The sequence below is a fragment of the Chryseobacterium sp. WLY505 genome (genome assembly GCF_030846215.1).
GTDB lineage: Bacteria > Bacteroidota > Bacteroidia > Flavobacteriales > Weeksellaceae > Chryseobacterium.
Genome location: NZ_JAVCWI010000007.1, coordinates 173,014 through 230,684, shown reverse-complemented (window position 1 = coordinate 230,684; position 57,671 = coordinate 173,014). Strand labels below are relative to the sequence as shown.

The 57,671-nt window shown below is 37.0% G+C and carries 59 protein-coding genes (2 of these 59 only partly in view); 35 read left to right on the top strand and 24 right to left on the bottom strand.

Translation table 11 applies throughout. From position 1 onward, the window contains the following. The 5 genes in view from RAH34_RS15820 to RAH34_RS15800 are tightly spaced (at most 42 nt apart) and all read left to right on the top strand, a layout consistent with a single transcriptional unit that may run on beyond the window. Positions 1–2,014, top strand: the 3' portion of a protein-coding gene (locus tag RAH34_RS15820) for an MMPL family transporter (protein WP_306596750.1). Its footprint begins 1,640 nt before the window's first position; only the last 2,014 of its 3,654 coding nucleotides appear in the window; its start codon lies beyond the left edge, outside the window; its stop codon occupies positions 2,012–2,014. 42 nt (positions 2,015–2,056) lie between these two features. Continuing rightward, positions 2,057–2,971 (top strand): hypothetical protein, encoded by a 915-nt coding sequence (locus tag RAH34_RS15815; RefSeq protein WP_114821714.1) that lies wholly within the window; start codon positions 2,057–2,059, stop codon positions 2,969–2,971. Position 2,972: 1 nt separating this feature from the next. Beyond that, positions 2,973–4,112, top strand: coding sequence for a beta-ketoacyl-ACP synthase III (locus RAH34_RS15810; RefSeq protein ID WP_306596749.1), 1,140 nt, complete (start codon positions 2,973–2,975; stop codon positions 4,110–4,112). Further along, on the top strand, positions 4,112–4,543 hold the full coding sequence (locus RAH34_RS15805) for a hypothetical protein (protein WP_114821713.1): 432 nt from the start codon (positions 4,112–4,114) through the stop codon (positions 4,541–4,543). The genes RAH34_RS15810 and RAH34_RS15805 overlap by 1 nt, the downstream gene beginning before the upstream one ends. 7 nt (positions 4,544–4,550) lie before the next feature. Then, on the top strand, positions 4,551–4,994 hold the full coding sequence (locus tag RAH34_RS15800) for an ABC transporter permease (RefSeq protein WP_306596748.1): 444 nt from the start codon (positions 4,551–4,553) through the stop codon (positions 4,992–4,994). A gap of 461 nt (positions 4,995–5,455) precedes the next feature. On the opposite strand, the gene RAH34_RS15795 is transcribed toward RAH34_RS15800, so the two are convergent. After that, positions 5,456–8,368 carry a pitrilysin family protein gene (locus RAH34_RS15795; RefSeq protein WP_306596747.1) on the bottom strand — a complete coding sequence of 971 codons (2,913 nt, stop codon included), beginning with the start codon at positions 8,366–8,368 and terminating at the stop codon, positions 5,456–5,458. A gap of 356 nt (positions 8,369–8,724) precedes the next feature. On the opposite strand from RAH34_RS15795, the gene RAH34_RS15790 reads away from it, so the two are divergent. From RAH34_RS15790 to RAH34_RS15710, 17 genes are all read left to right on the top strand, one after another. Then, on the top strand, positions 8,725–9,129 hold the full coding sequence (locus RAH34_RS15790) for a hypothetical protein (protein ID WP_114821710.1): 405 nt from the start codon (positions 8,725–8,727) through the stop codon (positions 9,127–9,129). Positions 9,130–9,190: 61 nt separating this feature from the next. Next, on the top strand, positions 9,191–10,186 hold the full coding sequence (locus tag RAH34_RS15785; protein ID WP_306596746.1) for a BtrH N-terminal domain-containing protein: 996 nt from the start codon (positions 9,191–9,193) through the stop codon (positions 10,184–10,186). 1 nt (position 10,187) lies between these two features. Then, positions 10,188–10,946: an ABC transporter ATP-binding protein gene (locus RAH34_RS15780; protein ID WP_306596745.1), complete on the top strand. Its 759-nt coding sequence runs from the start codon at positions 10,188–10,190 to the stop codon at positions 10,944–10,946. Further along, positions 10,933–12,201: an ABC transporter permease gene (locus tag RAH34_RS15775; protein WP_306596744.1), complete on the top strand. Its 1,269-nt coding sequence runs from the start codon at positions 10,933–10,935 to the stop codon at positions 12,199–12,201. Before RAH34_RS15780 ends, RAH34_RS15775 begins: the two co-directional genes overlap by 14 nt. After that, positions 12,191–12,619, top strand: coding sequence for a thioesterase family protein (locus RAH34_RS15770; protein ID WP_114821707.1), 429 nt, complete (start codon positions 12,191–12,193; stop codon positions 12,617–12,619). Before RAH34_RS15775 ends, RAH34_RS15770 begins: the two co-directional genes overlap by 11 nt. After that, on the top strand, positions 12,616–13,782 hold the full coding sequence (locus RAH34_RS15765; protein WP_306596743.1) for a beta-ketoacyl synthase N-terminal-like domain-containing protein: 1,167 nt from the start codon (positions 12,616–12,618) through the stop codon (positions 13,780–13,782). Before RAH34_RS15770 ends, RAH34_RS15765 begins: the two co-directional genes overlap by 4 nt. Positions 13,783–13,792: 10 nt before the next feature. Further along, on the top strand, positions 13,793–14,332 hold the full coding sequence (locus RAH34_RS15760) for a 3-oxoacyl-ACP synthase (RefSeq protein ID WP_306596742.1): 540 nt from the start codon (positions 13,793–13,795) through the stop codon (positions 14,330–14,332). A gap of 75 nt (positions 14,333–14,407) precedes the next feature. Then, positions 14,408–14,665 carry a phosphopantetheine-binding protein gene (locus tag RAH34_RS15755; protein WP_034692439.1) on the top strand — a complete coding sequence of 86 codons (258 nt, stop codon included), beginning with the start codon at positions 14,408–14,410 and terminating at the stop codon, positions 14,663–14,665. A gap of 83 nt (positions 14,666–14,748) precedes the next feature. Further along, complete coding sequence (locus tag RAH34_RS15750; protein ID WP_306596741.1) at positions 14,749–15,948, top strand: beta-ketoacyl-[acyl-carrier-protein] synthase family protein; 1,200 nt, start codon at positions 14,749–14,751, stop codon at positions 15,946–15,948. Beyond that, on the top strand, positions 15,945–17,006 hold the full coding sequence (locus RAH34_RS15745; RefSeq protein WP_306596740.1) for a beta-ketoacyl synthase N-terminal-like domain-containing protein: 1,062 nt from the start codon (positions 15,945–15,947) through the stop codon (positions 17,004–17,006). Before RAH34_RS15750 ends, RAH34_RS15745 begins: the two co-directional genes overlap by 4 nt. Positions 17,007–17,158: 152 nt before the next feature. After that, positions 17,159–17,914, top strand: coding sequence for a polysaccharide deacetylase family protein (locus RAH34_RS15740; RefSeq protein WP_306596739.1), 756 nt, complete (start codon positions 17,159–17,161; stop codon positions 17,912–17,914). Further along, positions 17,907–18,533: an outer membrane lipoprotein carrier protein LolA gene (locus RAH34_RS15735; RefSeq protein ID WP_034692447.1), complete on the top strand. Its 627-nt coding sequence runs from the start codon at positions 17,907–17,909 to the stop codon at positions 18,531–18,533. The genes RAH34_RS15740 and RAH34_RS15735 overlap by 8 nt, the downstream gene beginning before the upstream one ends. Beyond that, positions 18,499–19,134: a hypothetical protein gene (locus RAH34_RS15730; RefSeq protein WP_306596738.1), complete on the top strand. Its 636-nt coding sequence runs from the start codon at positions 18,499–18,501 to the stop codon at positions 19,132–19,134. The genes RAH34_RS15735 and RAH34_RS15730 overlap by 35 nt, the downstream gene beginning before the upstream one ends. Positions 19,135–19,141: 7 nt before the next feature. Next, positions 19,142–19,741 (top strand): outer membrane beta-barrel protein, encoded by a 600-nt coding sequence (locus RAH34_RS15725; RefSeq protein WP_114821701.1) that lies wholly within the window; start codon positions 19,142–19,144, stop codon positions 19,739–19,741. 4 nt (positions 19,742–19,745) lie between these two features. Beyond that, the gene (locus RAH34_RS15720; protein WP_129040668.1) at positions 19,746–20,126 is read left to right on the top strand and encodes a 3-hydroxyacyl-ACP dehydratase; all 381 of its coding nucleotides are present in this window, start codon (positions 19,746–19,748) and stop codon (positions 20,124–20,126) included. Further along, a complete protein-coding gene (locus RAH34_RS15715) occupies positions 20,123–20,599 on the top strand; it encodes a hypothetical protein (RefSeq protein ID WP_306596737.1) in 477 nt (158 codons plus the stop codon). Before RAH34_RS15720 ends, RAH34_RS15715 begins: the two co-directional genes overlap by 4 nt. Before the next feature lie 4 nt (positions 20,600–20,603). Next, on the top strand, positions 20,604–21,776 hold the full coding sequence (locus tag RAH34_RS15710) for a DUF2062 domain-containing protein (protein WP_306596736.1): 1,173 nt from the start codon (positions 20,604–20,606) through the stop codon (positions 21,774–21,776). 50 nt (positions 21,777–21,826) lie between these two features. On the opposite strand, the gene RAH34_RS15705 is transcribed toward RAH34_RS15710, so the two are convergent. From RAH34_RS15705 to hutH, 9 genes are all read right to left on the bottom strand, one after another. Further along, on the bottom strand, positions 21,827–23,080 hold the full coding sequence (locus RAH34_RS15705) for a DUF3887 domain-containing protein (RefSeq protein ID WP_306596735.1): 1,254 nt from the start codon (positions 23,078–23,080) through the stop codon (positions 21,827–21,829). 6 nt (positions 23,081–23,086) lie between these two features. Further along, the gene (locus RAH34_RS15700) at positions 23,087–23,452 is read right to left on the bottom strand and encodes a hypothetical protein (protein WP_306596734.1); all 366 of its coding nucleotides are present in this window, start codon (positions 23,450–23,452) and stop codon (positions 23,087–23,089) included. After that, positions 23,449–25,137 (bottom strand): C45 family peptidase, encoded by a 1,689-nt coding sequence (locus tag RAH34_RS15695; RefSeq protein ID WP_306596733.1) that lies wholly within the window; start codon positions 25,135–25,137, stop codon positions 23,449–23,451. Before RAH34_RS15695 ends, RAH34_RS15700 begins: the two co-directional genes overlap by 4 nt. A 1-nt stretch (position 25,138) precedes the next feature. Beyond that, on the bottom strand, positions 25,139–26,665 hold the full coding sequence (locus RAH34_RS15690; RefSeq protein WP_306596732.1) for an NAD(P)/FAD-dependent oxidoreductase: 1,527 nt from the start codon (positions 26,663–26,665) through the stop codon (positions 25,139–25,141). Positions 26,666–26,822: 157 nt separating this feature from the next. After that, complete coding sequence (locus RAH34_RS15685) at positions 26,823–27,707, bottom strand: lipid A biosynthesis acyltransferase (RefSeq protein ID WP_306596731.1); 885 nt, start codon at positions 27,705–27,707, stop codon at positions 26,823–26,825. Positions 27,708–27,826: 119 nt separating this feature from the next. Then, entirely contained in the window at positions 27,827–28,081 is a 255-nt protein-coding gene (locus RAH34_RS15680) for an acyl carrier protein (protein WP_034692469.1), read from the bottom strand. Between the two features lie 4 nt (positions 28,082–28,085). Beyond that, on the bottom strand, positions 28,086–29,306 hold the full coding sequence (locus tag RAH34_RS15675) for a beta-ketoacyl synthase (RefSeq protein ID WP_306596730.1): 1,221 nt from the start codon (positions 29,304–29,306) through the stop codon (positions 28,086–28,088). Between the two features lies 1 nt (position 29,307). Next, positions 29,308–30,039: a 3-oxoacyl-ACP reductase FabG gene (gene fabG / locus RAH34_RS15670; protein WP_306596729.1), complete on the bottom strand. Its 732-nt coding sequence runs from the start codon at positions 30,037–30,039 to the stop codon at positions 29,308–29,310. An 81-nt stretch (positions 30,040–30,120) separates the two neighbouring features. Further along, positions 30,121–31,641 carry a histidine ammonia-lyase gene (gene hutH / locus RAH34_RS15665; RefSeq protein ID WP_306596728.1) on the bottom strand — a complete coding sequence of 507 codons (1,521 nt, stop codon included), beginning with the start codon at positions 31,639–31,641 and terminating at the stop codon, positions 30,121–30,123. A 98-nt stretch (positions 31,642–31,739) separates the two neighbouring features. Between hutH and RAH34_RS15660 the strand changes: the two genes are divergently transcribed. Beyond that, a complete protein-coding gene (locus tag RAH34_RS15660) occupies positions 31,740–32,996 on the top strand; it encodes an NAD(P)/FAD-dependent oxidoreductase (protein ID WP_114821690.1) in 1,257 nt (418 codons plus the stop codon). 32 nt (positions 32,997–33,028) lie between these two features. Here the strand turns inward: RAH34_RS15660 and RAH34_RS15655 are convergent, their stop codons facing one another. The 3 genes from RAH34_RS15655 to RAH34_RS15645 all read right to left on the bottom strand — a co-directional run bounded on the left by RAH34_RS15655 (position 33,029) and on the right by RAH34_RS15645 (position 36,748). After that, positions 33,029–33,628 (bottom strand): hypothetical protein, encoded by a 600-nt coding sequence (locus RAH34_RS15655; RefSeq protein WP_114821689.1) that lies wholly within the window; start codon positions 33,626–33,628, stop codon positions 33,029–33,031. 74 nt (positions 33,629–33,702) lie between these two features. Continuing rightward, complete coding sequence (locus tag RAH34_RS15650; protein WP_306596727.1) at positions 33,703–34,995, bottom strand: phenylacetate--CoA ligase family protein; 1,293 nt, start codon at positions 34,993–34,995, stop codon at positions 33,703–33,705. A gap of 91 nt (positions 34,996–35,086) precedes the next feature. Next, positions 35,087–36,748, bottom strand: a complete 1,662-nt coding sequence (locus RAH34_RS15645) for a M23 family metallopeptidase (protein ID WP_306596726.1) — start codon at positions 36,746–36,748, stop codon at positions 35,087–35,089. 481 nt (positions 36,749–37,229) lie between these two features. On the opposite strand from RAH34_RS15645, the gene ileS reads away from it, so the two are divergent. From ileS to trpS, 7 genes are all read left to right on the top strand, one after another. Further along, positions 37,230–40,625, top strand: coding sequence for an isoleucine--tRNA ligase (gene ileS, locus RAH34_RS15640; protein ID WP_306596725.1), 3,396 nt, complete (start codon positions 37,230–37,232; stop codon positions 40,623–40,625). A gap of 58 nt (positions 40,626–40,683) precedes the next feature. Further along, positions 40,684–41,064 carry a TraR/DksA C4-type zinc finger protein gene (locus RAH34_RS15635; RefSeq protein WP_002983772.1) on the top strand — a complete coding sequence of 127 codons (381 nt, stop codon included), beginning with the start codon at positions 40,684–40,686 and terminating at the stop codon, positions 41,062–41,064. A gap of 78 nt (positions 41,065–41,142) precedes the next feature. Then, on the top strand, positions 41,143–41,388 hold the full coding sequence (locus RAH34_RS15630; RefSeq protein ID WP_306596723.1) for a DUF6576 domain-containing protein: 246 nt from the start codon (positions 41,143–41,145) through the stop codon (positions 41,386–41,388). Positions 41,389–41,404: 16 nt separating this feature from the next. Next, positions 41,405–41,599 (top strand): DUF2683 family protein, encoded by a 195-nt coding sequence (locus RAH34_RS15625; RefSeq protein WP_062675973.1) that lies wholly within the window; start codon positions 41,405–41,407, stop codon positions 41,597–41,599. After that, entirely contained in the window at positions 41,599–42,240 is a 642-nt protein-coding gene (locus tag RAH34_RS15620) for a lipoprotein signal peptidase (RefSeq protein ID WP_034692496.1), read from the top strand. The genes RAH34_RS15625 and RAH34_RS15620 overlap by 1 nt, the downstream gene beginning before the upstream one ends. Positions 42,241–42,255: 15 nt before the next feature. Further along, positions 42,256–42,900 carry a vancomycin high temperature exclusion protein gene (locus RAH34_RS15615; RefSeq protein ID WP_306596722.1) on the top strand — a complete coding sequence of 215 codons (645 nt, stop codon included), beginning with the start codon at positions 42,256–42,258 and terminating at the stop codon, positions 42,898–42,900. A 255-nt stretch (positions 42,901–43,155) separates the two neighbouring features. Further along, a complete protein-coding gene (gene trpS / locus RAH34_RS15610) occupies positions 43,156–44,124 on the top strand; it encodes a tryptophan--tRNA ligase (protein ID WP_306596721.1) in 969 nt (322 codons plus the stop codon). A gap of 178 nt (positions 44,125–44,302) precedes the next feature. Here trpS and RAH34_RS15605 read toward each other — a convergent pair whose 3' ends face one another. The 9 genes from RAH34_RS15605 to RAH34_RS15565 all read right to left on the bottom strand — a co-directional run bounded on the left by RAH34_RS15605 (position 44,303) and on the right by RAH34_RS15565 (position 52,050). Continuing rightward, positions 44,303–45,589, bottom strand: coding sequence for a HAMP domain-containing sensor histidine kinase (locus RAH34_RS15605; RefSeq protein ID WP_306596720.1), 1,287 nt, complete (start codon positions 45,587–45,589; stop codon positions 44,303–44,305). After that, the gene (locus RAH34_RS15600; RefSeq protein WP_062675977.1) at positions 45,589–46,260 is read right to left on the bottom strand and encodes a response regulator transcription factor; all 672 of its coding nucleotides are present in this window, start codon (positions 46,258–46,260) and stop codon (positions 45,589–45,591) included. The genes RAH34_RS15605 and RAH34_RS15600 overlap by 1 nt, the downstream gene beginning before the upstream one ends. Before the next feature lie 161 nt (positions 46,261–46,421). Next, complete coding sequence (locus tag RAH34_RS15595) at positions 46,422–46,628, bottom strand: hypothetical protein (RefSeq protein WP_306596719.1); 207 nt, start codon at positions 46,626–46,628, stop codon at positions 46,422–46,424. 35 nt (positions 46,629–46,663) lie between these two features. Next, the gene (locus RAH34_RS15590; RefSeq protein ID WP_114821680.1) at positions 46,664–47,113 is read right to left on the bottom strand and encodes a PepSY-like domain-containing protein; all 450 of its coding nucleotides are present in this window, start codon (positions 47,111–47,113) and stop codon (positions 46,664–46,666) included. Positions 47,114–47,320: 207 nt separating this feature from the next. Then, entirely contained in the window at positions 47,321–48,016 is a 696-nt protein-coding gene (locus tag RAH34_RS15585) for a YjjG family noncanonical pyrimidine nucleotidase (RefSeq protein ID WP_114821679.1), read from the bottom strand. Positions 48,017–48,219: 203 nt separating this feature from the next. Continuing rightward, on the bottom strand, positions 48,220–48,810 hold the full coding sequence (locus tag RAH34_RS15580; protein ID WP_114821678.1) for an RNA polymerase sigma factor: 591 nt from the start codon (positions 48,808–48,810) through the stop codon (positions 48,220–48,222). Positions 48,811–49,004: 194 nt separating this feature from the next. After that, positions 49,005–49,496 carry a hypothetical protein gene (locus RAH34_RS15575; protein WP_114821677.1) on the bottom strand — a complete coding sequence of 164 codons (492 nt, stop codon included), beginning with the start codon at positions 49,494–49,496 and terminating at the stop codon, positions 49,005–49,007. A gap of 85 nt (positions 49,497–49,581) precedes the next feature. Then, positions 49,582–50,862 (bottom strand): methionine adenosyltransferase, encoded by a 1,281-nt coding sequence (gene metK / locus RAH34_RS15570; protein ID WP_306596718.1) that lies wholly within the window; start codon positions 50,860–50,862, stop codon positions 49,582–49,584. 237 nt (positions 50,863–51,099) lie between these two features. Further along, positions 51,100–52,050 carry a LysR substrate-binding domain-containing protein gene (locus RAH34_RS15565; protein ID WP_047428937.1) on the bottom strand — a complete coding sequence of 317 codons (951 nt, stop codon included), beginning with the start codon at positions 52,048–52,050 and terminating at the stop codon, positions 51,100–51,102. A 134-nt stretch (positions 52,051–52,184) separates the two neighbouring features. On the opposite strand from RAH34_RS15565, the gene RAH34_RS15560 reads away from it, so the two are divergent. The 5 genes from RAH34_RS15560 (at position 52,185) to RAH34_RS15540 (ending at position 56,452) form a co-directional block, all read left to right on the top strand. After that, positions 52,185–53,672, top strand: coding sequence for a catalase (locus RAH34_RS15560; RefSeq protein WP_306596717.1), 1,488 nt, complete (start codon positions 52,185–52,187; stop codon positions 53,670–53,672). A gap of 105 nt (positions 53,673–53,777) precedes the next feature. Then, complete coding sequence (locus tag RAH34_RS15555; protein ID WP_062675984.1) at positions 53,778–54,545, top strand: enoyl-CoA hydratase/isomerase family protein; 768 nt, start codon at positions 53,778–53,780, stop codon at positions 54,543–54,545. Between the two features lie 54 nt (positions 54,546–54,599). Continuing rightward, the gene (locus RAH34_RS15550) at positions 54,600–55,022 is read left to right on the top strand and encodes a dCMP deaminase family protein (RefSeq protein WP_007844123.1); all 423 of its coding nucleotides are present in this window, start codon (positions 54,600–54,602) and stop codon (positions 55,020–55,022) included. A 6-nt stretch (positions 55,023–55,028) separates the two neighbouring features. Then, positions 55,029–55,943 carry a site-specific tyrosine recombinase XerD gene (xerD, locus tag RAH34_RS15545; RefSeq protein ID WP_114821675.1) on the top strand — a complete coding sequence of 305 codons (915 nt, stop codon included), beginning with the start codon at positions 55,029–55,031 and terminating at the stop codon, positions 55,941–55,943. Further along, positions 55,940–56,452, top strand: a complete 513-nt coding sequence (locus tag RAH34_RS15540) for an NUDIX domain-containing protein (RefSeq protein ID WP_306596716.1) — start codon at positions 55,940–55,942, stop codon at positions 56,450–56,452. Before xerD ends, RAH34_RS15540 begins: the two co-directional genes overlap by 4 nt. A gap of 104 nt (positions 56,453–56,556) precedes the next feature. Here the strand turns inward: RAH34_RS15540 and RAH34_RS15535 are convergent, their stop codons facing one another. Continuing rightward, positions 56,557–57,015, bottom strand: coding sequence for a heme-binding domain-containing protein (locus tag RAH34_RS15535; RefSeq protein WP_114821673.1), 459 nt, complete (start codon positions 57,013–57,015; stop codon positions 56,557–56,559). Between the two features lie 4 nt (positions 57,016–57,019). Beyond that, positions 57,020–57,671: the end of an Ig-like domain-containing protein gene (locus RAH34_RS15530; RefSeq protein WP_306596715.1), read on the bottom strand. 1,127 nt of this gene lie beyond the right edge of the window; the window shows 652 of its 1,779 coding nt (coding positions 1,128–1,779); the start codon falls outside the window, past its right edge; its stop codon occupies positions 57,020–57,022.

Here is a 57,671-nt window from a genome sequence, read left to right as displayed (position 1 = left end):
CTGGAATGACCAGAAGAAGAGTCAGACCATTTCCGAGCTGGTCAGCAACGGGAATAAATTCGGTTTCAACAGTTCCGCTTTTGATGGCTTCAATGAAGTTTTGCATAAAAATTATTCTACATTGAGCCTGAAAGATTATCAAAAGGTAAAAGCGCTTCAGATATCAGAATTCATGAGCAACGAAAATGGGTTCTACACGGTTTCCAATGTAGTAAAAGTAGACGAAAAAAAACGGGATACTTTCATCAAGGATATTGAGAAGAAGCATGATGCCATAGCCATTGACCGCCAACAGATGAATGAGAATTTTCTTGGTTTGCTGAAAAGAGATTTCAGTACATTGATCAATTATTCTCTTCTTGCGATCATTTTAACGATCATTGTTTTCTTCAGGAATTTTGAACTGACCGTTCTTACAATGTTTCCCATTGTTTTAACGGGAGTGGTGACCGCCGGAATTCTCTATTTCTTAGGATTGGAATTAAATATTTTCAGTACTGTAGTGTGTACGCTGGTATTTGGAGTCGGAGATGACTTCAGTATTTTCCTGACTCAAGCTATGCAGAAAGAACATACCACGGGAAAGAATGAATTACCCACGTATAGAATTTCTATTATCCTTGCTGTTTTCACTACTATTCTTTCGATTGGCTCTCTGATTTTCGCCAAACATCCGGCACTGCATTCTTTGGCATTAGTGGCCCTGATAGGAATGTTCTCCGTGATTATCATTACCTCTACTCTATATCCGTTCTGGTTCAGATTATTCATTACCAACCGGACAAAAAAAGGGCTTTCTCCCATCACATTCAGACTATTCCTGATTTCAGTCTTATCATTTTTATATTACGGACTTGGAGGACTTATATTTTCAGCATTTGGTAGTTTCTTTGTTAAAAATTCTCAAGGGAAAACGCTGAATATTATCAAACTTATTTTAGCTCAATTTTTAACTTCTGTACTTTATTCTAATCCTTTTGTAAAGAAGAAGGTCATTAAAAATACGTCAGAAGATTTCAGCAAACCTGCAGTCATCATTGCCAATCATACCTCTTTTCTGGATACGCTGGCTATCGCAATGGCTACGCACAAAATTATTTATCTTGTGAATGACTGGGTATACGAGTCTCCTGTTTTTGGAAAACTGGTAAGAGCGCTGGGCTTTTATCCTGTTTCGCAGGGAATTGAGAATGGAATGCACAAACTGAAAGAAAAAGTAGAACAAGGATATTCTCTGGTTGTTTTCCCGGAAGCAGAACGTTCCTATACCAATGATGTGAAAAGGTTTCATAAAGGAGCGTTTTATCTTGCGGAACAATTCGGATTGGATATACTTCCTATTTACATCCACGGAAACTCTGAAGTATTACCGAAAGGAGACTTCATCATCTATGACGGAAGCATTACCGTAAAAGTGGGCAACAGAATCAGCAAAGATGATATGAGCTTTGGTAAAAACTATTCTGAGAGAACTAAGAAGATCAATGCCTATTTCAGAGAAGAATTTGCCAGACTGCGTGAAGAGATTGAGGATGAGAATTATTTTAAAAAGAAACTCTTCCTGAGCTATCTTTACAAAGACAGTGAAGTGGTACAGGAAGTAAAAGAAGATTTTAATGCTAATAAATCTGTATATTTCGAACTGAACAAGCATATTTCAAATAACGCCCATATTCTTCATTTGGCTGATGATTTCGGGCAGAAGGATGCATTATTAACTTTATACCAGGCCAGCCGAAGAGTTTTTTCTCTGATTCAGAATGATGAAAAAAGAGCAACAGCAGCACACAGTTATCTGGTAAAAAGAAGAAAGATCCAGTATATAAAAGACCTTTCTGAGGTAAACAAAAAAATTGATGTACTTCTGATCTCCCATGATCGTTTTATATTGAATGATATTCAGGAGCTGCCAGAGACCATTATTTTTGTAAATACAAAAAGTGATTCTTTTGAAAGTGATCATTATACACTAAAATTTAGTTCTGAATCATTAAAAGTATTTAAAATCAAATAATAAATATGAAAAACATATTTTTGTAAACGCTAAAGAAAACTAATGAAGAAAAATATACTTGTCATATATTATTCACAAACCGGACAACTCGAAGATATCGTGAGAAATATAGCCCAACCTTTTGAAGCTAAAAAGGAGGCTTATGATGTTACGTATTACAACATTCAGCTAAAGGAAGATTTTCCTTTTCCCTGGCCGGGCGATGTCTTTTTCAACACTTTTCCTGAATCTTATCTGCAGATTCCAAAAGAAATCCTTCCTCCTTCAGAAGAAATTCTGAACAAAAAGTACGACCTTATCCTATTCGGGTATCAGGTATGGTATCTCACACCATCCATTCCTATTATTTCTTTTTTAAAGAGTGATTATGCAAAACCAATCCTTAAAGATACTCCTGTAGTAACGATCTCAGGGACCAGAAATATGTGGATGCTTTCCCAGGAAAAATTAAAGGTTTACTTAAGAGATTTACAGGCTAAACTGGTAGGAAATATTGCTTTGGTAGACAGGCACGACAATTATACCAGCGTATTAACAATTCTCCGATGGCTCACCACAGGTCAGAAAGAAAAATCAGGAATGCTTCCTGCGGCAGGAGTTTCCGATGAAGAAATTACAGGTTCTGTAAAGTATGGCGAGATTATTGAAAGACATTTTAATAATAATGACCTTAATAGTTTACAACCGGATCTTGTGAAAAACGGAGCGATTGAAATCCGTGCGTTTTTAGTGCGCGTAGAAAAGGTAGGAAACAAAATTTTTACAGTATGGTCTAACCTGATTATCAAGAAAAAAGAGAAACGTCCATTGCTGATAAAATTCTTTAAGGTATATTTGATGGCAGCGATATGGATTATCTCACCTGTCGTTTTGGTTTTACACCTGCTTACAACCCCTATATTTTGGTTTAAAAGACAAAAACAAAAAAGATATTTACAAGGAATTAATTTAAAATAGAATGTACGACGTATTTATAACAAAAGCATCAAAATACTTACCCAATGAGCCGGTAGCGAATGATGAAATGGAGACTTATCTTGGGCTTATCAATGATGCGCCATCTAAAGCAAAATCACTTATCCTAAGAAATAATAAAATCACGACAAGATACTACGCCTTAGACAAAGAAGGAAATCCTACCCACTCTAATGCGCAGCTTACTGCCAAAGCCATCGAAGGACTTTTTGACGAAAATTTCAAAAAGGAAGATATGAAATTACTATCGGTAGGAACTACTTCACCGGATCAGATCCAGCCTTCTCATGCTTCTATGGTACATGGTGAGCTGAACATCGGGAAATCTATTGAAATTAATACTTCAACAGGTCTTTGCAATTCAGGGATGAATGCGCTCAACTATGGATTCCTTTCTGTAAAAGCCGGTGTACAGGACAACGCAGTATGTGCAGGTTCTGAAAGAATGTCTGCATGGATGACTGCTGACAAATTCAACCATGAAGCAGAAAATTTAAAATTGCTGGAGGAAAGACCTATCATTGCTTTCAAAAGAGAATTCCTGAGATGGATGCTTTCTGATGGAGCCGGAGCTTTCCTTTTGGAAAATAAACCAAGAGAAAACAGTACTTCCTTAAAAGTTGAATTCATTGATTTCTACTCTTATGCTCACGAAATTGAAGCATGTATGTATGCCGGATGTGATAAGCTGGAAGACGGAAGCCTGAAATCATGGGCCGACTACCCTTCTGATGAATGGTTGAAGCAATCTATTTTTGCCATCAAACAGGATACTAAAATCCTTGATAAATATATTCTTGTAAAAGGAGCTGAAAGCTTAAGATCATCTTTTGACAAACATAATCTGGATCCGGAAAAAATTGACCACGTATTGGCTCATATCTCTTCAGGATACTTTAAAGATGGATTGAAAGAAGAATTTGCTAAAAAAGGAATGGATTTCCCTGCAGAAAAATGGTTCTATAACCTTTCTGAGGTTGGAAACATCGGTGCGGGATCGATATTTATTGCCCTTGAAGAACTGATGAACTCGGGAACATTGAAAAAAGGAGAAAAAGTACTTCTTTGTGTTCCTGAAAGTGGAAGATTCGCTTATTCTTGTGCTTTATTAACTGTTTGCTAATGGAAAACAAACTGCCTACATCCGATAAAGATTTTGTAGAAAGCCTTATTCCGCAAAGGTTTCCTTTTGTGATGGTACATGAGTTATCAGAATATTCTGAAAACCATCTTTTATCCGGTTTTGAAATCAAAGAAGATAACCTTTTTATCCAGGACGGATCTTTTCAGGCTTCCGGACTGATTGAGCACCAGGCACAAAGCGTTGCCCTGCATACAGGATATAAATATTATCTGCTGGGGAAAGATGCTCCTACGGGATATATCGGAGCCATCAAATCTTTTGAAGCTGAAATTCTTCCTAAAGTAGGAGACCATCTGAAATCTGAAGTTACCATCCTTAATGAAGTAATGGGAGTAACCCTTGTAGATATTGTTACGAAACTAAACGGTGAAGTGATTGCAAAATCTCAAATGAAAACCGCTGTAAAATAAACTGGAAATGGAAATAAAGGAAGAAAATATCATCAATATACACAACTTTTTACCGCATCGTGAACCGATGTTGATGGCAGACTATATTCTGGAGCTGACCAAAGAAAAAGTAGTGACTTCCTTTGAAATCAAAGAAGATAATATATTTGTTCACAACAATGAGTTTGCAGAAGCCGGCTTAATCGAAAACCTGGCGCAAACCTGCTCTTCTATCCTTGGACAAAGCTTCTTTGAAAATCCTGAAGCCGATACTAAAGTGATCGGATTCATTACCAATATCAAGAAGATTGAGATTTTTGATCTTCCTAAAGTACATGACAAAATCATTTCCAAAGCATCCCTTATTTCACAGTTTGAGAATATCTGCCACATTTTCTGTGAAACATTTAATAATGATGAATTATTGATCAGAGCGGAGATCAACCTGTTTATTCAGGAAGTAAAATCGTAAAGACCAATTCAACATAGACATAGAAAAGCTGTACAAAACGTACAGCTTTTCTGTTTTAAATCAATTTTATATTCTCTAATAGATTTGTGAACATTTGTGCAATCCATTTGTGTTATTTGTGTTTAAAATATTGGTTTAGGCTAAAGCCAATTGATTTTTCTCTTTTTTTAAGCGGGCTTTCTTCGTCTCCGCTCAGAATCATAGCCAACTCCTATTGAATTGATTACAATGATTTTACGGAAAAAGGTTCATTTTTTGTTTATTTCCACATTCATCACATCCTCACAAAACAATTGATAGACAATACATTACGGGCTTAAAAACCTCATCATCAGATGAATTATTTCACGTGAAACATTTTATGAATCCGTGAAACTCTGATGGTCAGGGAGAAACAGTTTTAAACAACAAAAAAGCGGGACATTTCTGTCCCGCTTTTATCATTATTGTAAACAAAAGGATTAGTATCCGAAGATCTCTTCAAGAGATACTTCCTGGAATTCTCCCATTTTGTTGATAGATTCCATATTCAGGTTTTCTTTCTTACCGATGATGGCTGTATTGTATTGTACAGGTTTTACTTCAGTGTTGTAGAATCCTGTAAGCTGTGGCAATGTCAATCCCTGAATTTCAGCGTAAATATCTTTTCTGATATCATAGTCAACCCCTAATTTTTTCAATGCTAACTGATTGAAGAAAATATTTGTTCTGTTGATTCTGTTGGAAGCAATCTGTTTTAAGGCAGAACCTCTGGCATTCTCAAACTGGGCAGGGATTTGTGGTAAAGATACCATTAAGTCATTCATTGCATTTACCGCTAAAGGAAGCTTGTTGGATTGTGTTCCGATATAATTTGTCACATAGTTTGCTTTCCCTTTTTCCGAAGCATTTCCATAAGAAACATAGGCCGTATAAGCCAATGACTTACTTTCTCTGATCTCCTGGAAAACGATAGAAGATAATCCTCTTCCGAAGTATTCATTGAAAACATTTGCTTTCCCGAAATTACTAAGGTTTACGGTGCTGGCTTTTGCTACTTTTGACATTTCCATTTGTACCATGTCATAATTTGTGAAGTACACCTTTCCTTCAGTAGCCGGTTCAGCATATTCTTTTGCCTGTGCTGGCTGAAGGCTCGTATTGATGATAAAAGGTTTCACCGCTTTTTCCAATCCGGACTGATCCTGTCCGTAAAGAAGCACCTGATAAGGATACTGGTTCAGTGTTTTCACTTTCTTCATCAGTTCTACGGCGTCAATATTCTCAAGACGTTCTTTGGAAACGATGTCTGTCATTCTTGAATTTTTACCGTATTTAGCATAGTTTGAAAGAGCGGCCATAATTCTTACTTTATCTTTCTTCGCAGAAGCTCTTGATTCCAGAATTGTTTTTACCGTTTGAGCATAAATTGCTTTATCAGCTTTTACATTCGTCATCCAGTGATTCATCAGCTCTGCAGCTTTCTTCATATTACTTTCAATACCACTTAATGTAATGATCATCTGGTCATTGGAAGTTCTCAGGCTATAACTTACGCCCAGTTTAAAGAATTCTTCTTTCAGCTGTTCCGGAGTATACTTATCGGTTCCAAGATATTCAAAAAGAGTTCCTGCAATAGAAAGTTCTTTATCATTATCTGTTCCGAAAGGGAAAATATAACTGATCTGAGCAACCTCATTATACTTATTCTTCACAAAGCTTACCGTCTTGTCTTTAATCTTTGAAGTCTGAATGGCTGTTTTAAAATCAATAAATTCAGGCTTACTTTCCGGTACTTTTGTATTCAGAATATCTTTAAGGAAGGGAGACTGAGCTTCTCTGTTCAGTTTAATCGGGGTAATTCCAGGGTTCTGTACACGTACAAGTTTATCATTCACTCCTTTTTCTTTATAAATAACAACATAATTATCTTTAAAGAAATCGTTGGCAAACTTCACTACGTCAGCTTTCGTAATTTTATCATACTGATTGATCTCATCAAGCTCCTGTTCCCATGTTCTTACATTGATATAAGAATCATACAGTTCAGTAGCTAATCCGTCAGCTGTTTCCCAGCTCTTCATACGCTGAACTTTTTTATCATTTACGATGGCTTTCAGGATCCAGTCCGGGAACTGTCCTTTTTTCACAAGATCCAACTGATCCATCAGCAGTTTTTTAGCTTCATCAAAGCTTTGACCTTCTTTAGGAGTTACCACTAATCCAAATGTACCATACATTTTGTAAGGCGACTCATACGCTCCTGCTCCAAGTGTTTTTTGCTTCTGGTTGATGTTAAGGTCAATTAAACCAGCATCCCCTCTGTTGCTTAAAATTTCAGATACTACATCTGCCAGTCTTGCTTCCTGAGTTCCATAAGAATCTGTTCTCCATGCAATAGTCATTCTTGGTGTAGTAGGGCTTTTTACCGTTCTGGTAACAATGCTGGTCATTGGTTCTTCCGTAACCATCTTTTTCATCGGAAGTTCTTTGTATTTGAATGCACCGAAATATTGATCAACTAATTTTATAGTTTTGTCATAATCAAGGTCTCCAACCAATACTACAGCCATGTTATTAGGCACATAATAGGTGTCAAAATACTTGTGGATCGCTTCCATGGAAGGGCTCTTCAAATGTTCTGAAGTTCCGATTGTCGTTTGCTGTCCGTTCGGGTGTTTTGGGAAAAGAGCCTGCATCAATGAATAGAATACAAGACGACTGTCATTATCCTGCGCTCTGTTGTATTCCTCATATACCGCTTCAAGCTCTGTATGGAAAAGACGTAATACCAATTCTGAAAAACGCTCTTTTTCTACTCTTAGCCATTTTTCCAATTCGTTGGAAGGAATATTGTTTTTATACACCGTTTCATCCAGTGATGTATGGGCATTCGTTCCTGTAGCTCCTAATGAAGAAATCGCTTTATCATATTCATTAGCGATCGCATATTTGGAAGCTTCCTGAGAAACTTCGTCAATCTTTTTATAAAGTTCTTTCTTTTTTTCGGGATCCTTTTCTGCTTTATGCTGCTCATAAAGATCAGAGATCTGCTGTAGTAAAACTTTTTCTTTTGCCCAGTCCTGAGTTCCAAGATGTGAAGTTCCCTTGAAAACCATATGCTCCAGGTAGTGCGCTAAACCTGTATTATCACTAGGGTCATTATTAGATCCTGTTCTTACGGGAATGTAAGTCTGGATTCTTGGGGCATCATCATTTTTTGCCAGATAAACCTTCAACCCATTTTTCAGGGTATAGACACGTACTCCGGCCTGGTCATTCTTTACCGTTTCATAGGTATACCCTTGGGCATCTGTCTGCTTTTGGGTCTCAAATTTCTGCGCCATTGCGCTGATCATACAGAAAAGCGACACCGAAATAAAAATTTTCTTCATAGTAGTTATTTAATATTATTTTCAAACCAAATTTCCCCATTAGTCTTATTTATATAAACACTTGTTACAAAGGAACTGTTACAAGCAGAAACCATAAGCTTTAAGGGATTCTTTTAAGATTCTTTTATAAAGGATTAGTTAAAAGCTTCTTTCTAAACAGAGACAAGAAAAATCGGGATGAATTATAATTTTGGAGATTTATTAAGGATACAGCCTCTATTTCTCAACAATAACTCCCTCAAATGTAATATGATTTACATATAATGTATTTTCACTATTTTAGCCACCTGATTAAAAGAATCAAAAAACAGGTGAGCTTATGTCATCTGGAATCTAAAAATATAAACATTATTTAGATGAAAAAACAAGACCTGCCTCAAGACGAAAGTAACCTGAAATCCGCCAACATGACTGAAGTTCTGTATGTGACGGATGAGAACGACAACTACACGACAGCAAACAGCACAGGCTGGGATGCCAAGAAAGCTGCTCTGGATGAATCTATGGAACTTATTTATGAGAGAATTGAGGAAGCAAAGCAAAATGTAGCTAATAATATAGCAAGTCCCATTGTGTATTTTATGGAACTGAACAAAATGGATCTGGGAGTCCTTGCTTCTTATGTAGGAATGTGGCAATGGAGGGTAAAAAGACATTTTAAACCCAAAGTATTCAAAACACTAAGCGAAAATGCACTGAAAAAATATGCCGATGCATTCGGTATTTCAGTGGATGAATTAAAAAACTTCAACGGAAAATAAATGAGACAAGGCTCAATATAAAGCCTGTTTTATTTGACCAATGAAAAGATACAATCAGCAAATGAAATTAAACTTTGAACACCATCAGACTGCGCATTGCGAAAACGGTGTTGCTTCTAATCTACTGCTTAATAAAGGCTTGAAACTGAGTGAGCCCATGATCTTCGGGATCGGTTCAGGACTGTTTTTCGTCTATCTCCCTTTTTTAAAGGTGAATTTTGCTCCGGGCTTCAGCTATCGTCCGATGCCGGGTGCTATTTTCAGTAAAGCAGCCAAAAGATTAGGAATTAAAATCAAAAGAGAAAAATTCTCCAATCCTCAGGATGCCCAAAAAGCTCTTGAAAGAAATCTGGAACAAAATATTCCTACCGGACTTCAGGTAGGTGTTTTCAACCTTACGTATTTTCCTGAAGAATATAAATTCCACTTCAATGCCCACAACCTTGTGGTGTACGGAAAAGAAGACGGAAAATTTCTGATTAGTGATCCTGTAATGGATTATACCACTTCCCTTTCTGAAGCAGAACTGGAAAAAGTAAGATACGCCAAAGGAGCACTTCCTCCCAAAGGACACATGTACTATCCTGTGTATGTTCCGGAAAATGTGAATCTTGAAGATGCCATCAAAAAAGGAATCAAGGATACCTGTAAAAATATGCTGGCGCCTGTACCGCTTATCGGAGTAAAAGCCATGAGATGGGTAGCCAGAAGCATCCCGAAATGGGCAGAAAAGAAAGGTACAAAAGTGACTAACCATTATTTGGGACAATTGATCAGGATGCAGGAAGAAATCGGAACCGGAGGCGGAGGCTTCAGGTTTATCTATGGTGCATTTCTTCAGGAAGCGGCTGTTATTCTTAAAAATGATGAGCTGAAGGAATTATCAAAAGAAATTACTTCTATTGGTGACCTTTGGAGAGATTTTGCCGTGGATATTGCCCGTGTTTATAAAAACAGAAACTCCAAAAGCAATATCTATAACGAACTTTCAAAAACGATGCTGCACATTGCAGACCTGGAAGAAGCTTTCTATAAAAAACTGAGAAAAGCGATCTGATATGGCGGAAAATATGATTGAGATTAAAAACTTATATAAAAAATACAAAAATTCTGATGAGTTTTCTGTAAATGATATTTCTTTAAGCATCAGCAAAAATGAAATCTACGGAATTCTCGGACCCAACGGAGCCGGGAAAACAACGCTGATTTCCATGCTTTCAGGATTAATCAAACCTACTTCAGGAAACTTCACCATTAACGGTTTATCTCCGCAGAAGGATGGTTTCAAAATAAGACAGATTATCGGAATTGTTCCCCAGGAATATGCTTTATATCCAACGCTTACTGCAAAAGAAAATCTTATGTTCTTCGGAAGCCTGTATGGTTTGAAACATAATCAGCTTCAAAAAGCCATTGATGAATCTCTGGAAATCATGGGACTTTCAAAATTTGCCAACAAGCAGGTAGGACAATTTTCAGGAGGAATGAAACGCCGCTGCAACCTCATCGCCGGCACTCTTCACAACCCTAAAGTTCTCTTTCTGGATGAACCGACTGTAGGTGTGGATGTTCAGTCTAAAAAAGCAATTATTGATTATCTTCTGGATTTAAATAAACAGGGCACCTGCATTATTTATACTTCCCATCACCTTTCTGAGGCGGAAGAGTTCTGTACAAAAATTGCCATCATCGATCATGGAAAAATTCATGCTGTAGGAACGCCTGAAGAACTTGTTTCACAGATTGCCAATGCCGAAAACCTGGAAGACGTTTTCATTTCATTAACCGGAAAAGAATTAAGAGATGTTGTTGTATAAACTGTGGAGAAGCTTTATTAAGGAAATTCTTCTGCTGAAAAGAGATATCGGGGGAATCGTCATCATCTTTGTGATGCCTTTACTTTTGATTGTCACCATTACCCTTATTCAGGATTCTACCTTTAAAAACCTTGAAGGATCAAAAATTCCAATTATTTTTATTGATCAGGACAAATCTGAAGTTTCAAAAAATATAAAAGCAGAACTGGAAAACAGCAAAACATTCCAGCTGCTGACCAACTTCAATGAAAAATCGGCTCAGGATGCTGTTTTTTCAGGAGATTATCAGATGGCGATTGTCATTCCGGAAAATTTGACGAAAGATTTAAATTCTAATATTGATTCTAAAGTTCAGACCATAGTAAGTTCATTCGGGCTGGAAGGAGATTCTGCAAAAGTAAAAACAGCAGCTCCGAAAGCAAAAGAAATTCATTTGTACTTTGACCCTGCTACCAATGCCGGATTCAAGAACTCAGTGATGAATTCTGTGAATAAAATGGTTTTTGAGATTGAAAATAAAAAGATTTACAAAGCATTCCAGGATCAGCTGGGAACAACGGAGAATCTTGACGAAAATAAAAACCTGATCAGTTTTAAAGAAATCACGCCCCAAAAAGGAGAAATGGACGTCATGCCCAACTCTGTCCAGCACAACGTTCCTGCATGGACACTTTTTGCGATCTTCTTTATTGTAGTCCCTTTATCCATCAATCTGGTAAAAGAAAAAAGCCAGGGAACAAGTGTAAGGGCAAGAATAAGCCCTACTCCTTATTTTGTCCATATTTTAGGAAAAACATTTACCTATCTTATCATCTGTCTTATTCAGTTTTTACTGATGGTTGCTGTAGGAATTTACCTTTTCCCATATATGGATCTTCCGGCTTTTGATGTATCCGGAAAAATATTCCAGCTTGTGGTAGTAACACTGTTTGCAGGATTGGCAGCAATTGGATTTGGAGTTCTATTGGGAACTATAGCTGATACGCAGGAACAGTCTGCCCCATTTGGAGCAACGTCTGTAGTAGTTTTGGCAGCCATTGGAGGAATCTGGGTTCCTGTATTTTTAATGCCGGAATTTATGCAGACCGTAGCCAAATTCTCTCCCATGAACTGGGGACTGAATGCCTATTATGATATTATTTTAAGAAACAGCGGAATTGGCGGAATTGCCAAAGAACTGGTTTTCCTTTTCTTATTCTATATTGCCACTGTAGCTATTTCTATTTTTTACGAAAAAAAACAAAATGCAGTCTAAAGAAAATATATTAACCTGTACTGAAGAAGTCAGAGTACGATTCAATGAAACAGACCCGCTGGGAATTGTCTGGCATGGGCACTATATCGTATATTTTGAAGACGGAAGAGAAGCTTTCGGTCGTCTGCATGGTCTTACCTATCTGGATATTCAGAATGCAGGATATGTAACGCCTATCGTAAAAAGTACCTGCGAACATTTTCTTCCTTTAAAGTATGGAGAAACATTCAGAATTGTGACCACTTTTATCAATTCTGTTTCTGCCAAGCTTATTTACAGATATGAGCTTTTCAATCAGGAAGACCAATTGGTATGCAGTGGAGAAACCATTCAGGTATTTCTCGATAGCAATGGAAGCTTATGCCTGTACAATCCGGAATTTTTTCAAACCTGGAAAGATAAAATGGGATTATCATGAGCAAGGAAATTTATATCACAGACTACAATTGTGTAACTCCTTTGGGTTTCAATGTTGATTCCAACTGGAATGCTCTGTTAGAAGGACAGTCGGGAGTTGCTTTACATAAAATTATAGACAATCAGGATGCTTTCTATGCTTCTATGAGTGATTCTGACAAACTGAATGAAGAGTTCAACAGATTCTTTGCTCAGCATACAAATGATTTCACAAGACTGGAAAAAATGCTTCTTTTAAGCTTACAGCCACTTGTTGAAAAACGTACTGTATCAGAAGACACCGCTTTTATCCTTTCCACCACAAAAGGAAATATCAGCCAGTTAAAAAACCAGTCCAAATTACCAGAAGGTGTTTATTTATCAAAATTAGCAGAAAAAATTGCTGATTTTTTTGGATTTAAAACAAAACCGATCATCGTTTCCAATGCCTGCGTTTCAGGAGTAATGGCGATTTCTGTTGCTAAAAATATGATTCAGGCAGGAAAATACAAAGATGCCTTTGTGATTGCAGGTGATGAGCTTTCTGAATTTGTTATCTCAGGATTCAATTCATTTCAGGCCATTGGCTCCGGACCTTGCCAACCTTATGATAAAGACAGAGACGGAATCAATATCGGTGAAGCAGCAGCAGCTGTTTATATCACCTCATGTCATTGCGAGGAACAAAGTGACGAAGCAATCTCACAAAACGAAAAATTCAGATTTAAAGTACTGGGAGATTCAGCAGTGAATGATGCCAATCATATTTCCGGTCCTTCAAGAACAGGTGACGGTTTATATGCCAGTATCAAAAATGCCATGACTGAAGCGAAAGTTTCTTCAGAACAGATCGATTTTATTTCTGCCCATGGAACGGCCACTTTATATAACGACGAAATGGAAGCCATTGCCTTCAACAGAATGGATCTTCAGCATATTCCGCTCAATAGTATGAAAGGCTATTACGGACATTGCCTGGGTGCTTCCGGTCTTTTGGAAAGTATTATCTCTATGGAAAGTGCTCTTCACAGCATTTTGATTCCTTCAAAGAATTTTAAAGAAATGGGAGTAACCCAACCTTTGAATATCATCAAGGAAAATCAAACTGCAGACATTAAATATATTCTGAAGACCGCTTCTGGTTTTGGAGGATGTAATGCAGCTGTTGTACTGGAAAAATGTTAAACTGAAAGTGATGAAGAAAATAAATACCTGTACCATAGAACAGTCAAAAATAACCGTTGACGGAAATCTTATTTTTGAAAGCCCAAGCGAAACCTTTCAGGAATTTGCCAAAGAAGCTTATAAAAGTTTAGACCTCAGCTATCCAAAGTTTCATAAAATGGATCATTTGAGTAAACTGGCTTTTCTTGCCGCTGAAACCATTTTGAAAGATGATGATCACAGCAGAACAGCTATTGTTTTTGCCAACAGATCTTCCAGTCTGGATACCGATTTCAAATATCAGGAAAGCATCAACGATCAGGATAATTTCTATCCGAGTCCTGCCGTTTTTGTGTATACTTTACCCAACATCTGTGTAGGAGAAATCAGCATTAAACACAAGATGCAGACAGAAAATGCTTTTTTTGTGCTGGATGATTTTGATGAAGAATTTTTGAATGATTATTCTGAACAGATTCTTCTATCCGGAAAAGCCGACAAAGTATTGTGTGGCTGGGTGGAATTGTATCAGGAAAATTACAAAGCTTTTGTATATTTGCTAACCTTATAAAAATGTAACAATATAACAGTGCAATGATGTAATGATCTTCATGATATGCTGAAGCGCTGATAAACCAACTGAATTATGGAAAACTTAAAAACAGAATTGAAACACAAAATTATCGAAGTTCTTAACCTTGAAGATGTATCTGTAGAAGAAATCAAAGATACTGATCCATTGTTCGGAGGTGGATTAGGATTAGATTCTATCGACGCTCTGGAACTGATTGTTCTTCTTGATAAAGACTATGGAATAAAATTAGCTGATCCTAAAAAAGGAAAAGAGATTTTCCAATCTATCGATACGATGGCAAAATTCATCGAGGACAACAGAACAAAATAAATTAATATAACAATCTAACAGTGTAACAATGTAGCAATTATTGGTAAATATTCGATTGATACATTGTTACATTATTGAATACCATGAGTCAAAAAATTGCCATAACGGGAATGGGCATCATTTCCTCCATCGGAAACAATGTGGAGGAAAATTTTATTTCATTGCAATCCGGAAAACATGGAATTTCAGATATCGAAATGTTTGAAACCCGTCATGCCGGAGCCATTAAAACAGGTGAAATAAAATTATCCAATGAAGAACTTGTACAACAGCTTCAGCTTGATGAAGACAATAATGTAACAAGAACTTCTTTATTGGGAATGATCGCTGCGAAGGAAGCTGTAGAAAGTGCAGGAATTTCAGATATCAATGGTTACAGAACCGGGCTGATCTCTTCCACCAGTGTAGGAGGAATGGATATCACTGAAAAATACTTCTACTCTTACGAAGACTTTCCTGAAAAGCAAAAATATATTGACGCTCATGATGCCGGAAATTCCTCATTGGCTATTGCCGGTTATCTGGGATTAAAGGGCATGGTTTCTACCATCAGTACAGCCTGTTCATCAGCAGCCAATGCCATTATGATGGGTGCAAAACTGATTAAAAACGGAGTTTTAGATCGTGTGATTGTCGGAGGAACAGATTCTCTTTCAAAATTTACTTTGAATGGATTTAATACCCTGATGATTCTTACGGATTCTTACAATACTCCTTTTGACAACAACAGAAAAGGACTGAATCTTGGGGAAGCTGCCGCTTTCTTAGTCCTTGAATCTGAAGAAATGGTCAAAAAAGAAAACAAAAAGGTTCTGGCTTATCTTTCCGGATATGGAAATGCCAATGATGCACACCATCAGACGGCATCTTCAGAAAACGGGCAGGGCGCATTTTTAGCGATGCAGCAAGCTCTGAAAATCTCCGGATTGGAAAAAGAAAATATAGATTATATCAACGTTCACGGAACGGCTACTCCCAATAACGATTTATCTGAGGGGATTGCCATAATCAGAATCTTTGGGGAAAATCAGGTGCCTGAATTCAGCTCCACAAAAGCATTTACAGGACATACTTTAGCTGCCGCTGCAGGAATTGAAGCCGTATTTTCAATTTTAGCTATGCAAAACAGTGTGATCTTCCCGAACCTGAATTTCAAAACAAAAATGGAAGAGTTCGACCTCACTCCTGTTACCGAATTGAAAGAGAAAAACATTAATCATGTACTTTCCAACTCATTTGGATTTGGAGGAAACTGTTCCACCTTAATTTTCTCAAAATCATGAGTGCAGTATACATCAACAGTGCATCCTGTATCTCAGTTCAGGACACTTTAAACGAAAATATTCTTCAGAACCTTGCTCCTGGAAATTCTTCAAATATCATTAAAGCGATAGAACCTAATTACAAAGAGTTCATTCCGCCTGCGATGATCAGAAGAATGTCTAAAACAGTAAAAATGAGTTCTGTAGCCTCTCATCACGCATTGAAGGAAGCTGGAATTGAAAAACCGGATGCTATCATCGTAGGAACCGGAATGGGCTGTTCGCAGGATTCTGAAAAGTTTCTGAAAAACGTGATTGATAATCATGAAGAGTTCCTTACGCCTACCTTTTTCATCCAGTCTACTCACAATACGGTAGCCGGACAGATTGCTCTGGGGTTACAATGTCATGCGTATAACTTCACCTATGTAAATACTTCTTCCTCACTGGAGTTTTCATTACTGGATGCCCAGCTTCAGATCAATGACGGAGAAGCAGAAAATGTTCTGGTAGGTTCTACAGATGAGCAGACAGACAGAACCATGGAACTTTATTGCCTAAATAATACGATCAAAAAAGAAGCTGATCTTCCTGTAGATTATCTGAATTCTAATACTGATGGCGTGATCTGGGGTGAAGGAGCCAGCTTTTTCGTTGTAGGAAAAGATAAGACCGAAAACTCTTACGCTAAGCTTAAAAATATCCATATCAGCAACACAATTGAATTGAGTGAAGTCCAGGATTTTATCCAAAAGTTCTTAGTTCAAAACAACCTTTCAACTCATGATATTGATGCGGTTATTTTAGGGTTCAGTGGAGATGCGCAATCAGATATGTATTATACAAAAGCAATGGATCTGTTTCCGGATTCAGCACAGCTGTATTATAAACATTTGAGTGGAGAGTTTAATACAGCAAGTGGTTTTTCAACCTTTATAGCTTGTCATATTTTGAAAGAACAGCAGATTCCGGAAGTAATGATGATCAATTCAGAAAAAAAGGAAAATATAAAGAATATACTTCTTTACAACCATCTGGGAGGTGATGATCACAGTTTGGTATTACTGGAAAAGGCATAATTGAAGAGGAGTAATAAAAACAGTGCTACTGTCATTCTGACGAAGGAATAATTTCTGCTTTTTATATGATAGATTCTTCATTCGCTTCGCTACACTCAGAATGACAAAATGGGTATACATTCAAGAAGTTTAACAATAAAAAACAGTCAGCAATGAAACACTATCCCTTCATCCTGTTCTACCTTTTCTGTAACGTTTTTATTTATGCGTTCCACGGAAGTATCTGGGTGTATCTGTTTTGTTTTTTTGCTTTTTCTTCAGTAGTTGTCTGGGGTTCATTTGATATTGAACTGGGCTATTTCGTCAACAGCATTACCCATAAGCGAACCAGAATCAAAGAAGTAGCACTTACTTTTGATGACGGACCTACTGAGTTTACTCCAAAGTTTTTAGACCTGCTTAACGAGCATCAGATAAAAGCAACTTTTTTCTGTATCGGAAGACAGATTGAAAAATATCCTGAGACGTTTCAGAGAATTATTGCAGAAGGTCATACGATTGGAAATCATACCTTATCGCATTCCAATTCCACAGGGTTTTTATCGACTTCAAAAATGATTGAAGAGATTGAAAAATGTGATAAAGTCATGAAAAATGTGGGAAATATCAAGACCAATCTCTACAGACCTCCGTTTGGGGTGACGAATCCCAATATTGCAAAAGCGATCAAAAAAACAAATAAAGTAAGCATCGGTTGGAATGTCCGGTCACTGGACACTATCATTGATGACGAAAAGAAAATCTACAACAGAGTGACGAAAGGCCTTAAAAATGGGAGCATTATCCTCCTTCACGACACTTCGGAAAAGACCTTTCGGGTGCTGACCAATTTATTAGTATTTTTGAAGGATAAAAAATATTCAACCTTTACTGTTGATACAGTGATAAATTCAAATAGAAATGATTAAAAATATTGCTTTCGGAGCATTCTTACTGGTTTCCGGTTTCTTTTTTGCGCAAAATACCGCAATGTCAGGAGCTGAAGCCAAAGCATTTGTATCGAAGGTTTCTTCAGACACGAAAGAAATTAAAACGTTGCAGAGCGATTTTACCCAGACCAAAAAAATGGATTTCCTGGATAAAAGTATTGTTACCTATGGAAAAATGTCTTTGCAGACGCCCAATATGCTGAGCTGGAAGTATACGAAACCATATCAGTACAGTATTGTTTTTAAAAGCAATAAAATCTTCATCAATGATCAGGGAAAAAAATCTTCTGTAGATGCGAAGAGCAAAACATTCGAAAAAATTAATAAACTGATCGTAGGAAGTTCAAACGGAACTATGTTCAATGATCCGGAGTTCACCGTAACCTATTTTAAAAACGGAAATTACAACGTAGCGAAGTTTATTCCGAAGACATCGCAGCTGTTGAAATACATCAAGCAGATTGAGCTTTACTTCCCAAAGAACCAATCGACGGTTTCCCAAGTGAATATGACTGAAGCTTCCGGAGATACCACCAATATTGTTTTCAAAAATACCAAGATCAATGCTTCCATTCCTGCGTCAGAGTTTTCTTTATAGCCTTGTTCTGATACTGGCTGTTTCCTGTAAAACGTATCAGTTAGCAGATGCAAAGCCCGTTTCTTCCTCTGAGAAAGTGGTTGAAAATTTATACTTTTCTTCCCCCGAAGATTATGTATACAAATGCCAGATGGACATTTATAAAAACCATGTGAGTGGAATTCTGATCATCAAAAAACTGAATGAGACGATGCACCGTGTCGCATTAACCTCAGATTTTGGAAATAAACTGATTGACTTTGAGGTTTCTGATGAGAATTTTAAACTGAATTATGTACTTCCTGATCTGGATAAAAAAATAGTGATCAACTTTCTAAAAAATGACTTTCAGCAGCTTCTGAAAAGAAAATATCCGGTCAGTGAAAGCTTTGAAAATGATCATTCTACAATTTACCTTTCAAAAATCGAAAATAAAAGCTATTATCTGTTTTTCAACAAAGAAAATAATTTGCTGAAGCAGATTATTTATACAAAAAACAACAAGGAGAAAATCGATTTCACTTTTGATGCAAAAAAACCTATCTTCGCAGACAGCTTAAACCTGCAGCACAAGGACTTTAAGATCAATATAAAACTATTTCAAATAACCGAGACGGAATAAATTTCACATGAAAAAAATATATTTCTTGCTTTTTGCACTTTTCTCCGCCTTATCTTTTGCCCAGGTCACTTTCAATCCGGGAATCAGAGTAGGTGCCAATATTTCACATATCTCTGACGGACCTGCTTATGAGTCCTTTTATTATAATGACAATCAGGGATATCACTATGGTACCAATGCTTATGATATCAAATCAAAAGTGGATTTCTACATAGGTTTCCAGGCCAATATCCGGTTTGCAAAATTCTATGCTCTTCAGCCGGAAATTTATTATACCCGCCAGGGCGCAAGATTTGAAAGCCAGAATCCTGCTGTTTCTTCAAAAACAGCGACACTTTCTTATGTAGGAGGAGCAGTAGTGAATAAATTCTATTTTGAAAAGTTTAATATTCATTTTGGTCCGACCTTGGAACTTCTGACAGATCATAAAAATATCGATTCCCCTATTGAGGCAGATTTGGGACTGTTATTTGGAGCCGGTTATGATATTACAAAAAATATAGGCGTTGAGGCCCGAATTAAAAAAGGTTTTGTACATATTAACAATGACAATACCAACGTAACATTCCAGGTGGGAATGTATTATACATTTAATCTTAAAAAATAAGATCATGCAAACGATTCTTACAGATTTTTATACTTTAACATCATACGATAAGACAGAAGACGGAAAATTTACCGCTCATATTCACCTGAATAAAGACCACGAGATTTTCAAAGGGCATTTCCCTGGAAATCCGGTAACTCCAGGTGTTTGTATGATGCAGATTATTAAGGAACTGACTGAGGAATTTACAGGATCAAAGTTATTTCTGAAAACAGCTTCCAATGTAAAGTTCATGGCGATTATCAATCCTTTTGAAACCCCTGATCTGGTACTTCAACTGGATATTGCTGAAAATGAAGAAGATGTTAAAGTAAAAAACACGACTTCTTTTGGCGAGACTATTGCATTGAAATTGTCTGTAAGCTATAAAAAATTACCATCATGAAACTAATCTTATCATTCTTTGCAGCATTTGTTTTTTTCTTTCAGTCTGATCTTGAAACCTTGAGAAACAGCTATGCTAAAGCCAATGAATCTAATAGCAATACACAAAACTTCATTGAAACAGCGGACAAACAATCCGGTTCTGATGCAGTCACTGTAGGATACAAGGCAGCAGCAAAGATTATGGAAGCAAAAATTGCTAAAAGCAACAGAAAATCACTGGTAAAAACAGGAGCAACAAGCCTTGAAAGCGTTATCAAAAGCAATCCAAATAATGCGGAATTACGTCTGATCAGAATGAGCGTTCAGGAAAATATTCCGAAAATTGTAGGATATCGTGGAAGTTTGAAAGATGATAAAGCTTTCCTTTTGAACAACTACAGCAAACAGAATACAGCATTAAAAGGCTATATCAAAAGGTTTGCAATGCAGTCTAAAACCATGACAGAGGCCGAAAGAGCCACTTTAAAATAAAAAAATGTTGCTTGCTGAAGTACAAAATGCTATTTCTGAAAAGAAGATTTGCGTTTTAATACCTACCTACAATAATGAAAAAACCCTGAAGAGGGTTATTAACGGCGTTCTGGACTACACCGAAAGTATTATCGTGGTCAATGATGGTTCCACAGATTCTACCGTACAGATTCTTTCTCAATATCCTCAGATTACGGTGATTTCCCTTCCGGAGAACAAAGGAAAAGGAAATGGTCTTAAAACAGGTTTCAGAGCAGCAAAGAAGTCAGGATATGATTACGCCATCACCATCGATTCGGATGGACAGCATTATCCGGATGATATTCCGGTATTTGTAGAAGCCCTTCTTCAGGAAAAAGAGGAAGTTCTTCTGATTGGCAACAGAAATATGTCTCAGGATGGGATTCCTAAGAAAAGCAGTTTCGGAAACCGTTTTTCCAATTTCTGGTTCTGGTTTGAAACCGGTATCAGGCTGGAAGATACACAGTCCGGCTACAGGCTTTATCCTTTGCATAAAATTCCAAAAAAATACTTTACGCCTAAGTTTGAATTTGAGATCGAAATCATTGTAAGAACTGCGTGGAGGCATGTTCCGGTAAAAAATGTTCCGATCAAGGTTTTATATGATCCGGCGGAGCGGGTTTCGCATTTCAGACCTTTCAAAGATTTTACAAGAATCAGTATTCTAAACACCATACTGGTAACCATCACTTTATTTTATATTATTCCGAGAAATTTCGTGAATAATTTCAAAAAAAAAAGCTTTAAAAGATTCATACAGGAAGATGTCTTAGAAAGTGACGGAAGTAACCGTACGAAAGCATTTTCTATAGCACTGGGCGTTTTTATAGGACTTTCACCTTTCTGGGGATTTCAGACGCTTCTGGTGATCAGCTTATCTGTACTTTTTAAACTTAATAAAGTCCTTGCATTTGTAGCTTCCAATGTGAGTCTTCCTCCTTTTATTCCTTTTATTATTGCTGCCTCTCTATTTCTGGGAGCTCCCTTTGTAAGTGGTGATAGTGATCTATTAAATCAGGATTTAAACTTTGAGCTGATTAAGAACAATCTTCTGCAATATATTATCGGCAGTTTTATTTTAAGCACCACACTTTCTGCTGTTGCGGGAATAGCTTCTTTTTTGTTTCTGAATAAGGTAAGCCCGGAAAACAACTAAAAAGCCCGGAATAAAGTTCCAGGCTTATTATAACAAAATTTGTAATTCAATTAATTCAGGATAAACTGAACCAAATCTTTCAAAAACTGTTCATCTACCTTCCCTTTTGTTTCATAATCTTTTGGGGATGGTTTTCCTGAGCCTGCAATAAATAAGTGACTTAATGCAGGATAAAACTTAAATACGGCTGTCTTATCATTTTTCAATGTTTCTTTCCAAAGGTTGAAATCTTTCTCAGTTACCTGATAATCTCTTCCCCCTTGTGCGAAAAACATCGGAGCTTTTACTTTTTTAACCTCATTAAGCTGATTATATTTTTTTAAGTAGTTCCAATAGGCCGCAGACTGTCCTAAAGGAAGATCCGATGACGGAGAATCCAGAGTAAATTTGGGCGAGTTCAAAAATGCAACCTGCTTTTTTACTTCCTGTACAGCCTCTACTGGAACTTTAGCGGGATCTAGAGCATGAAGATAATCATATTGCTCTACTAATAAATCCTGCAATGGTCTCGCATTTCCAGCCATAAAAACATATTTTGAAACCTGAGCCTTTTCGGCAATTTTTGGCATCATATACGCTCCCTGGCTATGCCCAAGAATGATAATCTGATATCCTTTATAATCAGCATTATTTTTAAAATAAAGAGCTGCGTTTACGGCATCATTGATCGTTTCCGCTTCTACAGTAGATTTTTCATTAAATGTCTCAGGGTAGGAATAGGTTCTTTTATCATATCGGTAAGAAGCAATTCCGTTGGCTAAAAGATATTCTGCAATGTCTTTAAACGGCTTGTTTTCCCCAATGGTTTCGTCTCTGTCATGTGCTCCTGAGCCATGAACGAAAATAACCAGTTTCTTTTTATTGTTGGAAGGAGGAAGCAACAACGTTCCATTCAGTTCAATTCCATCACTTTTTATTTTAAGTGTGGTTTTCTCGTCTGGTTTTTCAAATGTTTTATGCGGAACTAAAAAGAAGCCCAGCATTTTATTATTTTCTCCAAAAGTAATTTGAATGTCAAGTTTTGTTTTTTCAAATTCGGAATAGTAATAGTAGGTGTTTCCTTCATTATTTACTTCAAGGATATTTTTCAATCCTCCAACCTGGCTCTGAAGCTGGTCCGGTATAGCTTTAAGCTGATCCACCGGAATTTGTCCTGCTACGGAAGGATCGAAATAAGAATGTGCTTTTTCCGCATTTTTATCTATAAGCAAAGCTTTAATGAAAGTATTTCCGATCTCTTTTCTATCCTGGGAAAATGATAACAGAGCGAATGCGGTAAAGAATAAGGTTAAAAGTTTTTTCATAATCAATTATTTAAAGACCACATCAGCAAATGATAATGGTGTCATCATGATGGTAACAAATATCGAAATAATAACCAGAGCGAGCTGGGTGATATGGTATATTTTTTCTTTTTCCTCCTCATTGATTTCAAAAGTAAATTTTATTTTATCAGGTCTTCTGATAATCAACCAAATAAACACGAGAACAGCCAAATTCATCAATACGGGAAACACAAGAAAGATTTTGCTTCCATAATTGTCTTTCATACTTCCGTACCCATGAATAGTGATGGTGTCTGGTATTGAACTGTAAACGGTACACAAATACACAGAATAACAGATGATAATGACAAAAGGAATGCAGAACAGCAGTTTTATATATTTAGGGATCATTTCAGTTTCTTTAAAGTTTTCTTCAGGTATTTTTCAACATTTTTTCTGTCAGGAACTGTTGTAATTTCTTTCGTCAATGCTTTTTCAAACTCCATTTTTGCCTTTGAATATTCTTTTTTGCTAAAATAATACTTTCCAGATTGATAATAGACCAGCCAAAAATCAGGGTTCATAGCCTGATACGATACGATTACATCATCTGTCAACAGCGTGTTTTTATCATCAGCAGCCTCGTTGATTTCTTTACCGTACATTTTGGACAGTTCATAGTGTTGAAATTCTTCAGAATCAGCAAACGGATCTCTCGCAATATTCAGTTCTGTTTTCGCCAGCAGACCTTGCGATAATGGCTTACCGGAAAAAATCTCATTCAGGTCATAACAAACAAATTCTCCCAGCTGATAAGGATTGGAAGAAACCCAAACCAGTTTTTTCTGAGGCGAAAATATAACGGCATGGTGAGCCAATAGCTGATTGAGTGCTTTTTCATTTCCATAACCGATACTTTCCTCTTTTAAGCCGGATTTATTTCTTAAAATGGAAGCCATCTTTTCGGGAGTGATCTTCTTTTCTTTCTGCAAAAGCTCCTGAAGCCTTTCATAACGGTATTCAGAATGGCTTTCTTCAATCTGCTTCTGATTTCTTTTGTCATCTTTATAAGCTTCAGACTGGAAATGATTGGTGCAAAGAACTCTGCTGGTATTCTGCACGCTGTACACTCCGAAATTTTTAGGTGAAACTTCAATAATGACTGCATTTTTATCTGCTGCACTTCCCACAAGAATGGATTCTGAAACAAATACCTTTCTTTTTTTAGCAATGGCAATGGCTTCTTCTATATTTTTAGCATATTGTAAAATCTCTCTTGTAACCAGGGAAATAGGAGTCTTTGCCGTTAAAGGAATTTTTGATTTTCCGGCATTAATGGTCACGGTAATTCCTTCTTTATTCATTCCGGAAACCACACCAATCATTCCCGGCCAGCTTACCGACATATAGGGAATTCCTTCTTCGGGCTGCACAAATTCTACCAGTTTATTTTTAGCAAAATCATCTCCCACATAAAAGTCGAAATTTCTTCCAATCAACAAATCTCCATCTTCCGTATTCTCATTCCATACAGCAAGAGATGTACATCCTACCATGGCAAGATCCTGCATGGCATGCCCGATATCATGAGCTCCGTGCAGGTAAAGGTTTCTTAAATATTTGGGAGCAATAAAGTCATACTGATCGGATGAATATTGTGACAAGCCAAATAATTCTGCCTGATAATCTTCTCTTACATTGAGGTACATTTTTCTGTTGTACCATTTTAAAAAACCTCTTAGCAGTCCTTGCCTGAATTTTGAGGGTACAAAACCTTCCACTTTTGAAAAGAAAATGTTCTCCTGTTTCTGCATTAAGCTTTGGGTCAATGCTCCGCTGTTATATCCAAGCTGCAAAGGGTTTCCTTTAATATAAAGTTCCCAGAGCTGCTGTTTGTTTTTGGTAAGATAATTCTGATTGTAGCTGAATGTACTGTCATTGATCTGGTTTACTTTCGGAACTTCCAGAGCATATTGTTGTACTTCGGGAATATGTTTGACAGACTTTGAGATTCCGCAAGATGTGAGGAAAACACAAAAAGTGAGATAAAGAAAAATTCTTTTGTGAGATGAATAAATGGTTTTAGTTTTTTTCACTTTAGTTTTTATTAATCATTTGAGTCAGCCGCATGTCTATCGTTTCTTTTCCGATAATCTCAGCACAGGTATTAAAAGCTCCGATAGTAACGCCTAAGATCCCATGCATATTCACGGATTGCCCGGTCAGAAAAAGATTGTCAATTTTAGTACGGGGAGAAACCATCGTTTTAAGGGGATTCTCCGAGCTTTTCATGTATCCGTACATATTTCCTTCACAATTCCCGATATAGTCCCGATAAGACAAAGGAGAGGAAGTATAGAGTGTTTTAATGGCATGCCTTACATTCGGAATTTTCTTTTCCAGCGCATCAAGCATTTTTTCTGTTTTTTCAAGCTTAAATCTTTCATAAGCATTTCCTCTTTCATGTTCATCGGCAACGGTATTGAAGGTATTTTCCCATTCTTTAACCTCATCAAAATCCATATACGATATCGCCGTCAGACTTTCTGCGAATTCAGGATGACGTTTCGAAGGTGTAGAAGAAAGCATAAACGTTTCCGGCCACGATTCTTTCCGGTATTGGAATGCATTCCAAACCTGTTCTTCAGAAGAGTAATGATATCTGTTATAATTAAAATTCGGAAGATAGTGAGGTTTTAAAACAAGGTAAATGCTAAAGCACGATGAAACCGGCTTCCAGCTTAAAACCCTGTTCAGAAAGGACTTTTTAAGTCTTTCTTCACCAATAAGTTTAATCGTGGAACGGATTTCTATATTTGAAATAAATTGTTTGGCAGTGTATTCTTTTCCTTTTTTTGTTTTGACAGAGGTCAGTGTATTATTTTCATTAAAAACAAATTCTGAAACTTCCGAATGCTTGTGTACTTCGGCTCCATATTCCCGAAGTTTTCTGATTAAAAGTTTAGAAATCTGACTTCCTCCTTTCACACATTTGTAAGCACTTTGGATATAAGAATTTACCGTCAGAGCATGTACATAAAAAGGAACATTCTCAGAATCTCCCGCATATAAAAAGTTGGAACCTAATAAAACCGACTGAAGTTTTTTATTCTGGGTAACAGATTCAATGAATCTTTTAGTATTGAGGTGCAGGATTTCTTCGTTGTAATTATCTTTTCCCACCACATGATATCTGGGAAACTGGCTGCATACATACTGAATTTCTTCACAATAGGTTTCAAGATTTTCTTTTTCTTCGGGAAAATACTTTGAAAGCTGTTCAACAAAATTCTGATAGCCCTGTGCATGAGGATATTCTATTTCATCTTCTCCAAAACTGATTCTGTCATAGCCGTCTTCATCCATCAACTGAAGCTCAAGATCATCCATGATTTCAAGATAGGAAAAAAACTGGTTCAGATTCTGTCCTTTGGATAAACCTCCAAGATAATGGACTCCGGTATCAAAAATAAGTTTATCTCTTGAAAAGGTCTGCAGATTTCCTCCATATTGGTTATTTTTCTCCAGAACGCATACTTTCAGACCTTCTTTCGCTAAAATAAGAGCTGAAACAAGACCTCCCAATCCGCTGCCGATTACAAGTATGTCATATTCTTTCTTCAAAAGAGAATGTGCTTTTAATAATTAAGAAACAGTGAATTTAAGATATTTAAAGATTACTTTCGTAAAGTAAGCAAAGAATTTTTTTTGGTTATCTTAAACCTCGGTACATCTTAATGGTTTTAGTTTTTATTCGTTTTATGGGATAAAAATAGAAAAATTAATCAACATCATCCCAAAAATCAAAATAATTAAACCATTGAAGCGGGTATTTTTTCACCATAGTTTCAAGATTTTGCACATACGACTGTAAAAGCCCTTGTGAATCCCGGTTCTTGATATTCTGTGCCACTCTTGCATACAGATGGTAATGAAGATTATTCTCTTTCATCACATAAACATATACTACCGGAACACCTAATCTTGAAGCGATCAAAAACGGGCCGGCCGGAAATTTTGCACTTTTTCCCAACAGTTCTGCCTCCAGATATTTGGATCCTTCGAAATAACGGTCTCCGGTAAAGCAGATAAGCTCATTATTGGACAAAGCCTGATTGATCTCAAAGATATGAGACATGTCGTCTTTTACATAAATGAACTTGATATTGCTCTCTTTTACAGCAACACTTTCAAGATATTCCTTGATGACGGTAACTTCCTGATCTGTAGTGACCAGATTGATCTGACAGTCGAAATCAATATCAGCAAAAAAATGCTCTGCAATTTCAAAATTACCGATATGGGCACTGATCAGCACTCCTCCTTTTTTAGCGGCTAAAAGATTCCTGAGGTTTTCAATACCGTCAAACTCATAAGTATATTTTTCTCTGAGTCCGGCAGAAATCGCGGTTTTATCAATTAAAACTTTTCCGAAAGTAAAATAGCTTTTAAAAATAGAAGCTTTGGATTTCCAGTATCCGTAGTTCAGTCTTTTCTGGAAATAATAAAGAATGTATTGGTTGCTTTTCTTCTGAAACAGGGAGTAATAGGCTGCTACAAAATACAGCACACCATATGAACTTCTGATCCCGATATTTCTAATACACCAGACGAATATTCTGTATCCGAGTACTGTTCCTTTAGATTTACCTTTCCACTTGTTCATATCTAGAATTTAATATAACAGAGAGCCAATGTAATAATACCTTTTTGAAGTGTCCGTTACCGGATCACTGTGATATTGTTACATTGGCACATTTTATAGAATAAAGATTTACTCAATAACTACGCGTTTTTTTCAGCAATCTTATGTTCAATCGTTGTATAGAAATCATCAAATGTTACCATTTTTTTGAAATCTGCTTCTCCTAATTTCACCCCGAAATTGGATTCAATCACGACTACCATGTCGATATAATCCAAGCTGTCTAAGCCCAGTGTATTTTTAAGGTTGGCATCGTTACTGATTTCGTCTCCGTCTACCTCGAATTCGTTGACAAGAAAATCATTAACAATAGCAACAATTTTTTCCCTTTCCATGTTTTTAATCAAATTTTTTAACTATTAGTGCAGAATTGGTTCCCCCAAACCCAAAAGAATTCGACAAAAATACATCAATTTTTTGATTTTTTGTTTTTGCGACTAAATTTATCTTTTGTGCTTCATTATCAGGGTTTTCCAGATTGATATTGGGAGCCACAAAATCGTTCTGCATCATCAGAATGGAGTAGATAACTTCACTTGCACCTGCCATCCAGCACTCGTGTCCGGTCATTGATTTAGTAGAACTTACCGGAACTTCGCTACCGAAGATCTCATAGATGGCTTTCGCTTCGTTGGCATCACCAATTGGAGTAGAAGTTGCATGAGCGTTGATATAATCGATGTCTGAAGCTTTTAATCCTGACTGTTTTAAGGCTCTGTCCATTGCTAAAGCCGGCCCGTCTACATTAGGCGTTGAAATATGACCTCCGTTGGAAGAAAAACCGTAACCGATAATCTCGGCAATGATAGGTGCTCCTCTTCTTTGGGCAGATTCTAAGCTTTCAACAATCAGACTGGCTGCTCCGCCACTTGGAATCAATCCGTCTCTTTCTGCATCGAAAGGTCTTGATGCTTTTTCAGGCTCATCTTCTCTGGCTGAGAACACTCCCAATCCGTCAAAACTCGCCATGGAATATTTGTTGGTTTCCTGAGCACCCCCACAGATAATCATATCCTGAAAACCATTTTTGATCATCATATAAGCCAGTCCCAAAGAATGAGAACCGCTTGCGCATGCTGCGCTAATGGTAAGATTGATTCCTTTCAGTTTAAAAATGGTTGAAAGGTTCATCGTTACCGTTGAGTTCATCGATTTGAAGATCGCTCCCGATCCCATCAATGTTGTATCTTTCTTTTCCCTTGCAATATCGATAGATTCTACGACTGCCTGGGAAACACTGTCGTTTCCGTATAAGATCCCCACTTCATGAGCATCTAAGAATTCTTCGTCCAGATTCGCCTGTTTTAAAGCATCCAAGGTAGCAAGATAAGCATATTCGCTCTCCTCTCCCATGCTGACACGCTGGCGTCTGTTTAAAAGATTTTTCAGATCAGGCTTCGGAACTACTCCTGTAAGGCCAGACCTGAAACCAAATTCTTTTCTGTCCTGATCTAAAACAATACCGGATTTTCCTTGATATAGGGATTCCCTGACCTCTTCTAAAGACGTCCCGATGCAGGAATAAATTCCCATTCCGGTAATTACAACCCTATTTTCCATGTTATGAATAAATTCCTCCGTTAATATTAATCACTTCTCCTGTTATGTAGGAAGATTTTTTAGATGCTAAAAATGCGACAAGGTCCGCCACTTCTTCTGCTTCTCCGAATCTGTTGGCAGGAATCATGGCTTTCAGTTCTTCTTCATTAAATTCCTGAGTCATATCTGTTTTGATGAAACCAGGAGCTACGGCATTGACGGTTACATTTCTTTTGGCAACTTCCTGAGCAAGAGCCTTTGTAGCTCCTACCAAAGCACCTTTCGCAGCAGAATAATTTGTCTGACCGGCGGTTCCTTTTACTCCGGATACAGAAACCATATTGATGATTCTTCCGTATTTGTTACGAAGCAGCTTTTGAATAAAGAAATTAGTCACATTGAAGAATCCGTCGAGACTTGTATTGATCACACTGTTCCAGTCTTCCTTCTGCATCCACATAAAAAGACCGTCTCTTGTGATTCCGGCATTATTGACGATCACTTCTACCACAGCGTCAGGGTTTTTCTCCTGCCACTCCGTTAAAACAGCATGTGTTTCTTCGGTGTTTCCTACATCAAATTTAAGAATTTCTCCGGTAGCGCCCAATTCTTCCACTTTAGACAACGTTTCTTTGGCTGCCGTTTCATTTGAAGCGTAGTTGATAAGGATGTGATAGTTTTTCTCTTCAGCCAGTTTTATACAGATTGCTCTCCCGATTCCTCTGGAGCCTCCTGTTACAATTGCACATTTCATGCGTTAGTGTTTATATCGTTTTTAGTTTTTTAAGTTGATGCTGGAAGCCTTTTTTAAAAGACAATTGATGGCAACCAATAGTTACATTCCTTTCAGATATTTCTTTACTTCCTCCAGATACGGATACATGACCATATCATCTGAAAAAGCAGGAATAATTTTTCTGATATCATCATACAGTTCTTTTGTAGAGGATGAAACCTTATCCTGGAATCCAAGATATTCAACCGCCTGAATGATGGTAATCGCTTCAATAGCCAAAACTTCAAAGGCATTTTCAATGACTTTTCTGCAGATTACAGCAGCGTTTGTACCCATACTAACGATATCCTGGTTATCATTATTGTTTGGAATGCTGTGAACATACATAGGATTTGACAACATCTGGCTTTCTGCTGTAGTAGAAGTTGCCGTAAACTGTACTCCCTGCATCCCGAAATTGAAACCTAATTTACCTAAATTGACAAAAGGAGGCAAAATTTCGTTGATTTTGGCATTCAGAAGGTAGTTTAGCTGTCTTTCTGCAAGCATGGTAAGTTTGGTTACCACAATTTTAAGCTTATCCATTTCCAGAGAGATATAATCTCCGTGGAAGTTTCCTCCGTGATACACATGTTGGTCTTCAACGTTGATAATTGGGTTATCATTCGCTGAATTGATCTCATTTTCAAGAACTTTCTCTGTGTATTCCAACGTATCCAATACCGGACCTAGAATCTGAGGAACACATCTTAATGAATAATATTCCTGAACTTTTTCCTTGAATACTTTTTCCTGTTCTTCAAAATGGGTATAAAGATGTTCTTCTCTTTTTCTGATCAGTTTACTGTCTGACAGATGAGCACGCATTCTTTCTGCCACTTTCTGCTGACCGTAATGTTTCTTAGTTCCGTTCAATGCTGCTGACAAATGATCATCATAAGCCTGTACAATTTCATTGATGGCACAAGACAGTCTGAGAGAAATATCTGTAAGCTGATTCGCTTTATAAGCATTTACGATACCGATTCCTGACATTACGGAAGTTCCGTTCATCAAAGCAAGACCTTCACGGATCTCTACTTTGATCGGTTCTAATCCTTCAGTTTCAAAAACTTCTTTGGTAGATTTTCTTTCTCCTTTATAAAATACTTCTCCTTCTCCAATTAATACCAAAGCCAGGTGAGCCAGCTGAACAAGGTCACCACTTGCTCCTACTCCTCCATGTTCAAAGATCAGTGGAGTAATATCTCTGTTGATCAGCTCCTGAAGAAGATAAATAACAGACTGGTGCACCCCTGAATTCCCTAATGATAAGGTATTCAATCTTGCCAGCATACATGCTTTTACTTCTTCTGCAGGTAACGGATTCCCGATTCCTGAAGAGTGGCTTCTGATCAGGTTATACTGAAGCTGGTGGGTGTCTTCATCACTGATTTTAAACTGAGCCATGGGCCCAAAACCGGTGTTCACACCATATATTACTTTATTTTTTGAAAACTCTTTTAAAAACTGAAAACTTTTATCCACTCTTGATAAAAGTGATTCATCCAGTTCTATTTTTTCATTCTCAATGATAATTTTTTGAAAGTCTTTCAGTTCTAAAAAGTTATTTATTTTCATCAATTAAAAGTAATAGTTGATAATTTTGTAAAATATTAATTATTTGTCACTAATTTTGCGGCAAAGATAAAAGTTATTATTAAAATAAAAAATCAAAGATGAGCAAAGAATTTGTTGATGTTCTTGTAATCGGAGCCGGACCCTCCGGATGCGTGTCTTCTTCGTACCTGAAGAACAATAACGTCAGCGTAAAAGTAGTCGAAAAGACAAAATTCCCCAGACTCGTAGTTGGAGAAAGCTTAATTCCAAGGGTAATGGACCACTTTGAAGAGGCCGGACTTTTCCCTGCATTAGACAAAATGGGCTTTGAAAAAAAGCTTGGAGCTCGTTTTCTTCGTGGTGAAGAAGTCTGCATTTTTGATTTCAGCAACAAATTCGGAGAAGGCTGGGACTGGACCTGGCAGGTTCCGAGAGCTGATTTTGATAATACGCTTGCTCAGGAAGTCATAAATAAGGGAATTGATCTTGAGTTTGAAACTGAAGTGATAGACATCAAATTTGACGGAACAGATTCTATAACTACGGTAAGAAACAAGGATGGAGAAACAAAAGAGATCCATGCTAAGTTTGTTATCGATTCCAGCGGCTACGGAAGAGTACTGCCTCGTCTTCTTGATTTGGAGAAACCTTCAAAACTATCTCCTCACTCTGCCATTTTCTCTCATGTGAATGATATCAACAGAGAACCGGGAGAGGAAGGAACTTTGATTTCTTTTGACATTATTGAAACAGAAGTATGGCTTTGGGTAATTCCTTTTTCCAACGGAAATACAAGTTTAGGAATTGTAGGCCCTACTGAATATATCGACAAATTATCTGAAAACGGAGATACAACGGAAGCTTTAAGAAAAGCGATTTCTCTTTCTGAATATTATGTAAAACGTTTTGGGAATGTGGATTTCCTTTTTGAACCTAAACATCTGAAAGATTATTCCTGTTCAGTAAAAAGTTTATTCGGAGACGGATTTGCTTTAACGGGGAATGCTTCAGAATTCCTTGATCCGGTATTCTCTTCAGGAATGGCTTTTGCTACAGAATCCGGAATGTTGGCCGCCAAACTGGCATTAAGACAATTAAACGGAGAAAAAATTGACTGGCAGAAGGAATACACAGACTACATTTTATATGGAGTGGATGTTTTCACAACGTATGTAAAAGAATGGTATACCGGAAACCTTCAGGAATTATTCTTCCATCAACCGGAAAATCCGGACGTAAAGAAAAAGATCTGTGCTGTTTTAGCAGGCTATGTCTGGAATAAAGACAATCCTTTTGTAAGAAAGCATGATACAGTTATTAAAAACCTTGCAAACCTGATCAAGTTGGAAAAACAGGAACAGCAAAATCAAGCATAAAAAAACGGTCTGAACATTCAGACCGTTTTTTGTTATTTTAAAGCATCTTTAATAGCTTTTCCTAATTCTTTTCCTGTTTTTTCATAGGCTGCAGATATTCTTCCGTATTCCATACGATAACTGCCCTTACTTCCTATCCCTTCAATCTTATCACCCTGAACTTTAGCTAACACTTTAGATGGGTTTTCAGTTTCAACAAATATCATTTCTGAGGTTAATTTACCAGGCTGTGTTACAAATCCTGTCCATCCGGCATAGATCCATTTTGTCTCCAGTATCAAGGTGTACTTTGCCGATGCTCCTTTACTGAATTTTATTTTTTTCGCTTTACCATTTACTCCTTCAATAAACTTATCAAAAAAAACAGATTCTTTATGCTTTTGCCATTCTTCATCCCATTCTTTCCAGGATTCTTCGCCTTTCTTAGCTAACGTTTCTGTCTTTCTTCTTTCAAGATACTGGGCTTCAGTATAGTTATCTGCCTGAAAAAGAGGGTTTTCAAATTTAAACTGAACATTTACCTCAGTCTGATCTTTCAGAAAGTCAAAATTTCCAGATTCAATATTAATTTTGTCCTGGGCAAAAGTTGCCGTGGTAATGGCTGCAAAAAGCAGCAGAAATAATTTTTTCATAGTATATTAGTTTTACTATTTAAGAGCCCAAAGATATTGTAAAAAGGAAATCTTTACCACTCTTTATTTTAATTTTATCTTAAGTCAATAAAAGTGATTGGCTTTCTGCTGTTTGGGTTAAAAACAGTTTTAGAGAGAACATCAAAATCTATGATTTCAATTTTCGGACTCACTCTTAATTTTGCACGGAAGTGGTCTCTTACTTCATTAACAAACCCTTCGTGATCCGCTTCTGTACTAAGTTTAATGATAATCTCATCAAGTCCGATTTCGTTAGCCTGAATAACGATCTGATAGCATAAGATATTGTTGAAATCATTCAAAATATCATTCATTGCCGGTGGGTACAGCGTTGTCCCTTTGTATTTGATCATCTGCTGTTTTCTTCCTACTACAGGTCCTAACCTCATCGTATTTCTTCCGCACTGGCATGGCTCATAATGGGCTTTTACAAGATCTCCGGTTTTAAATCTCAACAAAGGAATAGCTTCAACGCCCAATGTTGTAATGGTCAGTTCACCACTTTCTCCTTCTTTTACAGGATTTCCTTCATCATCCAGGATTTCAGTAATGATCAGTTCCGGATGGTGATGTCCTCCCATCTGGAACTCACACTCTGTAAAAGCGGTGCTCATTTCGGTAGAAGCATAGGTAGAAAAGAGTTTGATATCCCATTTCTCCTTGATCTTCTGTGAAAGAATATTATCTGTAAAATCCTGATTTTTGATGCTTTCTCCAATGCAAACAGCACCGTAAACACCGGAATTTTTATAATCCAGTCCATGTTTTTCGGCATAATCAATCATTTTCAACAGAAAAGAAGGTACGGTGATCAAATATTTGGGTTTGTATCTGAAAATAGAATCCCACTGCAGTTCCGGAATTCCCGGACCCATTCTCACCACGCTAGCACCCATTTTTCTTAAACCAAGAAAATAAGCAAGCCCGGCCATAAACCTTTTATCTATGGTGGTGATCATCTGCACAACATCTCCTTTCTGAATTCCTGCACAGGCAAATGATATCACCTCATTATAAGCAAGCCTTTCAAGATCACTGTCAGACAATCCAAAAGTTACCGGATCTCCCAATGTTCCGGAAGTGGTACTGTAATCCACAATTTTATCTGGTGTTATGCAGAAAAAATCATGGTTATACTGCTGGAGATCATTCTTTGTAGTGGTAGGAATCTTCTGAAGATCTCCCAACGTACGAATGTCAGCAATATTGATATTATTTTCTTTGAACAGTTTCTGGTAAAAAGGGGAATGCGTTTCAAGATACCTCAAATGCTCATGAAGTTTTTCTTCCTGAAATATTTTGATTTCCTGAATCCCAGCTTTTTCAATTGACGGATGAAATTCCAATGATTTTAATTTTTAAAAAGCAAATTTATTTAAAATTACAAGATTGTAGGAGGTATTCATGTAAAATGTATTCATGATTGCAGCTACAGTTTTATCTTTGAAACGTAAAAGTTTGGATATTGGTATTCCCGGCAGTATTGATGGTTGTCACTTTTAAAGTATGAGAACCGCTTCCTTTAGGACATTTTTCATCAAAAGTGTAGACAAAATTATCTTTTACACGGGCAAACCTCAACCATTTGCCATCCAGTTCGGCACGGAATGAAATAATATCTCCCACTTTCGTTGCTCCTTTTAAGAGTAAAGAACTGCTATTAACCAATGCCCCTTCTGACCAGCCTGATGAAACGGATGGAAGATTATTGTCAATCAACAATTTTGCGGTACCCAATCTGTTGAATTTCCCTTCTGCCCAATCACCATTCCATTTTACTTTGACAACGGTTTTATCACTGCCATAATCAATGAGGATAACGGCTTTGTCTTTTTCTGTATTGGTTAATTTTCTATTCGGTTTTATTTTCAAAGTATATTCGTCCTGAACGGGAATGTATGGACTTTGTAAAACAACACTGTTTGAAACGGCATTCGGATCAGCATCCGGCTTTTCATAGGCATTGATATTTACGGCATCATACATGGCATTTTTACTGAAGGCAATCTCCGTATTTTCTGTGGTAATGGTTTTTGCTTCGTTAGCCATTATTGTTTTTGCCGTGGAAGATATTTTGTCTGAGGTTTTGCTTAACTGGACTTTTGTTGTTAACCGGCTTGTATTTCCTTTCACGTCTTTCAGAACAATTTCAATGGTATGAATATTTTCGTCCTGAAGTCTGATCACTCCTGTTAAATTTGGAAGACTGTAATTCTGAAGCTTCATTCCCGGCAAATCAGATAAATGCTGAATTCCCATTTTATCTCTGATAAATTTGGTATAATCTATACAGCCGTTGATATATCGGGTATCATCATAGTGAATCTTATCAATTTTAAAACTGTAAATCAGCTTTCCATCCATCAATAGGTCAGCATTATAAACACCTAAATTAAAACCCTGATTAGCTTTATCAACTGCTTTAATGCCCAAACTTATTTCCGGAGAATTTACCTGAATGAGACCGGCAGTATAAATATTTCCCGCTTTTTTTATGGTAATACTACTCGCTCCTGGTTCATACGTACTGAAACGTCGGTCATACCAATACAATCCGCTAATAATCGGGGCTATATTATCAGGAATGGTAAAGCCAAAAAGTAACGGGTTCAGGCATTCTTCTGTTTTCGTATCTCTTATTTCAAAGTGCAGATGCGGACCAGCAGATCCTCCGGTATTTCCGCTCAAAGCAATCTGTTGTCCCTTTTCCACAGGAAACTGTCCGGGTTGAAAAGTAATATCCTGTTCCCACTTTTCGTCTTTATACTGCCTTTCCTTTACATATTCATCAAGTGCATTAAAATATTTGTTCAGGTGAGCATATACTGTTGTATAGCCATTGGGGTGAGTAATGTACACAGCATTTCCAAATCCGTAGCGCTCGACTTTTATTCTGCTTACATAGCCATCCGCAGCTGCAAGAACCGGCAGGTTTTCCTGGCTATTGGTTCTCAGATCCAGCCCCATATGAAAGTGATTGGTCCTGATAGCTCCAAAATTGGCGGCCAGCTGCATGGGAATATTGAGTGGGTTTCTGAAATAATTTTGTGGATAATTATTTTGAGCCTGAGTGATGATACTGCTGATTAAACAAATCATAAATATCAGTTGGGGAAAGATTTTCATACAGCATTTGGGTTTATAGGTCTATTTAAATGTACAAAATTTCGGCCAATAAGCGCTTATTAAGATATTCATTTTTAGAATCACCTTTGTTTTCTTAACCACAGATTTCCTTTGCTGAGTGAAACGCCTTTGCGAACAATTTTAACCCATTCATAAGATCTTTGTGAACTTTGCGCAATCATTAGGTTTTGGCTAAAGCCGTAGGATTTGTTTTTATTATTTAAGCGGGCTAAAGCCCGCTCCTATTGAATAAATTGCATTAAATTTTATATAAAAAACACCCGGAAAAATTCACTTATTCACCATTCACTACTCACTTTTTCTCACTTTCTCCATTTATATTTCTGAAATTGAACTTTTTAATAGAAATTACCTAAATAAAACATATATTATAAACCGACAAATTTTAGTAAATTTGCAGACTTAATTAATCAACGATATTGAGATATTTACAATGAGCCAATTTAAAGAATACAAAAACCTCAACCTTATTGACGTAGCAGAGAATGTAGCGGAATTTTGGAAACAAAATAAAACTTTCAATAAGAGTGTTGAGATTCGTCAGGGAAATCCTGAGTTTGTTTTTTATGAAGGTCCGCCTTCAGCAAACGGTATGCCTGGAATTCACCACGTAATGGCAAGAGCATTGAAAGATATTTTCTGCCGTTACCAGACTCAGAACGGAAAGCAGGTTTTCCGTAAAGCAGGCTGGGATACGCATGGTCTTCCTGTGGAACTGGGTGTAGAAAAAGAGTTAGGAATCACGAAAGAAGATATTGGCAAAAAAATCTCTATTGAAGACTATAACAAAGCTTGTCGTGAAGCGGTAATGCGTTATACCGATGTTTGGAATAACCTTACGGAGAAAATCGGATATTGGGTAGACCTTGATGATCCGTACATCACGTACAAGTCAAAATATATGGAAACCGTTTGGTGGTTGCTGAAGCAGTTGTATAGCAAAGATTTGTTGTACAAAGGCTACACGATCCAGCCTTACTCTCCAAAAGCAGGAACAGGACTTTCTTCTCACGAGCTGAATCAGCCCGGGACTTATCGTGATGTTTCGGACACAACGGTTGTGGCTCAGTTTAAAGTAAAGAAAGACTCTTCAGCATTGTTTAACGATGTTGACGGAGATGTACATATCCTTGCATGGACGACGACTCCATGGACGCTTCCATCCAATACGGCTCTTACCGTAGGTAGAGATATTGAATATGTTGTAGTTAAAACCTTCAATCAATATACATTTGAACCTGTAACAGTAGTGTTATCAAGTGTTCTTTTACCTAAGGTTTTCGGTAAAAAATATGCAGAAGGTACAGATGAAGATTTTGCCAACTATACTCCGGAAACGAAAGTAATTCCTTTCAGAATACTAAAAGAATTTACAGGAGAAAAACTTGTTGATACAAGATATGAGCAATTAGTTCCGTGGTTTACGCCAAATGACAATCCTGAGAATGCATTCAGAGTAATCTTAGGAGATTTCGTAACGACTGAGGATGGTACAGGTATCGTTCACACGGCTCCTACTTTTGGTGCTGATGATGCGAGAGTAGCTAAAATGGCTCAGCCTGAGATCCCGCCAATGTTGGTGAAAGATGAAAATGACAATCTTGTACCATTGGTAGATTTACAAGGGAAATTCATCAAAGGAGACAATGTTCCTGCGGTATTTTCCGGAACTTATATCAAAAACGAATACTACGATGAAGGAACTGCTCCTGAGAAATCATGGGATGTAGAACTTGCCATCTTATTGAAAACGGAGAACAAGGCTTTCAAAGTAGAAAAATATGTCCACTCTTATCCACACTGCTGGAGAACAGATAAGCCGGTATTGTACTATCCGCTGGATTCTTGGTTTGTGAAAATGACTGCTGTAAAAGACAGACTGGTTAATTTGAACAAAGACATCAACTGGAAGCCAAAAGCTACCGGAGAAGGACGTTTTGCCAACTGGCTGGAAAATGTAAACGACTGGAATCTTTCCCGTTCAAGATATTGGGGTATTCCGTTGCCAATCTGGAGAACAGATGACCTGAAAGAAGAAAAAATCATCGGTTCTGTAGAAGAATTATACAACGAGATCGAAAAATCAATTGCAGCTGGACTGATGACTGAAAACCCGTTCAAAGGTTTCATCATCGGAAATATGTCTGAGTCTAATTATGAGCTTGTGGATCTTCACAAAAACGTAGTAGACAAAGTGGTATTGGTTTCTGATTCAGGAAAAGCAATGAAGCGTGAGAGCGACTTGATCGACGTTTGGTTCGATTCAGGGTCTATGCCTTATGCACAGTTGCACTATCCTTTTGAAAACAAAGAATTAATCGATAATAATAAAGCATTCCCTGCTGATTTCATTGCAGAAGGTGTTGACCAGACGCGTGGATGGTTCTATACGCTTCACGCTATCGGAACTGCAGTATTTGATTCAGTTGCTTATAAAAATGTAATGAGTAACGGTCTTGTTCTGGATAAGAACGGACAAAAAATGTCAAAACGTTTAGGAAATGCTGTGGATCCGTTCGAAACACTGGCTGTATACGGACCGGATGCAACGCGTTGGTATATGATCTCGAATGCAAACCCATGGGAAAACCTGAAGTTTGACATTGAAGGAATTGACGAGGTAAGAAGAAAATTCTTCGGAACACTTTACAATACCTATTCATTCTTTGCTTTATATGCGAATGTGGATGGCTTCAACTATTCGGAAAAAGAAGTGGAAAACCGTCCGGAAATCGACAGATGGATTCTTTCTGAACTGAATCTTCTGATCAAGGAAGTGAAAGCTTTCTATGAAGACTATGAACCAACAAGAGTTGCAAGAGCAATCAGCAACTTCGTGAACGACAACTTAAGTAACTGGTATGTAAGACTGTGCAGAAGACGTTTCTGGAAAGGAGATTATTCTGATGACAAGATCTCTGCTTACCAGACTTTATACACTTGTCTTGAAACAGTGGCAAAATTGTCTGCTCCAATTGCACCATTCTTTATGGATCAGTTGTATCAGGATCTAAATAAGGTAACAGGTAAAGAAAATTGTGAATCTGTACACTTAACAGACTTCCCGGTAGCAGATGAAAGTTTAATAGATCAGGATCTGGTTGAAAAGACCCATTTAGCACAGAACATTACAAGTATGGTTTTCTCTTTGAGAAAGAAAGAAAATGTAAAAGTTCGTCAGCCGTTACAAAAAGTATTGGTTCCTGTACTGGATTCTAAAGCAGAAGAACAGATTCTCGCTGTGGCAGACCTGATCAAGCAGGAAGTAAACGTGAAAGAATTACAGCTAATCAATGCTGAAGAAGCATCTCACTTAATTGTAAAGCAGATAAAACCTAACTTCAAAGCGCTTGGTCCTAAATTAGGAAAAGACATGAAAGTGGTAGGTGGCGAGATTGCCAATCTTACTGCAGAGCAGATTGCCGGTCTTGAAAAAGAAGGAAGAATAGACGTTCAGGGATACGAGATTACTCTTGATGATGTGGAAATTTCTACAAAAGATATCCCGGGATGGACAGTAACTTCCGATGGAAAAACAACTGTGGCATTAGATTTGACGTTAACCGATGAGTTAAAATCTGAAGGTATCGCAAGAGAGTTCATCAACAGAATTCAAAACCTGCGAAAAGACAAAGACTTTGATCTGACAGACAGAATTTCAATCACATTGGAAGAAAGTTCTCCTTTCCTGAATGAGATTAAGAAAAATGAGGAATATATTTCTTCTGAAGTCTTGTCAAATAAAATAGAAATTGTATCTTCACTTTCAAATTTTAACGAAATCGAAATAGATGAGGTTAATTTTAAGATAAATGTTGAAAAAAATTAACATGTAGTTATTATATTTCAAATTCCATTTCATAATTTTATTAAAAAAGAGAAAGAATATGTCAGACGAAAGAGTTAGATACAGCGATGCTGATTTACAGGAATTTAAAGCGATCATTAAAGAAAAAATAGAAAAAGCAGAAAAAGATCTTCAGCTTATCAGAGAAAGTTTCATCAATGACCAGAATAATGGTACGGATGATACGTCTCCTACTTTCAAAGCTTTTGAAGAAGGAGCAGAAACGTTGAGCAAAGAACAGAATTCTATTTTGGCAGGAAGACAGGAAAAATTCGTGCGTGATCTTAAAAATGCTTTGATCAGAATCGAAAATAAAACGTACGGTGTTTGCAGAGTAACAGGAAAACTGATTCCTAAGGAAAGACTTTTAGCCGTTCCTCATGCTACGCTGAGCATCGAAGCGAAAAACATGCAGAAATAACCGTAAGGTTTGAAAAATAATATTGGGTTTATATCGTATTCACGGATACTTTATAAACCTAATTTTTAATGTATACCCATGAGCGAATTATTAATTTTGGGATTGATTGTCACGGTAGTATTACTGTTTTTCAACAGAGAATGGATCAAAAACAGATTCTTCCCTGAACCGCAGAAGAACTATACCATCGATGATCAATTCAATTCTAATAAACGGGAACGGGAGAAAGAAATCGACAGACTTTTGAGTAAGATGGGCAAAAATGGAGTCAATGATCTGTCTGAGAAAGACAGGAAAAGACTTGATGAGCTGTCCAAAATGTAAAAAATAAATATAAGAAATGGAATCTATCATAGTACATCCTAAGAATTCTATGGAGCTGAGTGCACTGAAAAGTGTTCTGAAAGAAATGGGCATTAAATTTGAAAAAGCTCACGTTAAGAGTTCATTCAATGGACAAAAAGTGGTGAAGAAAGCAAGCGATAACAAAAATGTAAAGCCGGCTTCAAAGCCTTCAAAACCTAAAGGACAGTAATGAAAAAGATATTAGCGATAACTCTTTTAGTGTTATTCATTGACCAGGCTTCAAAAATCTATATCAAAACTCATTTTGAACTGAATGAGAGTATTCCTGTCATCAACGGTTTCTTTAACAAAACTTTTGTTGAAAACCCGGGAATGGCGTATGGATTTCACTTCGGAGGAATTATCGGGAAATATTTTCTGGTTATCCTAAGGGTTTTCCTGATTGGAGGGATGATCTACATGTTCAAAAAATGGTTGAAAGAAGGAGCTTCTAATTATCTTTTAGTTCCCATGGCTATCATTTTTGCAGGCGCAATCGGAAATCTTATTGACGGAATGTTCTATGGAATGATCTTCGACAGCGGAACGGTTTATGATGCCAGTACAGACCGATGGATTGGCTATGGCGGAATTTCCAAGCTTGTTCCTTTCGGACACGGATATTCTACATTTATGAAAGGATGTGTAGTGGATATGCTTCATTTCCCTGTAGTAGACTGGTATGTTCCTGAAAGCTGGCCTTTGATAGGAGGAAAACATATTGAGTTCTTCAAATATATTTTCAATGTTGCTGATTCTGCGATCACAGTAGGAGCTGCATTCTTATTAATATTCAGAAAAAAAGCTTTCCCGAACGGTCTGGAGTTTTAAAAGATATATTTTCGGATGAAAAAAATAATCAAAAATATTTTTAAATTTTTCCTGCTTCTTTTCGTCGCAGGAATTATTTTTATTGCCTGGGCGAATTACAGCATTAAAAAGGACAGCGCACCATTCGTTTCCTACAATACTGCTGATGTGCCGGAAGCAAAAACCGCTTTATTACTGGGAACAGGAAAACTTCTGAGCAACGGAACTCCAAATGCTTATTTCTATAACAGAATTAAGGCCGCAAGTGATTTATACAAAAGCGGGAAAATACAATACATCATCGTTAGTGGTGATAACAGTACCAAGGATTATAATGAACCTGAAGATATGCAGCTTGCACTGATGCAGGAAGGAATTCCACAGGATAAAATTATTTTAGACCATGCCGGATTCAGGACACTGGATTCTGTAGTACGGGCAAAAGATATTTTCAGCCAGAAAAAACTGGTTATTATCTCTCAGAAATTCCATAATGAAAGGGCGGTTTTCCTGGCCAGGAAAAATGGCATGGAAGCCTTTGGATACAATGCAGCAGATGTGAATAAATATGCAGGCTTAAAGACCAATTTGAGAGAGTATTTTGCAAAAGCTAAAGCCTATTGGGATCTTCTTTTTGGTGTGGAGCCTAAATTTGGGGGAGAGAAGATTTTGATTCCTTAATTTTTTTAACCACAGATTGCACGGATTTTCACAGATGATTGTGTAGAAGGATATTAAGATTTTACCAATGGATAGGTTTTGGCAAAAGCCAATGGATGAATGTTGAATTTTAAGCAGGCTGGGCTGAAGCCCACCCCTATTGAATTTTAATAACAACATCTTTTATCTTTTATCTTTTATCTTTTATCTTTCATTATTCCCGGCAAACCTCGTAAATTTGCTATTCATTAATTTTTAAATATAAATTTTAAACAAATGTCAAGAATTCTTACCGGCATACAAGCCACCGGAACGCCCCATCTTGGAAACTTATTGGGAGCTATTATTCCTGCTATCGAACTATCCAAGCAGGAAGGAAATGAATCATTTTTATTTATTGCGAATCTTCACACGCTTACACAGATTAAGGATGCGCAGATTTTAAGACAAAATACCTACGAGATTGCTGCGGCTTGGCTTGCTTGTGGATTAGATACTGAAAAAACATATTTCTACAGACAAAGTGATATCGCTGAAACCTGTGAACTTTCTTGGCATTTATCATGTTTTTTTCCTTATCAAAGATTAACATTGGCTCATTCATTTAAGGATAAAGCAGACAGACTTCAGGATGTAAACGCTGGTTTGTTTACTTACCCTATTCTGATGGCTGCAGATATTTTATTGTATGATGCTGAAATCGTTCCTGTAGGAAAAGATCAGCTTCAACACCTGGAATTTGCAAGGGATGTCGCCTCAAGGTTCAATAACCAGATGGGTGAAATTCTTGTTCTTCCACAATCTGAACTTCAGGAAGACACTAAATATGTTCCTGGAACAGACGGTCAGAAAATGTCAAAATCAAGAGGAAATATCATCAATATTTTCTTACCTGAAAAGGAATTAAAAAAACAGGTGATGAGCATTGAATCGGATTCGAAATCTTTGGAAGAGCCTAAGGATCCTGAAACAGATAAAACATTCCAGATTTATCAGCTTATTGCTACGCCTGAACAGACTGAAGAATTAAGAGCAAAATATCTTGCCGGAAACTTCGGATACGGACATGCTAAGAAAGAATTGCTGGATCTTATCCTGGTACGTTTTGAGAAAGAAAGAGAAACGTTCGCTTATTATATGAACAATCTTGATGAACTTGAAGCAAAACTTCAGCAAGGAGCGGAGAAAACCAGACCTATTGCACTGGAAACGCTGAAAAGAGTAAGAACAAGCTTAGGATTTTAATGCTGCGTTGTAAAAATAAGAAAGAGGCTATCTCAAAAGTCAATTATTGACTTTTGTCATTCTGACGAAGGAAGAATCTTATTGATATCAGATATATTAGATTCTTCACTACATTTCATTTCGTTCAGAATGACACTTTTGGGACAGCCTCTTTCTCTATAAATATAAATTACAATTTTTAACGTCCGTTATTCTTTGTCACAATAAAGTAATGCATCTGATCTCCATATTCATAATGAATATCCCAGCCCGGATATTGTTTGATAATAGTCTTGATAATAGACAATCCCAGTCCGGTGGATGTATGATCTGAACCTTGTTTGTAAAAGCGGTTAAAGATCCTTGATTGATCTAAAGACACAGGATTTCCACTGTTTTGAAATGCGATTCTGTTATTTTCAATGATAATGTTCAGAGTTCCTTCTTCGTTGTTATATTTTACTGCATTTTTAAGAAGATTAGACAAAAGAATATCTGCAAGATCCTGATTGAAATCTGCAACAAATTTTCCTTTTTCAAGGATACTGACTTCTACTTTTTTAAAGGCAATAAAATCTTCATAATTCTGAACTAATTGAGCAATCATCGCGTTAAAATCAACATCTGAAGTTTTATTAAACTGGCTGTTCTCAATCTTGGAAAGCATTAATAAAGATTTGTTTAAACCTACCATTCTTCTCAGATCATTCTTCACTTCCGTAAGAAAAGTCAGATTCTTTTTATCAAGATCATCATTCTGGATCATCAGGTCAATTTTATTAATCACGATAGCCAAAGGAGTCTGAAGCTCATGGGAAGCGTTTTCAATAAACTGTTTCTGCTGATAGAAAACCAATTCATTACGTTCAATCATTTCATTGATTTCCACATTCAATTCCTCAAATTCGGTAATCTTATAGTTATGTTTTTCCTGAGAGAAAGGAATTCCAAACTGATATTTTTTAAGTTTATCCAAAATCAGATAGAACGGCCTCATGGCTTTATTAAGCAGATATCCGTTAACAGCTACGATACTTATCACCAAAAGGATATAAAGCACAATTAAGGCTGTTGTAAGGTCGTATATCAGCTCATCTTCTTCTACCGTAGATGTTCTGATGACAAGCCGCTGATGACCTTTGAACTGGTCAATAAAGTCGGCCTCCAAAACCCTGTAAGGCTGGTCTTTGTCATCATACTCCATATAGTACATCTTGTTGTACAGCCTGCTTTTGTTTTGATAATTTCCAGCTTTGATGGGATTGATTTTAAATTCATTGAATCCAAATTCATTGTTCTTCAAAAGCTGAGGATTAAGATAGACCGCTTTAATAATCTGTATTTTTCTATCCCTCAATCCGTCATCTACATTATCATGCACTTCATCCAGGATATAGGCATAAAAAAGACCTGCCCACACTGCTATAATCAGCAGCAGGATCATGATCAGATATTTAATCGTATAATATTTTAATGAAGTCTTCATCAGATGAATTTATATCCTATTCCATATACAGCCTGGAAATCAGCTTCTGCATTGAGGGTTTTCAGTTTTTTACGAAGATTTTTGATCTGGGAATATATAAAATCCAGGCTGTCTGCCTGATCGATATAATCTCCCCAGATGGCTTCAGCCAGTGTTGTTTTCTGTAAGGTTTTCTCCGGATGAATTACGAAATAATACAGAAGATCATATTCTTTTCTGTTAAGAACCAGCTCTTCATCACCTACTTTCACCGTTCTGTTCTCCGGATCGATGCTGATATTTTTGTAACGGATGATATTTTCGCCATCCTGATTTTTTCTTCTGATCACAGATTTGATTCTCGCCATCAGTTCTGCAAGGTGGAAAGGTTTTGCAAGATAATCATCTGCTCCTATTTCCAGTCCGGCCACCTTATCGTCCACAGAGTCTTTAGCAGAAAGGATAATTACAGGATCTTTCTTATGCATTTTTTTGATCTCTTTCAAAAGATCTATTCCGTTTCCGTCAGGCAGCATAATATCGAGCAAAATACAGTCGTATTCGTAAGAAATAATTTTCTCCAGCCCACCGCTGTAATTTTCCGCATATTCTACAATGAAATGCTCTGCTTCCAGAAACTTCTGTACGGTATCTTTCAGTTCGGGCTCATCTTCTACTATTAAAATCTTCATATTTCTGGATCTGTATATTCTGCTACTTCATTAATGTATATCAAATATATGAAATTAAAAGCTGGAAGATTGAAGAGGGAAGCTGGAAGTTATTCAGACTCCATCAATCTATGCAGTTTCATTAACTTCCTTCTTCCGACCTCCAACTTCCAGCCTTACCATTAATTCGATTTGACATATCGGCCGTCTGCATCAAAAACAAGACTGATACCATTCATCAGATTGATTTTATAGGCATTATATTTTTTCTCAATAGAATCAATCACGCTGCCGGGATGGTACTTTGTCAGAAAAGACACCATACTTTTTCTAATCTTGGCAGAAGACCCCTTTCTTCCGTCGCTGTTTATTAAATTCCAGTTGACCATAGTATTACTATTTAGTGTTTGTATTCGGTTACGTGTTAATCATCGATTCTTTTAAAATTCCCATTCCTGTCGAATTCAAGCTCCAATCCATTGGAAAGCTCTGCTTTATAAGACCATCTTTTCTTTTCAATCTTAATAATGTAAGTGTTAGGAAAGTTTTTCGTGCTGTAATTTCTGATGGATACAGGAATGAAACCATAAGGAATTTTCTGATGTTTTCCATCTACTTCTTTCCAGCTTCCACTGCTGTCAAATTCCATTTTCATTCCATTCGTCAGATATACTTTGTACTCATCTACACCATAGATTTCTCTGTCTTCTATTGCCGAGGCCACAGGTATTCCTTTAAAATGAGCAGCCAGAAAGTTTTTAGCTGTTTTCGGTAACTGATTCGCATTGATTGCTCTGTCCTGTGCTGAAACCAAGCCTCCGATCAATAAAAATAAGACCATTAATACTCCTGTGATTTTCTTTACATTTTTCATACTATTACATTTTTCTGTTATTATTATGGAGCAAAGTTCCTAATCAATTTGGGAAAGAATTGGGAAAAGTGATTTTGGTGGAGAATATTTAATTTAACCACAGATTCGCACAGATAATCACAGATGTTTGCGTTGATTTCTAAAAGTACTAAAATACAAAAGCCGCTAAAGTTGAATTTAGCGGCTTTTGTATTAGATTATATGATTTTATAAATATTCTTTGATCTGCTGAAGATGGGTAATGGCTTTTAACCCTTCTTTCTGTTTATCTTCTTTGTAAACATCGAAGAAGATCGCATCCATTCCGAAATCTGTAGCTCCCAAGGCATCTGCAATCCAGTCGTCTCCAATCAGGATACTTTCTTCTTTGCTGGCTTCAGAAAGTCCTAGTGAGTATTCAAAAATCCTTGGATTAGGTTTTCTTACGCCTACTGCATCTGCACTGGTAATTGTTTTAAAATAAGGGGCAATTCCGGAAAGGGTACATTTTCTTTCTGTTACCTCCTGAAATCCGTTGGAAATAATGTGTAGTGTATAATTTTTAGCTTTCAGATATTCCAAAACATCTTCTGCTCCCTCTACCAATTCATTATGACTTACAATATTATCAAGGAAGTTTTCTTCAAAATAAAGGGCAAGCTCTTTATTATCTACTCCAAAATGTTTGAATGAATCATAAAAACGGTGTTCTCTCAAGTACTCTTTGCCGATAATTCCGTCTCTGATCTTTTCCCACAACTCTTCGTTGATATTGTGATATACAGAATGAAACTCTTCAAATTCAATATGATATTTTGAAGTGATTTCCTGTTTTTCAAAAAGATCTTTGATGGTAAGATAGGCATTTCTGCGATGATCCCAGAGTGTATTATCCAGGTCAAAAAAAACGTGCTGCATTTTCATACAGCACAAAGTTAATAATTTTAATTTTTTGTAATAGGATAATTTTTGCTCTTGCTTTTCACAATCTCAAGGCTTTTGGAAAAATTCAGCAAAAAATCAATTGTTTGTTTTTTAGGTTTCAAAGTTTTCACTTTTAAGGAGTCATTTTTTTTCATAAGCGAAGTATGTTTTCCTTAAAAACGCGAAATTTCCTGAAATATTATCTATCTTGTTAAGATTATATTATTTTCATCCATGATTTTTCTCAGGTTTATCAGTGCATACCTTACTCTTCCTAGCGTAGTATTAATGCTCATCTCTGTATGGTCTGCAATTTCTTTGAAACTCAGACCATCAAAAAACCTCAGTTTGATTACCTCCTGCTGGTTTTGTGGCAAAAACAGTAACATCCTCATAAGATCCTCCTGAATCTGGTTGGTCACAAGCTGATCCTCAATATTTTCCGAAGGCTCCCTGATTAAATCAAAGATAGAATATTCATCTGTTTCAAAAGTAGTTTCTGAAACTTTGATATTCTTGGCTTTTGACCTGAAATGATCGATGATTAAATTGTGGGAAATTCTTTTCGCCCAAAGAATAAATTTGCCTTCTTCGTTATAGCGTCCTTCTTTCAGCATGACAATAATCTTCATGAATGTATCCTGGAAGATATCGTTGGCTAAATCTTCATCATTAATTTTGTAAAAAATGAATGTAAAAAGTTCTCTCTGATGACGGTGAATGAGGGTTGATAACGCGCTCTCATCACCTTTCTGGTAAAGGGAAATTAGTAAACTATCCGATTTTGATTTCATAACTCTTCTCAATATAAATATTTGCAGACAGGCATTCTACCAGATATTTCTTCTGGCCTTTGCTGTAAAACAAAACAGTTCTTGAGTAGAGTCTCTTCTATAGGCGGTAGTACAATTATTATGATGTAAATATAATAATTTTTTAATAACTGTTAACCTATTATTAAATTTTATAGAGAAAAATCTAAAAAAAATCACTTAAACATGTCATGAATAAATACAGTAGGGATATTTAATGTAAAATTAATATTAAGTCCTTTCATCTCTTTACCGTTTAGTCGGGTGTCTCCGATAGGAAAAGCATAGCCTCCTGTAAGGTCAAGCATCCCAAATAGGGTAACTCCTATCTTAGGGGCAATGTATTTATTGGTACCTTCTACTCCTGCTAAAAAGTAATACGAGTGATAGAAGTCTACATTTTTTTCAAAATTAAGAAGGACATCAGCCTGTAGTTTTGGCATAATAGCAAATTTAGAATCTACAGATCCCATCATTGCAGATCCTCCCAATCTGTAAATCACATCATCATTTTTAAGAAAAAGTAATTTACCTCCTACTTCACCAAAACTTTGATTCTGGTAAGTATACCCTACACTGATCATTTTATGCATGGTATATTGGGCTTTTACTAAAGAACTTAGCAAAAACAGGGACATGACAGCAACTACAGTTCGAAAATTCATCATCTTTCTATATTATTAAGGTGTAAAATTAAAAAAAACTGCCTTATCCAAAGATAAAGCAGTTCACTTATTATTCTTCAAAGAGAAATTAAATTCCAAAAGCGGTTTTAATCTCCTCTACTTTGTCTAGTTTCTCCCAGGTAAAGAACTCAAGATCTTTTAACGTAATCTCATTCTTATGGCCTTTATTGAAAGTTTTATCAGCTACATAGTGCTCTTTACCCATGTGTCCGTAAGACGCTGTTTCCTGATAAATAGGGTTTCTTAATTTTAAGTTCTGCTCGATAGCATAAGGTCTTAAATCAAAAATAGCAGAAACTTTTTTCGCGATATCCCCATCATGAAGATCTACTTTCGCCGTTCCGTAAGTATTGATGTATAAGCCACAAGGCTCAGCTACTCCAATGGCGTAAGAAACCTGTACCAAAACTTCATCCGCTACTCCGGCAGCTACTAGGTTCTTAGCAATATGTCTTGTTGCATAGGCAGCACTTCTGTCTACTTTAGAAGGGTCTTTTCCAGAGAAAGCACCACCACCGTGGGCACCTTTACCACCGTAGGTATCAACGATGATTTTTCTACCTGTAAGACCTGTATCTCCGTGAGGTCCTCCGATTACAAATTTCCCGGTAGGATTGATGTGATATTTGATCTGATCGTTGAATAAAGCTTTGATTTCTTCAGTTTGCTGCGCAACGACTCTTGGAACCAGAATATTTTTGATATCCTCACGGATCTTGTTCAGCATTTCTTCTTCTGTACCAAAGTCATCGTGCTGAGTTGAAACTACAATAGAATCAATTCTGACAGGCTTATGATCATCAGAATACTCAATCGTTACCTGGCTTTTTGCATCCGGACGAAGATAAGTGATTTCCTTATTTTCTCTTCTGATGGCAGAAAGTTCTTTCAGGATCGTATGGGCAAGATCCAATGCCAGAGGCATATAATTAGCCGTCTCATTGGTAGCATACCCGAACATCATTCCCTGGTCTCCAGCTCCCTGTGCATTTGCTTTAGCTTCGAAAGACTCATCATTTACGGCTCTGTCAACTCCCTGGTTGATATCAGGTGACTGCTCGTGGATTGCAGAAATAACTCCGCAAGAGTCTCCATTGAACATATATTCACCTTTCGTATACCCGATTCCGTTGATTACTTCTCTGGCAATAGTCTGTACATCAAGGTATGCATCTGATTTTACTTCTCCTGCCAATACCACCTGTCCGGTAGTTACAAGAGTTTCACATGCTACTTTTGAATCTTTATCGTATGCCAGGAAATGGTCGATTAATGCATCGGAAATTTGATCGGCAATTTTATCCGGATGTCCTTCTGAAACTGATTCAGATGTAAATAAATAAGACATATAATTCTTTTGTTTTTAAAGATTTAAAAAATTGTATTTGCGAAAAATATGAATGAAATTGCCCAGAAAAAAGAATACTGTTTTAGCATTTTTTTATAGAGGTTGCAATCAGGTCAAATTTTTCCTCGTAATAAACGTCAGCAAATTTAAGTACTATTTTCCTAATACTCAAAAATTTTGTTTATTAATTATACTTTTATTTAAATTGATGATTTCTATCACTTTAAAGCATTTCCATTACTGAGGCTTAATGCTTACAAATTCTTTCGGACTTTCGTGGTAATTCAACTTAAGTTCTAAAGAAGTTTTGATAGAATGTGATAATTCATCAATAATCTTTTGTTTGAAGGTTGGTTTATAATAAATAATACTGATTTCGCGATATGGGAAAGGTTTTTTGAATCTGAAAACATTTTTCTTCTGCTCTTCTGAAAGCTGGCTCAGTGCCAGTTCCGGCAGAATACTGATACCCCCTACTTTATCCACCATATGTACCAAAGTCTGGATATTGGAAGCTAAGAAATCCAAATTTTTTGGCTTCAGGGTATTTTCTTTCAGATGACAGATATTTTCAAACTGATTTCTCAGGCAGTTTCCTTCTTCAAGAAGCCATACTTTCTCTACATTCAGATCTTCCGGAATGATGTAAGAATTCTTTTTGTTCGCTTCTGTATTGGAGCTGTAAATCATCAGCTCCTCGTTGAAAAGGAAATCCTGATAAAACTCATCAGCAGTATCATACGGAGTAGAAATAATTCCGGCATCCAGTTCTCCTGCTTTTAGTGCTTTAATAATATTATCAGTTGTCATTTCTTTTACATTCATCTGAATCTTCGGATTATCCTCCAGGAATTTAAAAATCTCTGTTGGCAGAATGAAAGAAGACACGGTAGGAATGATTCCCAGATTGATCGTTCCTCCTAGAATATTATTCAAAAGGTTGGCTTTGTTTTTAAGCTCATTGACAGACTCGATAATTACCTTTGCCTGATCAATAATCTGAAGACCTACGTCCGTGGTACGGATCGGGTGGGTCGTTCTGTCGAAAACCTTTACATCCAGTTCATCCTCAAATTTCTGTATCATGGCACTTAACGTAGGTTGGGTAATAAAACACGCCTGAGCGGCCTTACCAAAATGTTTATACTTATCAACAGCGATAAGATACTCCAGTTGCTGAATGTTCATTTGATTAATATTATCTATTACAAAGATATAACGTTTTTGCTATTACCAATTAAAAATTCAAGTAAATTTGATATTCATTACCTTTACACTTGGATTTAGAAAAACAAAAAACATTTATACAAATCATTAATGATATGGATTCTAAAAAATTAACGTTAAGTAACGGCGCACCTTATTTTGAACATCAGGATTCACAGACGGTAGGACCAAGAGGCCCGGTATTGCTGCAGGACTTTATTCTTCAGGAGAATCTTGCACATTTCGTTAGGGAAAGGATTCCTGAAAGAATTGTGCATGCCAAAGGAAGCGGAGCGTACGGAACTTTCACCGTAACGCATGATATCAGCCAGTACACGAAAGCAAAGCTGTTTTCAAAAGTAGGAAACTCATGCAGAATGTTTGCAAGATTTTCTACTGTGGGAGGCGAAAAAGGAAGTGCCGATACTGCAAGAGACCCAAGAGGATTTGCTTTAAAATTTTATACGGAAGATGGAAACTGGGACCTGGTAGGAAATAATACTCCGGTATTCTTTATTAAGGATGCAAAAAAATTCCCGGATTTTATCCACACCCAGAAAAGAGTACCGAAAACCAACCTGAAAAGTGCCACCATGATGTGGGATTTCTGGAGCTTAAACCCGGAATCACTTCATCAGGTTCTTATATTGATGTCAGACAGAGGAACACCTCACGGCTACAGACATATGCACGGTTTCGGATCTCATACGTTCTCCATGATCAATGATAAAAATGAGAGAGTATGGGTAAAATTCCATTTTAAAACAAAACAAGGTGTAAAAAACTTCACGGATGAAGAAGCCGTAAAAATGGCTGGAGAAAACCCTGACTTTGCACAGGAAGATCTTTGCAACGCTATTGAAAACGGTGATTTCCCGAAATGGACTTTATTTATACAGGTGATGACAGAGGAGCAGGCGAAAGATTTCAGATGGAATCCGTTTGATGTAACTAAAGTATGGTTCCATGATGATTTCCCATTAATTGAGGTAGGAGAAATGGAACTGAACGAAGTACCTGTTAATTATTTCGCTCACGTGGAACAGTCTACTTTTTCTCCAAGCAACCTGATCAACGGAATCAGTTTTTCACCGGACAAAATGCTTCAGGGAAGATTATTCTCATATCCTGATGCCCACCGTTACAGAGTAGGTGTCAACGCCCATCAGCTGGAAGTTAACAGATGTCCTTTTGCGGTCAACAATTACCAGAGAGACGGTTTTATGGCAGATTCAAGCCAGTATCAGGACAAGCCGAATTACCATCCTAACAGTTTTGATGACATCCAAGCAGATTCATCCTATAAAAACTATGAATATGAGTTAGATAGTGCCCATGTTGCCAGCTACAACAGAAATGATAACGACAGCGACCACTATACCCAACCGGGACTTTTGTATTCAAAAGCAATGAATGCAGAAGACAGAGATCATCTGATCAAAAATATTGTAGGCAGCATGAGTGGTATTACCGGGCCTAAGAAAGACGAGATTATCAACAGACAACTATGTCACTTTTTCCGTGCTAACATTGAGCTTGGCATGAAAGTGGCTTCTCAACTAAACGTCAATATTGATGCAAATATGATGAATCATTCCAAATAATCATATTGAATGATAAATTAAAAAAAAGGAAAAAAAAATAATATTTTTTCCTTTTTTTTGTAAAAAATTCATAATTTGCAAAGGATGATATTTTAAAGTGGAAAAATGAGTTACGAGAACATATTATTAAAAAAAGAAGATAAATTATCTATTATTACCATAAACAGACCTGAGAGTTTAAATGCTTTAAATGCCAAAACAATTCAGGAAATCAGTACCGCACTGGATGAGCTTAACGCTGACACTTCATGCAGAGTAATTATCCTTACCGGAAGTGGAGAAAAATCTTTTGTAGCGGGAGCTGACATCAAGGAATTCAGTGAATTCGGACAGGAAAAAGCTGAAGAACTTGCAAGAAACGGACAAAATACATTGTTCAACAAAATTGAAAATATGTCTAAACCTGTCATTGCAGCCGTAAACGGTTTTGCATTAGGAGGAGGTTTGGAGCTTGCCATGGCATGCCACATCAGATACGCATCGGAAAACGCCAGATTAGGACTTCCTGAAGTAACTCTTGGATTAATTCCGGGATATGGAGGAACCCAGAGGCTTCCCAAGCTTGTAGGAAAAGGTATTGCCAATGAAATGATCTTCTCCGCCAAAATGATCCCTGCTCAAAAAGCAAAAGAGATCGGACTGGTGAATGAAGTATACCCTATTGAAGAATTATTAACCAAAACGAAAGAATTAGCAAACACCATTGCCTACAATTCACCAATGGCAATATCGAAGGCTATCAATGCCGTGAATTTATCGGATACGGAGAAAGGTTTTGAAACTGAAATCAAATATTTCGGAGAACTTTTTGAAATGGAAGATAAGAAAGAAGGAGTTACTGCGTTTCTAGAGAAGAGAAAGCCTAACTTCTAAATCTTTCTAAAAGATTTTAATCCAAATTATTTCGAAAAAAAACAATGCTGCGGTATGAATAAGTTTGATAAAGCTTATCTAAAAATGGCTCAGGAATGGGCAAAACTCTCCTACTGTAAGAGAAAACAGGTGGGAGCTCTTATCGTAAAAGATAGGATGATTATTTCAGATGGTTACAACGGGACTCCTTCGGGATTCGAAAACTGCTGTGAAGATGAAGATGGAAAAACACACTGGTACGTATTGCATGCGGAAGCCAATGCTATATTGAAGCTGGCTGCCTCTACCCAATCTGCAAAAGGGGCAACGTTATATTTAACGCTGTCTCCCTGTAAAGAATGCAGCAAGCTGATTCTGCAGGCAGGGATTACGAGACTGGTGTATATTAATGAGTATTCGGATGACGATGGAATATCGTTCCTGAGGAACCATAACATTGAAATAGAACAAATATCGGACTGTGAACTAAAAAAATAAGCACAAATGACTTGGGATGAAAAGATCAAAGATTTTGAAATATTTCTTCGTTTCGAAAGAAATTTTTCAGAAAACACACTCGACGCCTACGTTCGGGACATTAAGAAATTAAAAGATTACGCAGAAGAGGATCTGGAAAACGTCGGTCCAGACTCCATCGGTTACGAAAACCTGCAGGAATACATTTTCAATCTTTCCAAACAGAAATTCAGTGAGAGATCACAGGCAAGGTGGATATCTTCCATCAAAGCTTTCTTTAAATTTCTGCTGGAAGATGAATATCGTGAAGACAATCCTGCGGCGTTACTTGAAGGCCCAAAACTGGGATTATATCTACCTGATACTTTAAGCCTGCCTGATATCAACAAAATTATTGCTGCTATTGAGGTGAATACAGATCTGGGAAAAAGAAACCAATGCATCATAGAGGTACTCTATGGATGTGGGCTTCGTGTTTCTGAACTGATCGATCTGAAGATCTCCAATATCAACTTTAAAGAGCAATACATCAAGGTAAACGGAAAAGGAAACAAAACCCGTTTTGTTCCTTTAGCTGATTATACTGCTGATCTGCTTGAAAGTTATATCAAAGAGGTTCGTTCTAAAGGTAAAATCAATAAGAAATATGAAGACACTCTGTTTTTAAACAGTCGTGGGACTTCTATGTCCAGAGTAATCGTATTTCTTATTATTAAAGAACTTACAGATAAAGCAGGGGTTAACAAAAAAATATCTCCACACACATTCAGACATTCATTTGCGACCCATTTATTACAGAATGGAGCTGATTTACGTTATATCCAGGAAATGCTGGGACATTCCAGTATTACGACAACGGAGATCTATACGCACCTGAAAACAGAAGAATTAAGGGATGTTATTTTGAGTTATCACCCGAGAAATATTAATATTGCTCAATGAAATTATTGAAATATTGTCCAAGCTGTGGCAGAGAGTCCTTACACTGGGATGGTGAAAAAAAATGGAGCTGTCCGGAATGTGGTTTTACTTTGTACAATAATGTGGCAGGTGCAGTAGCAGTTGTCATCAGATGTGGAGACGAAATTTATCTTACCAGAAGAAACAGAGATCCTAAAAAAGGGAAACTCGATCTTGCAGGAGGATTTGTCGACCCTAAAGAAAGTGCAGAGGAAACCTGTAAAAGAGAACTTTTTGAAGAACTTCAGCTTGATATCGATATTTCGAACCTGAAATACCTCACCAGCCTTCCCAACATCTATCAATACAAGGAAATTGATTACAATACGATCGATCTCTTTTATGAATACAATGTTTCGGAAAAGTTTGAGGTAAATCTTGAGCTCTCCGAAATTTCGGAAGCTGTCTGGATTCCTTTACAGGATCTGGATCTTGAAGATCTTGCTTTTGATTCTCAGAAGAGATTTTTCGAGAGCTATTTAAAGAAATAATTTTTGTAAATATTCTCCCGCAGATTTTGCAAGTTAAGCAGATTGTATAACACAATCATCTGCTGGATTTGCGAAATCTGCGGGAGTTTTTTTTATGGTAGAAATTAATAAGTTTTAGTCTTCAGCATTTCTTCAAAATACTGAATCAGCAATGCTCTTTCTGCTTCTGAAAGATTAGCCTCTTTATGGTACACAATATAGCCAGGCATCGGCATTGTTTTATTCTGAATGGTCTGAATGGATTTGGTAAGCATGTTCTCCTTCAAATCCTTATTATAAGTTTCCCATGCAGAAAAATTAAGATGTTCCCTGCCTTCATTCACATGGCTTTTTACAGACCAGGAAACGGGCGCAATAAAAGCATATTTTGGGTATACTGTTTCATTGGAATGACAGTCGTAACAGGCGTTTTTAAGCAGTGTTCTAACCTTTTCCGGTGATTTCCTTGCATCCACAAAGTTTACCTTTGCATCCACAGGCTGATTGGTTCTGTCTATAGGAAAGAACTGAATCAGGGCAAATGCCACAAAAGTCCAGAATACTATTTTCTTAGCGGTCTTCATCTGCTTATTTTGCGGGCGTTATAACAGCATTTTGAGATTTCAATTCTTTTTTAGCCTCCTGTTTCACTTCAGTCGGTACAGGCGGTGTTTCCCCAGCAGGAGCTGCTACAGCGGGGGTAGATCCTTTAGGATTATCAAGTGTTCTGGTATCCTTCAGATCCCACTCTTCTCTTGTTTCCCACAGACCTCTAACGATCACTTTTTTATAGAAAATATAGGCATCTTCAGCAAAAATATCATTAGCAAAATCTGCTTCATCCCAATATTTATTCCCGTTATTATCTACCAGGATTCTCACGATGTACTCCCCAGGTTTCAGGATATCAAATTTCACTTTATCTCCTTTCATATACCTCTGATAAGCAACTTTGTCTGAAGAATCCAACAGCTGAATCCAATAATTTGTTTCCGGTGCATTTGAAATAGTGAATTCAACACTTCCAAACTGGTCTATTTTGGCAACATCAAAATCAAAACGCTTAGATTGCGTGTTTTTTGCATAGTATGAGGATACAGTCTCCTTAGGCACCGTAAGCTGATAGCTTTTTCCCATCACAAAATCTGACTGAACCTGAATCTGATAAGGATTGGTTTCTGAAATTTTAGCAGTAAACGGTAACGTTGTTAAACTATCTCCTTTAGCCCTAAGTGTCCAC

Excerpts from the sequence above, each read along its gene's own strand:
- RAH34_RS15815 (WP_114821714.1), top strand. The coding sequence starts at position 2,057 with ATGAAGAAAAATATACTTGTCATATATTATTCACAAACCGGACAACTC.
- RAH34_RS15810 (WP_306596749.1), top strand. The coding sequence starts at position 2,973 with ATGTACGACGTATTTATAACAAAAGCATCAAAATACTTACCCAATGAG.
- RAH34_RS15805 (WP_114821713.1), top strand. The coding sequence starts at position 4,112 with ATGGAAAACAAACTGCCTACATCCGATAAAGATTTTGTAGAAAGCCTT.
- RAH34_RS15800 (WP_306596748.1), top strand. The coding sequence starts at position 4,551 with ATGGAAATAAAGGAAGAAAATATCATCAATATACACAACTTTTTACCG.
- RAH34_RS15795 (WP_306596747.1), bottom strand. The coding sequence starts at position 8,368 with ATGAAGAAAATTTTTATTTCGGTGTCGCTTTTCTGTATGATCAGCGCA.
- RAH34_RS15790 (WP_114821710.1), top strand. The coding sequence starts at position 8,725 with ATGAAAAAACAAGACCTGCCTCAAGACGAAAGTAACCTGAAATCCGCC.
- RAH34_RS15785 (WP_306596746.1), top strand. The coding sequence starts at position 9,191 with ATGAAATTAAACTTTGAACACCATCAGACTGCGCATTGCGAAAACGGT.
- RAH34_RS15780 (WP_306596745.1), top strand. The coding sequence starts at position 10,188 with ATGGCGGAAAATATGATTGAGATTAAAAACTTATATAAAAAATACAAA.
- RAH34_RS15775 (WP_306596744.1), top strand. The coding sequence starts at position 10,933 with ATGTTGTTGTATAAACTGTGGAGAAGCTTTATTAAGGAAATTCTTCTG.
- RAH34_RS15770 (WP_114821707.1), top strand. The coding sequence starts at position 12,191 with ATGCAGTCTAAAGAAAATATATTAACCTGTACTGAAGAAGTCAGAGTA.
- RAH34_RS15765 (WP_306596743.1), top strand. The coding sequence starts at position 12,616 with ATGAGCAAGGAAATTTATATCACAGACTACAATTGTGTAACTCCTTTG.
- RAH34_RS15760 (WP_306596742.1), top strand. The coding sequence starts at position 13,793 with ATGAAGAAAATAAATACCTGTACCATAGAACAGTCAAAAATAACCGTT.
- RAH34_RS15755 (WP_034692439.1), top strand. The coding sequence starts at position 14,408 with ATGGAAAACTTAAAAACAGAATTGAAACACAAAATTATCGAAGTTCTT.
- RAH34_RS15750 (WP_306596741.1), top strand. The coding sequence starts at position 14,749 with ATGAGTCAAAAAATTGCCATAACGGGAATGGGCATCATTTCCTCCATC.
- RAH34_RS15745 (WP_306596740.1), top strand. The coding sequence starts at position 15,945 with ATGAGTGCAGTATACATCAACAGTGCATCCTGTATCTCAGTTCAGGAC.
- RAH34_RS15740 (WP_306596739.1), top strand. The coding sequence starts at position 17,159 with ATGAAACACTATCCCTTCATCCTGTTCTACCTTTTCTGTAACGTTTTT.
- RAH34_RS15735 (WP_034692447.1), top strand. The coding sequence starts at position 17,907 with ATGATTAAAAATATTGCTTTCGGAGCATTCTTACTGGTTTCCGGTTTC.
- RAH34_RS15730 (WP_306596738.1), top strand. The coding sequence starts at position 18,499 with ATGCTTCCATTCCTGCGTCAGAGTTTTCTTTATAGCCTTGTTCTGATA.
- RAH34_RS15725 (WP_114821701.1), top strand. The coding sequence starts at position 19,142 with ATGAAAAAAATATATTTCTTGCTTTTTGCACTTTTCTCCGCCTTATCT.
- RAH34_RS15720 (WP_129040668.1), top strand. The coding sequence starts at position 19,746 with ATGCAAACGATTCTTACAGATTTTTATACTTTAACATCATACGATAAG.
- RAH34_RS15715 (WP_306596737.1), top strand. The coding sequence starts at position 20,123 with ATGAAACTAATCTTATCATTCTTTGCAGCATTTGTTTTTTTCTTTCAG.
- RAH34_RS15710 (WP_306596736.1), top strand. The coding sequence starts at position 20,604 with ATGTTGCTTGCTGAAGTACAAAATGCTATTTCTGAAAAGAAGATTTGC.
- RAH34_RS15705 (WP_306596735.1), bottom strand. The coding sequence starts at position 23,080 with ATGAAAAAACTTTTAACCTTATTCTTTACCGCATTCGCTCTGTTATCA.
- RAH34_RS15700 (WP_306596734.1), bottom strand. The coding sequence starts at position 23,452 with ATGATCCCTAAATATATAAAACTGCTGTTCTGCATTCCTTTTGTCATT.
- RAH34_RS15685 (WP_306596731.1), bottom strand. The coding sequence starts at position 27,707 with ATGAACAAGTGGAAAGGTAAATCTAAAGGAACAGTACTCGGATACAGA.
- RAH34_RS15680 (WP_034692469.1), bottom strand. The coding sequence starts at position 28,081 with ATGGAAAGGGAAAAAATTGTTGCTATTGTTAATGATTTTCTTGTCAAC.
- RAH34_RS15675 (WP_306596730.1), bottom strand. The coding sequence starts at position 29,306 with ATGGAAAATAGGGTTGTAATTACCGGAATGGGAATTTATTCCTGCATC.
- fabG (WP_306596729.1), bottom strand. The coding sequence starts at position 30,039 with ATGAAATGTGCAATTGTAACAGGAGGCTCCAGAGGAATCGGGAGAGCA.
- hutH (WP_306596728.1), bottom strand. The coding sequence starts at position 31,641 with ATGAAAATAAATAACTTTTTAGAACTGAAAGACTTTCAAAAAATTATC.
- RAH34_RS15660 (WP_114821690.1), top strand. The coding sequence starts at position 31,740 with ATGAGCAAAGAATTTGTTGATGTTCTTGTAATCGGAGCCGGACCCTCC.
- RAH34_RS15655 (WP_114821689.1), bottom strand. The coding sequence starts at position 33,628 with ATGAAAAAATTATTTCTGCTGCTTTTTGCAGCCATTACCACGGCAACT.
- RAH34_RS15645 (WP_306596726.1), bottom strand. The coding sequence starts at position 36,748 with ATGATTTGTTTAATCAGCAGTATCATCACTCAGGCTCAAAATAATTAT.
- ileS (WP_306596725.1), top strand. The coding sequence starts at position 37,230 with ATGAGCCAATTTAAAGAATACAAAAACCTCAACCTTATTGACGTAGCA.
- RAH34_RS15635 (WP_002983772.1), top strand. The coding sequence starts at position 40,684 with ATGTCAGACGAAAGAGTTAGATACAGCGATGCTGATTTACAGGAATTT.
- RAH34_RS15630 (WP_306596723.1), top strand. The coding sequence starts at position 41,143 with ATGAGCGAATTATTAATTTTGGGATTGATTGTCACGGTAGTATTACTG.
- RAH34_RS15625 (WP_062675973.1), top strand. The coding sequence starts at position 41,405 with ATGGAATCTATCATAGTACATCCTAAGAATTCTATGGAGCTGAGTGCA.
- RAH34_RS15620 (WP_034692496.1), top strand. The coding sequence starts at position 41,599 with ATGAAAAAGATATTAGCGATAACTCTTTTAGTGTTATTCATTGACCAG.
- RAH34_RS15615 (WP_306596722.1), top strand. The coding sequence starts at position 42,256 with ATGAAAAAAATAATCAAAAATATTTTTAAATTTTTCCTGCTTCTTTTC.
- trpS (WP_306596721.1), top strand. The coding sequence starts at position 43,156 with ATGTCAAGAATTCTTACCGGCATACAAGCCACCGGAACGCCCCATCTT.
- RAH34_RS15605 (WP_306596720.1), bottom strand. The coding sequence starts at position 45,589 with ATGAAGACTTCATTAAAATATTATACGATTAAATATCTGATCATGATC.
- RAH34_RS15600 (WP_062675977.1), bottom strand. The coding sequence starts at position 46,260 with ATGAAGATTTTAATAGTAGAAGATGAGCCCGAACTGAAAGATACCGTA.
- RAH34_RS15595 (WP_306596719.1), bottom strand. The coding sequence starts at position 46,628 with ATGGTCAACTGGAATTTAATAAACAGCGACGGAAGAAAGGGGTCTTCT.
- RAH34_RS15590 (WP_114821680.1), bottom strand. The coding sequence starts at position 47,113 with ATGAAAAATGTAAAGAAAATCACAGGAGTATTAATGGTCTTATTTTTA.
- RAH34_RS15585 (WP_114821679.1), bottom strand. The coding sequence starts at position 48,016 with ATGAAAATGCAGCACGTTTTTTTTGACCTGGATAATACACTCTGGGAT.
- RAH34_RS15580 (WP_114821678.1), bottom strand. The coding sequence starts at position 48,810 with ATGAAATCAAAATCGGATAGTTTACTAATTTCCCTTTACCAGAAAGGT.
- RAH34_RS15575 (WP_114821677.1), bottom strand. The coding sequence starts at position 49,496 with ATGATGAATTTTCGAACTGTAGTTGCTGTCATGTCCCTGTTTTTGCTA.
- metK (WP_306596718.1), bottom strand. The coding sequence starts at position 50,862 with ATGTCTTATTTATTTACATCTGAATCAGTTTCAGAAGGACATCCGGAT.
- RAH34_RS15565 (WP_047428937.1), bottom strand. The coding sequence starts at position 52,050 with ATGAACATTCAGCAACTGGAGTATCTTATCGCTGTTGATAAGTATAAA.
- RAH34_RS15560 (WP_306596717.1), top strand. The coding sequence starts at position 52,185 with ATGGATTCTAAAAAATTAACGTTAAGTAACGGCGCACCTTATTTTGAA.
- RAH34_RS15555 (WP_062675984.1), top strand. The coding sequence starts at position 53,778 with ATGAGTTACGAGAACATATTATTAAAAAAAGAAGATAAATTATCTATT.
- RAH34_RS15550 (WP_007844123.1), top strand. The coding sequence starts at position 54,600 with ATGAATAAGTTTGATAAAGCTTATCTAAAAATGGCTCAGGAATGGGCA.
- xerD (WP_114821675.1), top strand. The coding sequence starts at position 55,029 with ATGACTTGGGATGAAAAGATCAAAGATTTTGAAATATTTCTTCGTTTC.
- RAH34_RS15540 (WP_306596716.1), top strand. The coding sequence starts at position 55,940 with ATGAAATTATTGAAATATTGTCCAAGCTGTGGCAGAGAGTCCTTACAC.
- RAH34_RS15535 (WP_114821673.1), bottom strand. The coding sequence starts at position 57,015 with ATGAAGACCGCTAAGAAAATAGTATTCTGGACTTTTGTGGCATTTGCC.